Annotated in this window: 58 protein-coding genes (2 of these 58 running past the window's edge); 23 read left to right on the top strand and 35 right to left on the bottom strand. The window is 65.7% G+C overall.

Going from position 1 to position 54355, the window contains the following annotated elements; all coding sequences use genetic code 11:
* The 3 genes from AC1DZT_RS16420 to AC1DZT_RS16410 form a co-directional block, all read left to right on the top strand.
* A protein-coding gene (locus AC1DZT_RS16420) for a Phasin (protein ID WP_478007720.1) crosses the window boundary here: on the top strand, nucleotides 1–89 show its 3' portion. 370 nt of this gene lie to the left of the window's left edge; the window shows 89 of its 459 coding nt (coding positions 371–459); its start codon lies off the left edge, out of view; the stop codon is at nucleotides 87–89.
* 117 nt (nucleotides 90–206) lie between these two features.
* On the top strand, nucleotides 207–758 hold the full coding sequence (gene phaR, locus AC1DZT_RS16415) for a polyhydroxyalkanoate synthesis repressor PhaR (RefSeq protein ID WP_478007719.1): 552 nt from the start codon (nucleotides 207–209) through the stop codon (nucleotides 756–758).
* 44 nt (nucleotides 759–802) lie between these two features.
* Nucleotides 803–1762, top strand: coding sequence for a LysR family transcriptional regulator (locus AC1DZT_RS16410; protein ID WP_478007718.1), 960 nt, complete (start codon nucleotides 803–805; stop codon nucleotides 1760–1762).
* 33 nt (nucleotides 1763–1795) lie between these two features.
* On the opposite strand, the gene AC1DZT_RS16405 is transcribed toward AC1DZT_RS16410, so the two are convergent.
* The 8 genes from AC1DZT_RS16405 to AC1DZT_RS16370 all read right to left on the bottom strand — a co-directional run bounded on the left by AC1DZT_RS16405 (nucleotide 1796) and on the right by AC1DZT_RS16370 (nucleotide 10192).
* Nucleotides 1796–2983 carry a DegT/DnrJ/EryC1/StrS family aminotransferase gene (locus AC1DZT_RS16405; RefSeq protein WP_478007717.1) on the bottom strand — a complete coding sequence of 396 codons (1188 nt, stop codon included), beginning with the start codon at nucleotides 2981–2983 and terminating at the stop codon, nucleotides 1796–1798.
* 116 nt (nucleotides 2984–3099) lie between these two features.
* Nucleotides 3100–4401, bottom strand: coding sequence for an NAD(P)/FAD-dependent oxidoreductase (locus AC1DZT_RS16400; RefSeq protein WP_478007716.1), 1302 nt, complete (start codon nucleotides 4399–4401; stop codon nucleotides 3100–3102).
* On the bottom strand, nucleotides 4398–5753 hold the full coding sequence (locus AC1DZT_RS16395) for a glutamine synthetase family protein (RefSeq protein ID WP_478007715.1): 1356 nt from the start codon (nucleotides 5751–5753) through the stop codon (nucleotides 4398–4400). Before AC1DZT_RS16395 ends, AC1DZT_RS16400 begins: the two co-directional genes overlap by 4 nt.
* Nucleotides 5754–5782: 29 nt before the next feature.
* Nucleotides 5783–6463, bottom strand: a complete 681-nt coding sequence (locus tag AC1DZT_RS16390; protein ID WP_478007714.1) for a type 1 glutamine amidotransferase — start codon at nucleotides 6461–6463, stop codon at nucleotides 5783–5785.
* A 76-nt stretch (nucleotides 6464–6539) separates the two neighbouring features.
* Nucleotides 6540–7877: a glutamine synthetase family protein gene (locus AC1DZT_RS16385; RefSeq protein ID WP_478007713.1), complete on the bottom strand. Its 1338-nt coding sequence runs from the start codon at nucleotides 7875–7877 to the stop codon at nucleotides 6540–6542.
* A gap of 260 nt (nucleotides 7878–8137) precedes the next feature.
* A complete protein-coding gene (locus AC1DZT_RS16380) occupies nucleotides 8138–8920 on the bottom strand; it encodes a phosphate/phosphite/phosphonate ABC transporter substrate-binding protein (RefSeq protein WP_478007712.1) in 783 nt (260 codons plus the stop codon).
* Nucleotides 8917–9348, bottom strand: a complete 432-nt coding sequence (locus tag AC1DZT_RS16375) for a tellurite resistance TerB family protein (RefSeq protein WP_478007711.1) — start codon at nucleotides 9346–9348, stop codon at nucleotides 8917–8919. The genes AC1DZT_RS16380 and AC1DZT_RS16375 overlap by 4 nt, the downstream gene beginning before the upstream one ends.
* Nucleotides 9349–9409: 61 nt before the next feature.
* Nucleotides 9410–10192, bottom strand: a complete 783-nt coding sequence (locus AC1DZT_RS16370) for a 23S rRNA (adenine(2030)-N(6))-methyltransferase RlmJ (protein WP_478007710.1) — start codon at nucleotides 10190–10192, stop codon at nucleotides 9410–9412.
* A gap of 118 nt (nucleotides 10193–10310) precedes the next feature.
* On the opposite strand from AC1DZT_RS16370, the gene AC1DZT_RS16365 reads away from it, so the two are divergent.
* Nucleotides 10311–10973 carry a TerC family protein gene (locus tag AC1DZT_RS16365; protein ID WP_478007709.1) on the top strand — a complete coding sequence of 221 codons (663 nt, stop codon included), beginning with the start codon at nucleotides 10311–10313 and terminating at the stop codon, nucleotides 10971–10973.
* 84 nt (nucleotides 10974–11057) lie between these two features.
* On the opposite strand, the gene AC1DZT_RS16360 is transcribed toward AC1DZT_RS16365, so the two are convergent.
* The 6 genes from AC1DZT_RS16360 to AC1DZT_RS16335 all read right to left on the bottom strand — a co-directional run bounded on the left by AC1DZT_RS16360 (nucleotide 11058) and on the right by AC1DZT_RS16335 (nucleotide 15395).
* Complete coding sequence (locus tag AC1DZT_RS16360) at nucleotides 11058–11540, bottom strand: hypothetical protein (RefSeq protein WP_478007708.1); 483 nt, start codon at nucleotides 11538–11540, stop codon at nucleotides 11058–11060.
* Between the two features lie 76 nt (nucleotides 11541–11616).
* Nucleotides 11617–12015, bottom strand: coding sequence for a PIN-like domain-containing protein (locus AC1DZT_RS16355; protein ID WP_478007707.1), 399 nt, complete (start codon nucleotides 12013–12015; stop codon nucleotides 11617–11619).
* Nucleotides 12016–12019: 4 nt separating this feature from the next.
* Entirely contained in the window at nucleotides 12020–12721 is a 702-nt protein-coding gene (locus tag AC1DZT_RS16350; RefSeq protein ID WP_478007706.1) for a hypothetical protein, read from the bottom strand.
* 68 nt (nucleotides 12722–12789) lie between these two features.
* A complete protein-coding gene (locus AC1DZT_RS16345) occupies nucleotides 12790–14433 on the bottom strand; it encodes a CTP synthase (protein WP_478007705.1) in 1644 nt (547 codons plus the stop codon).
* Nucleotides 14434–14573: 140 nt separating this feature from the next.
* On the bottom strand, nucleotides 14574–14936 hold the full coding sequence (gene secG / locus AC1DZT_RS16340) for a preprotein translocase subunit SecG (RefSeq protein WP_478007704.1): 363 nt from the start codon (nucleotides 14934–14936) through the stop codon (nucleotides 14574–14576).
* Between the two features lie 78 nt (nucleotides 14937–15014).
* The gene (locus AC1DZT_RS16335) at nucleotides 15015–15395 is read right to left on the bottom strand and encodes a VOC family protein (protein WP_478007703.1); all 381 of its coding nucleotides are present in this window, start codon (nucleotides 15393–15395) and stop codon (nucleotides 15015–15017) included.
* A gap of 97 nt (nucleotides 15396–15492) precedes the next feature.
* Between AC1DZT_RS16335 and AC1DZT_RS16330 the strand changes: the two genes are divergently transcribed.
* From AC1DZT_RS16330 to AC1DZT_RS16315, 4 genes are all read left to right on the top strand, one after another.
* Nucleotides 15493–16185, top strand: a complete 693-nt coding sequence (locus AC1DZT_RS16330; protein ID WP_478007702.1) for a gamma-glutamylcyclotransferase — start codon at nucleotides 15493–15495, stop codon at nucleotides 16183–16185.
* An 83-nt stretch (nucleotides 16186–16268) separates the two neighbouring features.
* Nucleotides 16269–16631: a hypothetical protein gene (locus AC1DZT_RS16325; protein WP_478007701.1), complete on the top strand. Its 363-nt coding sequence runs from the start codon at nucleotides 16269–16271 to the stop codon at nucleotides 16629–16631.
* 101 nt (nucleotides 16632–16732) lie between these two features.
* Nucleotides 16733–18025, top strand: coding sequence for an adenylosuccinate synthase (locus AC1DZT_RS16320; RefSeq protein WP_478007700.1), 1293 nt, complete (start codon nucleotides 16733–16735; stop codon nucleotides 18023–18025).
* A 4-nt stretch (nucleotides 18026–18029) separates the two neighbouring features.
* Nucleotides 18030–18263 carry a DUF2842 domain-containing protein gene (locus tag AC1DZT_RS16315; RefSeq protein ID WP_478007699.1) on the top strand — a complete coding sequence of 78 codons (234 nt, stop codon included), beginning with the start codon at nucleotides 18030–18032 and terminating at the stop codon, nucleotides 18261–18263.
* 63 nt (nucleotides 18264–18326) lie between these two features.
* On the opposite strand, the gene AC1DZT_RS16310 is transcribed toward AC1DZT_RS16315, so the two are convergent.
* Complete coding sequence (locus AC1DZT_RS16310) at nucleotides 18327–20924, bottom strand: hypothetical protein (protein WP_478007698.1); 2598 nt, start codon at nucleotides 20922–20924, stop codon at nucleotides 18327–18329.
* A gap of 142 nt (nucleotides 20925–21066) precedes the next feature.
* Here AC1DZT_RS16310 and AC1DZT_RS16305 point away from each other — a divergent pair, with 142 nt between their 5' ends.
* Nucleotides 21067–21741: a thiamine diphosphokinase gene (locus AC1DZT_RS16305; RefSeq protein ID WP_478007697.1), complete on the top strand. Its 675-nt coding sequence runs from the start codon at nucleotides 21067–21069 to the stop codon at nucleotides 21739–21741.
* Here AC1DZT_RS16305 and AC1DZT_RS16300 read toward each other — a convergent pair.
* Both AC1DZT_RS16300 and AC1DZT_RS16295 read right to left on the bottom strand, forming a co-directional pair.
* Entirely contained in the window at nucleotides 21674–22600 is a 927-nt protein-coding gene (locus tag AC1DZT_RS16300; protein WP_478007696.1) for a DMT family transporter, read from the bottom strand. The genes AC1DZT_RS16305 and AC1DZT_RS16300 overlap by 68 nt on opposite strands.
* Before the next feature lie 98 nt (nucleotides 22601–22698).
* Complete coding sequence (locus AC1DZT_RS16295; protein WP_478007695.1) at nucleotides 22699–24078, bottom strand: L-serine ammonia-lyase; 1380 nt, start codon at nucleotides 24076–24078, stop codon at nucleotides 22699–22701.
* Between the two features lie 175 nt (nucleotides 24079–24253).
* Here AC1DZT_RS16295 and AC1DZT_RS16290 point away from each other — a divergent pair, with 175 nt between their 5' ends.
* A complete protein-coding gene (locus tag AC1DZT_RS16290) occupies nucleotides 24254–24832 on the top strand; it encodes an EF-hand domain-containing protein (protein ID WP_478007694.1) in 579 nt (192 codons plus the stop codon).
* 93 nt (nucleotides 24833–24925) lie between these two features.
* Here AC1DZT_RS16290 and AC1DZT_RS16285 read toward each other — a convergent pair whose 3' ends face one another.
* Together AC1DZT_RS16285 and AC1DZT_RS16280 are read right to left on the bottom strand one after the other, a co-directional pair.
* Entirely contained in the window at nucleotides 24926–25546 is a 621-nt protein-coding gene (locus AC1DZT_RS16285; RefSeq protein WP_478007693.1) for a glutathione S-transferase family protein, read from the bottom strand.
* Nucleotides 25547–25582: 36 nt separating this feature from the next.
* A complete protein-coding gene (locus AC1DZT_RS16280) occupies nucleotides 25583–26257 on the bottom strand; it encodes a glutathione S-transferase family protein (protein ID WP_478007692.1) in 675 nt (224 codons plus the stop codon).
* A 200-nt stretch (nucleotides 26258–26457) separates the two neighbouring features.
* Between AC1DZT_RS16280 and AC1DZT_RS16275 the strand changes: the two genes are divergently transcribed.
* The gene (locus AC1DZT_RS16275; protein WP_478007691.1) at nucleotides 26458–26997 is read left to right on the top strand and encodes an EF-hand domain-containing protein; all 540 of its coding nucleotides are present in this window, start codon (nucleotides 26458–26460) and stop codon (nucleotides 26995–26997) included.
* An 8-nt stretch (nucleotides 26998–27005) separates the two neighbouring features.
* Here the strand turns inward: AC1DZT_RS16275 and AC1DZT_RS16270 are convergent, their stop codons facing one another.
* Nucleotides 27006–28358, bottom strand: coding sequence for an Nramp family divalent metal transporter (locus AC1DZT_RS16270; RefSeq protein WP_478007690.1), 1353 nt, complete (start codon nucleotides 28356–28358; stop codon nucleotides 27006–27008).
* Nucleotides 28359–28515: 157 nt separating this feature from the next.
* Between AC1DZT_RS16270 and rpiA the strand changes: the two genes are divergently transcribed.
* The 5 genes from rpiA (at nucleotide 28516) to AC1DZT_RS16245 (ending at nucleotide 34520) form a co-directional block, all read left to right on the top strand.
* The gene (gene rpiA / locus AC1DZT_RS16265; RefSeq protein WP_478007689.1) at nucleotides 28516–29304 is read left to right on the top strand and encodes a ribose-5-phosphate isomerase RpiA; all 789 of its coding nucleotides are present in this window, start codon (nucleotides 28516–28518) and stop codon (nucleotides 29302–29304) included.
* 1 nt (nucleotide 29305) lies between these two features.
* Complete coding sequence (gene gor / locus AC1DZT_RS16260; RefSeq protein ID WP_478007688.1) at nucleotides 29306–30673, top strand: glutathione-disulfide reductase; 1368 nt, start codon at nucleotides 29306–29308, stop codon at nucleotides 30671–30673.
* Nucleotides 30674–30752: 79 nt separating this feature from the next.
* Complete coding sequence (hflK, locus tag AC1DZT_RS16255; protein WP_478007687.1) at nucleotides 30753–31895, top strand: FtsH protease activity modulator HflK; 1143 nt, start codon at nucleotides 30753–30755, stop codon at nucleotides 31893–31895.
* Nucleotides 31895–32866, top strand: a complete 972-nt coding sequence (hflC, locus tag AC1DZT_RS16250) for a protease modulator HflC (RefSeq protein ID WP_478007686.1) — start codon at nucleotides 31895–31897, stop codon at nucleotides 32864–32866. The genes hflK and hflC overlap by 1 nt, the downstream gene beginning before the upstream one ends.
* Before the next feature lie 172 nt (nucleotides 32867–33038).
* Nucleotides 33039–34520 carry a DegQ family serine endoprotease gene (locus AC1DZT_RS16245; protein WP_478007857.1) on the top strand — a complete coding sequence of 494 codons (1482 nt, stop codon included), beginning with the start codon at nucleotides 33039–33041 and terminating at the stop codon, nucleotides 34518–34520.
* 50 nt (nucleotides 34521–34570) lie between these two features.
* On the opposite strand, the gene AC1DZT_RS16240 is transcribed toward AC1DZT_RS16245, so the two are convergent.
* Both AC1DZT_RS16240 and AC1DZT_RS16235 read right to left on the bottom strand, forming a co-directional pair.
* On the bottom strand, nucleotides 34571–35140 hold the full coding sequence (locus AC1DZT_RS16240) for a peptidoglycan-binding domain-containing protein (protein ID WP_478007685.1): 570 nt from the start codon (nucleotides 35138–35140) through the stop codon (nucleotides 34571–34573).
* A gap of 63 nt (nucleotides 35141–35203) precedes the next feature.
* On the bottom strand, nucleotides 35204–35605 hold the full coding sequence (locus tag AC1DZT_RS16235) for an OB-fold nucleic acid binding domain-containing protein (RefSeq protein ID WP_478007684.1): 402 nt from the start codon (nucleotides 35603–35605) through the stop codon (nucleotides 35204–35206).
* Nucleotides 35606–35732: 127 nt separating this feature from the next.
* On the opposite strand from AC1DZT_RS16235, the gene AC1DZT_RS16230 reads away from it, so the two are divergent.
* Nucleotides 35733–36056, top strand: a complete 324-nt coding sequence (locus AC1DZT_RS16230; RefSeq protein ID WP_478007683.1) for a 2Fe-2S iron-sulfur cluster-binding protein — start codon at nucleotides 35733–35735, stop codon at nucleotides 36054–36056.
* A gap of 63 nt (nucleotides 36057–36119) precedes the next feature.
* On the opposite strand, the gene AC1DZT_RS16225 is transcribed toward AC1DZT_RS16230, so the two are convergent.
* The 10 genes from AC1DZT_RS16225 to AC1DZT_RS16180 form a co-directional block, all read right to left on the bottom strand.
* A complete protein-coding gene (locus AC1DZT_RS16225; protein WP_478007682.1) occupies nucleotides 36120–36554 on the bottom strand; it encodes a DUF1178 family protein in 435 nt (144 codons plus the stop codon).
* A 95-nt stretch (nucleotides 36555–36649) separates the two neighbouring features.
* Nucleotides 36650–37165: an NUDIX hydrolase gene (locus AC1DZT_RS16220; protein ID WP_478007681.1), complete on the bottom strand. Its 516-nt coding sequence runs from the start codon at nucleotides 37163–37165 to the stop codon at nucleotides 36650–36652.
* 116 nt (nucleotides 37166–37281) lie between these two features.
* Nucleotides 37282–38526, bottom strand: coding sequence for a 3-deoxy-D-manno-octulosonic acid transferase (locus AC1DZT_RS16215; protein ID WP_478007680.1), 1245 nt, complete (start codon nucleotides 38524–38526; stop codon nucleotides 37282–37284).
* Between the two features lie 55 nt (nucleotides 38527–38581).
* Complete coding sequence (locus AC1DZT_RS16210; protein ID WP_478007679.1) at nucleotides 38582–39994, bottom strand: amidase; 1413 nt, start codon at nucleotides 39992–39994, stop codon at nucleotides 38582–38584.
* 129 nt (nucleotides 39995–40123) lie between these two features.
* On the bottom strand, nucleotides 40124–41149 hold the full coding sequence (locus AC1DZT_RS16205; protein ID WP_478007678.1) for an extracellular solute-binding protein: 1026 nt from the start codon (nucleotides 41147–41149) through the stop codon (nucleotides 40124–40126).
* 50 nt (nucleotides 41150–41199) lie between these two features.
* Entirely contained in the window at nucleotides 41200–42018 is an 819-nt protein-coding gene (locus AC1DZT_RS16200; RefSeq protein ID WP_478007677.1) for an ABC transporter permease, read from the bottom strand.
* Nucleotides 42008–42919, bottom strand: coding sequence for an ABC transporter permease (locus AC1DZT_RS16195; RefSeq protein ID WP_478007676.1), 912 nt, complete (start codon nucleotides 42917–42919; stop codon nucleotides 42008–42010). Before AC1DZT_RS16195 ends, AC1DZT_RS16200 begins: the two co-directional genes overlap by 11 nt.
* Entirely contained in the window at nucleotides 42920–43984 is a 1065-nt protein-coding gene (locus AC1DZT_RS16190; RefSeq protein ID WP_478007675.1) for an ABC transporter ATP-binding protein, read from the bottom strand.
* Between the two features lie 68 nt (nucleotides 43985–44052).
* Nucleotides 44053–45483 carry an amidase gene (locus tag AC1DZT_RS16185; protein WP_478007674.1) on the bottom strand — a complete coding sequence of 477 codons (1431 nt, stop codon included), beginning with the start codon at nucleotides 45481–45483 and terminating at the stop codon, nucleotides 44053–44055.
* 204 nt (nucleotides 45484–45687) lie between these two features.
* Nucleotides 45688–46017, bottom strand: a complete 330-nt coding sequence (locus tag AC1DZT_RS16180) for a DUF6476 family protein (RefSeq protein WP_478007673.1) — start codon at nucleotides 46015–46017, stop codon at nucleotides 45688–45690.
* Between AC1DZT_RS16180 and AC1DZT_RS16175 the strand changes: the two genes are divergently transcribed.
* From AC1DZT_RS16175 to AC1DZT_RS16155, 5 genes are all read left to right on the top strand, one after another.
* The gene (locus tag AC1DZT_RS16175; RefSeq protein ID WP_478007672.1) at nucleotides 46016–47071 is read left to right on the top strand and encodes an RluA family pseudouridine synthase; all 1056 of its coding nucleotides are present in this window, start codon (nucleotides 46016–46018) and stop codon (nucleotides 47069–47071) included. The two genes, AC1DZT_RS16180 and AC1DZT_RS16175, sit on opposite strands and share 2 nt — an antisense overlap.
* Before the next feature lie 231 nt (nucleotides 47072–47302).
* Nucleotides 47303–48196, top strand: a complete 894-nt coding sequence (rpoH, locus tag AC1DZT_RS16170) for an RNA polymerase sigma factor RpoH (RefSeq protein WP_478007671.1) — start codon at nucleotides 47303–47305, stop codon at nucleotides 48194–48196.
* Nucleotides 48197–48343: 147 nt separating this feature from the next.
* The gene (locus tag AC1DZT_RS16165) at nucleotides 48344–49081 is read left to right on the top strand and encodes a phosphatidylserine decarboxylase (protein WP_478007856.1); all 738 of its coding nucleotides are present in this window, start codon (nucleotides 48344–48346) and stop codon (nucleotides 49079–49081) included.
* Between the two features lies 1 nt (nucleotide 49082).
* Nucleotides 49083–49859: a CDP-diacylglycerol--serine O-phosphatidyltransferase gene (gene pssA / locus AC1DZT_RS16160; protein ID WP_478007670.1), complete on the top strand. Its 777-nt coding sequence runs from the start codon at nucleotides 49083–49085 to the stop codon at nucleotides 49857–49859.
* Nucleotides 49860–49925: 66 nt separating this feature from the next.
* A complete protein-coding gene (locus AC1DZT_RS16155) occupies nucleotides 49926–50918 on the top strand; it encodes a Gfo/Idh/MocA family protein (protein ID WP_478007669.1) in 993 nt (330 codons plus the stop codon).
* Nucleotides 50919–50963: 45 nt separating this feature from the next.
* On the opposite strand, the gene AC1DZT_RS16150 is transcribed toward AC1DZT_RS16155, so the two are convergent.
* The gene (locus AC1DZT_RS16150; RefSeq protein WP_478007668.1) at nucleotides 50964–51452 is read right to left on the bottom strand and encodes a carbonic anhydrase; all 489 of its coding nucleotides are present in this window, start codon (nucleotides 51450–51452) and stop codon (nucleotides 50964–50966) included.
* A 262-nt stretch (nucleotides 51453–51714) separates the two neighbouring features.
* Here AC1DZT_RS16150 and AC1DZT_RS16145 point away from each other — a divergent pair, with 262 nt between their 5' ends.
* Entirely contained in the window at nucleotides 51715–52098 is a 384-nt protein-coding gene (locus tag AC1DZT_RS16145) for a host attachment protein (protein ID WP_478007667.1), read from the top strand.
* Between the two features lie 22 nt (nucleotides 52099–52120).
* Here AC1DZT_RS16145 and AC1DZT_RS16140 read toward each other — a convergent pair whose 3' ends face one another.
* The gene (locus AC1DZT_RS16140; RefSeq protein ID WP_478007666.1) at nucleotides 52121–53950 is read right to left on the bottom strand and encodes a M3 family oligoendopeptidase; all 1830 of its coding nucleotides are present in this window, start codon (nucleotides 53948–53950) and stop codon (nucleotides 52121–52123) included.
* A 113-nt stretch (nucleotides 53951–54063) separates the two neighbouring features.
* Nucleotides 54064–54355: the final stretch of a hypothetical protein gene (locus tag AC1DZT_RS16135; protein WP_478007665.1), read on the bottom strand. Its footprint extends 479 nt past the window's final position; the window shows 292 of its 771 coding nt (coding positions 480–771); the start codon falls outside the window, past its right edge; it ends in the stop codon at nucleotides 54064–54066.

Here is a 54355-nt window from a genome sequence, read left to right as displayed (position 1 = left end):
TTGAAGCCACCGCCGCTGTCAAGAAAGCCAGCGACGACGTGACCGCCGTGGCCAAGAAAGCCGTGACCGCCGCCACCGCCGCGAAGTGATCGCGACCGACTGTTTGCGATAGCATTTTGGACGGGCGGGCTGCAAAGCCCGCCCTTTCTTTTATTCTGCACCTCGCCTAAGCTTCTCTGCACCGCAATACATTCGGGGGAGCTCCTATGGCCGAGACCGCTAAACCATTGTTGATCAAGCGCTATGCCAGCCGCCGTCTCTACAACACCGAAACCTCGGACTATGTGACCCTCGAAGATATCGCCGGCTTCATCCGCGCGGGCCGCGAAGTGCAGATCATCGACTTGAAATCCGGCGACGACCTGACCCGGCAATATCTGCTGCAAATTGTGGCGGAACACGAATCCAAGGGCGATACGGTCCTGCCGACCAATGTTCTGACCGATCTGGTGCGCTCTTACACCTCCAACATCCAGTCGGTGGTGCCGCAGTTCCTCGCCGCCAGCTTCGAGATGCTGCGCGAGGGCCAGTCCAAGATGGTGGAAAACCTCACCGCCATCCCCAATCCCCTGACCTCGATGCCGGGCTTCGAAGCGATGCGCAAGCAGCAGGAAGCCTTCATGAAGACGATGATGGGCGGTCTGCCCTGGGCCGGCGGCAGCGCGCCCGAGGCCGAATCACCCAGCGAGACGCCCGAGGATCTGGCCGAGATCAAGCGCCAGCTGGCCGAGTTGCAGAAGAAACTGTCCAAGCTCTGACGGTTGGCCGCGGCCCGCCCGAGCCCTTGTGAAGCGGAGAGCCAATGCCCGATCCTCAGGGACGCGTCACCCTTTGGGGGATCGAATGTTTTCTGGCCGTGGCCGAGGAGGGCGCGATTTCTGCCGCCGCCCGGCGGCTGGAAGTCAGCCCCTCCGCCATCAGCCAGCAGATCACCGGGCTTGAGGCCGCGCTTGGCGCCGTCCTGCTGGACCGCTCCGCCCGGCCGATGGGCCTGACCCCCGGCGGTCAGATGTTCCGCCGCCACGCCCAGACCATCCTCAACGCCGAGGCCGAGGCCCGCGCCGACCTCGCCGTGGCGGACCTTTCCGGCCTGACCACCCTGCGCCTTGGCATGATCGAGGATTTCGACGCCGAGGTGACGCCGGCCTTGCTCACCACCCTCGCACGCGATCTGAAAGGCTGCCGCTTTCTGCTGGAGACCGGGCCCAGCCACCGCCTGCTCGACCAGCTGGAGGCCCGGGCGCTGGATGTGGTGGTGGCCGCCGATCAGGGCACCGAGGGCGGCGCAGAAGGCTGGCGCGAGGTGCATCCCCTGATGGCCGAACCCTTCGTCGCCGTCCTGCCGCGGGGCCGCGACCCTGCGGCGGGCGTAGCCGACCTGCCGCTGATCCAGTACACCGCCCGCCACCTGATGGGCCGCCAGATCGCCGCGCATCTGGCGCGGCAGAACCTGCGCCCGGCGCATCGTTTCGAACTCGACAGCTATCACGCGATCCTGGCCATGGTGGCGGGCGGCGAGGGCTGGACGATCCTGACCCCCCTGGCGCTCCACCATGTCGCGCGGTTCAGGGCGGCGGTCACGGTCTCGCCCCTGCCTTTCGCGCCCCTGGAGCGCAGCCTGTCGCTCTCGGCCCGGGCCGGGGTCTTGCGCGATATTCCGGGCCAGGTCGCCGCTCGGCTGCGCGGACTGGTCGATGACAGGGTGATCAAACCGGCGCTGGCCGACTGGCCCTGGATGGCAGGCCACCTGCGCCTGCTTTAGCCGGTAGGATGGGCAATCTGCCCATCTTGCCTGTCAGCCTTTGACGTCCAGCGCGGCGGCGGTCAGGGCGGCGGCGATGAAATCAAGCTCGGCCTCGGTCAGCCGCGTCGGCAGGCGCACGTCGCAGGCGCGCATCAGCATGGCGCGGGTCTGCGGCAGTTCGGGCGCCTCGCCCAGGAACTGCCAGTTCCAGAAGGCGCGGGCATTGTCCTCCGACAGGCCAAAGACCTGCACCGCAACGCCGCGCCGCTTCGCCTCGGTCTGAAAGCGCCGCGCTTCGGCATCGCTCCAATCGCCTTTCAGGTTGAACTGGATCGAATCAGGGGCGCGCAGTTCCGGGGCCAAAGCCTCGGGGACTGCGAGCCAGGCGCTCTCGTTCAGCCGCGCCGCCACCCGGTCATGGCCTGTGCGACCTTTGGCCACACGCAGCGCCACCTCGGGCAACTGGGGCCGGATCACCGCCGCAGACAGGTTCTGCATCCGCATGTTGTAGAGCGGCAGCTTGTTTTGCCAGAGCATGTAGCTGTTCTGCAGGCCCGGATGCTTCTTCCAGTTATGCTCGTAAGCGCCCGACATGATGACGGCGCGGGCCGCCAGCTCCGGGTCGTCGGTGATCAGCATGCCGCCTTCGCCCGCGTTCACCATCTTGTAGGACTGAAAGCTGAAACAGCCGATCTTGCCGATGGTGCCGATCTTGCGGCCATGCCATTCGGTGCCGAGCGAATGCGCCGCATCCTCGACCAGCGGAATCCCCGCCGCATCGCACAGTTCCAGGATCGCATCCATGTCCGAGGTATGGCCGCGCATATGGCTGATCAGCACCGCATCGGCGCCGGGCAGCTTGGCCGCGAAATCCGCCATGTCGACGCGGTAATTCTCCCCCACTTCCACCAGCACCGGAACGCAATCGGCATGGATCACCGCCGAGGGCACGGCGGCGAAGGTGAAGGCCGGGATCAGCACTTTCGCGCCGCGCGGCAGGTCGAGCGCCTTCAGCGACAGGAACAGCGCCGCCGAACACGACGACACCGCCAGCGCATAGCGGGCACCCATCAGCTCGGCGAACTCGGCCTCCAGCAGCGCCACCGGCGCACCCTCGGGGGCGGTGTAGCGGAAGAGATCGCCCGAGATCAGCAGCCGCTCGATCTCGGCCAGGGCGCCGGGCGGGATCGGTTCGGCGTCATAGACATTGGGGGCGAGGGCTTGTCCGTCGGGGGCCATGGTTGCAGCTTTCCTGAAACTCTTCTTCAGGAAAGATTAAACTGTGCCAAGGTGACACGCCAGTGACAAATCTGCGCCATCGGCGAATTCCGCCGATGGAACTGGTCGATCCGGGCTTAAAGACCCAACCTGTCGCGGAGCGCGTACCAGGTCATCGCAAGCACGAGTAGTGGCGCCCGGAGCCTCGCCCCGCCGGGGAAGGCGGTCTGCGGCACCGAGGCCATCAGATCGAAACGCTCGGCCTGACCGGCCACCGTCTCGGCCATGATCTTGCCGGCGAGCGTTGCCATCGCCACCCCATGCCCGGAATAGCCCGAGGCCGACATCACATTCTCGGCCGGGCGGGCAAAGCAGGGCATCCGGTTCATCGTGATCGCCAGCGTGCCGCCCCAAGCATAATCGATCCGCGCATCGGCCAACTGGGGATAGATGCTCAGCATCGGCTTGCGGACGGTGCGCAGGATGTCGGGGAAGCGGTAGCCATAGCTTTCGCCGCCACCAAACAGCAGCCGGTTATCCTCCGACAGGCGCCAGTAGTTCACCACGAATTTGGTATCGGCCACCGCCACCGGACGGGCGAGGATCTCTGCGGCGCGGTCACCCAGGGGTTCGGTCGCGAGGATGAAATTGTTGATCGGCATCACCCGCGCCGCCACCTTCGGCTCCAGCCCGCCGAGATAGCCGTTGCAGGCGAGGATCACCTGAGCCGCACGAACCTGGCCTTGCGCGGTGCGCACCAGGGGCTTGGCCCCCGGCTCCACCGCCAGCACCTCCGAGCGTTCGTAAAGCTGCACCCCGGCGGCGCGGGCCGCCGCGGCGAGGCCAAGGGCATAGTTCAACGGATGCACATGGCCGGCATCGGTGTCCAGCACCCCGCCCTTGAAGGCCTTCGAGCCGATCAGCCCCTCGATCGTCTTGCCCTCGAAGCGTTCGAGGTGGGAATAGCCGTAATGGCCTTCCAGCTTGTCGGCATAGGCCAGCGTGTCGCGTAGCTCGGCCTCGTGCCAGCAGGCGGTGGCGACGCCGGGGTGGAAGGTTACGGGCATCGCATGGGTCCGGATCAGCGATTTGACCAGATCCTTGGCCTCTTCGGCCAGCGCCCAAAGCCTGTGGGCGGTTTCCACCCCCATCTCGGCCTCGAGCCAATCCTGATCCTGGCGCTGGCCGGAGCCGACTTGGCCCCCATTGCGGCCAGAGGCGCCAAAGCCCATCCGGTGCGCCTCGACCAGCACGACGGAATAGCCCTTCTGCGCCAGATGGAGGGCCGCCGACAGGCCGGTATAGCCGCCGCCGACGATGCAGACATCGGCCGTGACCTCGCCCTGCAGGGGGGGCAGGGCTGCGAAAGGCGTCGCCGTCGCAGCATAAAAGGACGGGGGATATTCCCCCGCCTTGTCGTTCACATGCAGCAAGTTCATACGTTCAACAACAGATGCTGACGTTCCCAGGGCGAGATGACCTGAAGGAACTCTTTGTATTCATTGCGTTTGACGGAATCGTAGACCTTGCAGAAGGCCTCGCCCAGAACACCCTTCAAGGCCGCGTCCTCGTCCAAGAGGTCCAGGGCATCGCCCAGGTTGGTCGGGATGTCGTCGCTGTCGATATAGGCGCTGGCCTTGAACTCGGGCCGGGGCTGCTTTTTCTCCATCAGGCCAAGATAGCCGCAGGCAAGCGTGGCCGCGATGCCGAGATAGGGGTTGCAATCCATCCCCGGCAGGCGGTTTTCGACCCGCCGCGCGGCGGCGCTGCTGATCGGGATCCGCAGGCCCGTGGTGCGATTGTCGCGGCCCCATTCCAGGTTGATCGGCGCAGCAAAGTCCGGAACATAGCGGCGGTAGCTGTTGACGTAGGGCGCCAGAACCGCAATCGCCCCGGTCAAGTGGTTCTGCATGCCGGCGATGAAGTGGAAGAAGGCCTCGGTCTCCTCGCCCTTCTTTTCGGAAAAGATGTTCTTGCCGCTCTTGCTGTCCACGACTGAGGTGTGGATATGCATGGCCGATCCCGGCTCGCCCGCGATGGGCTTGGCCATGAAGGTGGCAAAGCAGTCGTGGCGCAGCGCCGCCTCTCGGATCAGGCGTTTGAAGAAGAAAACGTCATCGGCCAGGCGGACCGGATCGCCATGTTCGAGGTTCAGCTCGATCTGGCCGGCGCCGCCCTCTTGCAGGATGCCGTCGATTTCCAGCCCCTGGGCTTCGGCATAGTCGTAGATGTCGTCGATCACCTTGCCATATTCGTCGATGGCCGACAGCGAATAGGCCTGCTTGCCCGCCGCCTTGCGGCCAGAACGCCCCATCGGCGCCTCGACCGGCATGTTGGGGTCGATGTTGCGGGCGGTCAGGAAGAACTCCATCTCGGGCGCCACGACAGGGGTCCAGCCCTGGTCGTTGTAAAGCTTCACGATCCGTTTCAGCACATTGCGGGGCGAGAAGGGGATCGGGTTGCCGTCCTGGTCCATCGCGTCATGGATGACTTGCAGGGTCACATCCGCCGTCCAGGGGGCGGCGGTCGCGGTGGAGAAGTCGGGGACCATATACATGTCCGGCTCGGTGAAAGCATCGAAAGGGTTGTCGGCCCATTCGCCGGTGATGGTCTGAAGGAAGATAGAATTCGGCAGGAAGTAATTGGTCTGCTTGGCGAATTTCGCGGCGGGCATGGCCTTGCCCCGCGCCACACCGGCAATGTCGCCGATCACGCATTCCACTTCATCAACACGGCGGCTGCCAATATATTCTTTTGCTGCCTCAGGCAGTTGGTCGGTCCATTTGGACATGGGTCACACTTGTTGTGGCGGCGCAGGCTTCAGGCCCGCGCCATGGTGAAAAACTCTGCGATCTGGTCGGCCATGGTCTTGTCGTTCAGGGGCAGGGTCAGCCGCCCCGTCGCCTCGGCCATCAGATCGTCGGGCACGAGGCCCTTGCCGCGGGTCTTGATCAGGCCGTCGATGAACTCCGGCTGGAATTCGGGATGGGCCTGCACGGTGAAGGCGCGGTCGCTGTAAAGGAGGGCGGCATTCTCGCAGAAGTCGTTGCTGGCCACGACTTCGGCCCCCTCCGGCACCACGGTCACCTGATCGCGGTGCCAGGCGTTCAGCCGCAGCTTCTGCCCGCCGAAGTCATAGTCGGTCGCCCCCACGGCCCAGCCCCCGGCATAGCGTTCGACCTTGCCGCCCATGGCTTGCGCGACGATCTGGTGGCCGAAACAAATGCCGACGATCGGCACATGCGCCCAATAGGCGTCGCGGATGAACTGCTCCAAGGGCGGAATCCAGGGGTGATCCTCGTAAGCGCCGTGGCGCGAGCCGGTGATCAGCCAGCCCTCGCAGTCCAGCACCGAGGCGGGAAATTCCCCCTCCACCACGCGAAAGGTTTCGAAGGTGAAGCCGTGGCCCGCCAGAAGCCGGGCAAACATGTCGGGGTAATCGCCCATCTCTGCCGAGAGGACTTCGGGCGCGAGGCCGGTTTGCAGGATGCCGATTTTCATGATGGGTCCGGTTGCTGATAGTCCAGCCTAGCGCAGCGCCCCCCCTGATGGTCAAGGGGGGCGTGCCGTGATTTGATCAAACAGTGTCGAGGTAAAGCTCGACCTTCTCGGAATCCGACAGCTCGTCGAGGTAGTGGAGTTCCTGCCGCTTGGTCGAGATCAGGTTCTTGATCAGCTCAGGATGGATGAAGCGCGAGACGATCGAGCTTTGCTCCAGCGCCTCGATCGCGGTTTCCCAGGTCTCGGCGATCTGTTCCAGACCTTCGACGGCATAGGCATTGCCGACGATCGGGCTTGGCGGTTCCATCTCGTTTTCGATCCCGTCGAGTGCCGCGCCAAGGATGGCGGCGAGCATCAGGTAAGGGTTCACGTCGCCCCCCGCCACGCGGTGTTCGATCCGCCGCGCGCCGGGGTTGCCGGCGGGAATGCGGATCGCGGCGGTGCGGTTCTCGTAGCCCCAGCAGACGGCGGTGGGGGCGTGTTTGCCCGGCACCAGACGTTCATAGCTGTTCTGGTGCGGCGCGAAGATCAGGGTGGAATCGCGCATCGCATTGAGGCACCCGGCCACCGCCTGTTTCAGCATCGCCGTGCCCTTGGGCCCGCCGCTGTCGAAGACATTGCGCCCGGACTCATCCAGCAGGCTGAAATGGGTGTGCAGGCCCGAGCCGGAATATTCCGGGTAAGGCTTGGCCATGAAGCTGGCCGCAAAGCCGTGACGGCGGGCGAGGCCCTTGACCAGCAGCTTGAAAAGCCAGGCATCGTCTGCGGCGCGCAGCGCGTCGTCGCAATGCATCAGGTTGACTTCGAACTGCCCGAGGCCGGTTTCCGAGGTGGAGGTATCGGCCGGAATGTCCATCGCCTCGCAGGCGTCGTAGAGGTCGGTGAAGAAAGTGTCGAAGACGTCCAGCGCGCGGATCGACAGCGTCTCTGCCGCCTTGCGCCGCTTGCCCGAACGGGGCGAGGGCGGCACCTGAAGCGATTTGCCCGAGTCGTCGATCAGGAAGAACTCCAGCTCCATCGCGCAGACCGGGGTCAGCCCGCGCGCCTTGAAGCGGTTGACCACGGCCGACAGCGCATGGCGCGGGTCGCCTTCGTAGGGCGTGCCGTTTTCGCGGAACATCCAGATCGGCAGCAGGGCCGTCGGCGCCTCGAGCCAGGGCATCGGCATGAAGCCACGCTCGGTCGGTTTCAGGACGCCGTCCTGGTCGCCCTGTTCGAAGACCAGGGGGGAATCGTCGATATCCTCGCCCCAGATGTCGAGGTTCAGAACCGAGAAGGGGAAGCGCGTCCCGTCCTTCACGATCTTGTCCGCGAAACGTGCGGGAACCCGTTTGCCCCGCGCTTGCCCGTTGAGGTCCGCCGCTGCCACGCGGATTGTCCGGACGTCCGGGTGTTTTCTAAGCCAGTCCTTCATCATGTCACATCGGAAGGGCAGACCACCGCCCACACTTGGCCGCCCCGGTCGGGGGAGGCCCAGCGGGCGGGTCGGATCATGCCCTTGATCCATCCCTTTTTGTTGATCCCGGCAGAGGTCGACATGACCTCCGCGCAATTTGATCAAATCTGAGGATAGGCGGCGCGGACGATTCCGGCAAGGGAAATCGGCAACTGCTGCGGGAGCGGGGGGCCAGCCCCCCGCTCCCCCCGGGATATTTTCATCTGGATGAAGGAAATTCAGGCAGTCTGCGGAGCAACGTAGCCAAGGTCTTCCGGGGTCGGCGGCGTCGGCACGGCGAGGTAGGATTCCGGTTCGATGCGGACCAGACCGCGCAGGCGCAGGGTGTCGCGGTCTGCGGGGGACAGGGCGGCAATCGCCTCGGCGATGACCTTGAAGAGGAGGTCGGCGTCCTGTCCGGGGCCTGCGATATAGGGCAGGCCGGGGGTCGGTTCGGTCAGGCCGACGGTCTTGAGGTCGGCGGCAAAGGCCTCCCATTCGGCGATCATGCTCCAGGTCACGGCGTCGATGGCGGCGATCTCGGCCAGGCCCTCGGCCACGGCGCGGGCGCTGGCGAGGTGGCCGCCGGTCCGCAGATGCGGGATCAGGCGCATGTCATGGGCGATCGCGTGGTTCTGCGGCGCGGCCCAGCCCGATTGCGACAGATCCTCGTTGAAGGCGAGGGCGGCGCCGTGGAAATCGGGCAGGGTGCTGCGCGGGTCACTCTTGCGGGCGACGAAGACCGAGCGGTAATGGCCGGGGGCAGCGCCCGCGACCTCGTAATCCGGGGTGCCGATCAGGGTGACCTTGCCGTGGAGTTTCGCGCGGTAGGGAAAGCCGCAGGTCTGCGACAGGAGGAGATCGGGAGACTCCCACGCCTCCCAATAGGCGCCGGCGCCGCGGGTCAGCGTATCGGGCGCGTCGATGCCCGCAGCGCGCAGCCCGTCGCGGATCAGCGCCCAGAGCCGGTCATTGGCCGGTTGGCATTCGGCGCGGTCGTACATTCCAAGCGAGGCGATCATTTCTGTTGGGCTTTCTGTCGGGCGAGGGCGGATTCAACATCGGTCAGGCCCAGAAGGCTCGTGACCAGCCGCAGGAGGCGGTCCTCCTCGGCATCGCGCTGGCCATCGGCGAGGGCGACCGACCAGAGCGCCTCGACCAGGCCGGTGCGGGCCTCCAGCGGGACGGCCTCTTTCAGGGCGCGGGTGAAGCGGACGGTGTCGGGGGCCAGCGTCTCCACCGTCTCGGCCTCGCGCCGCAGGGCGAGGGCGGCCTCGGGCGGCAGGGCATAGCGGCTGGCGAGGATGCGGTCGATCCGGGCCAGTTCGGGACCCGACGCAAAGCCATCGGCCCGCGCCACGCGCACGAGGAGCGCAGCCAGGGCCAGCTGCTCGTCCGGCGCAGGCAGGCGGGAGGGGGCGGGGCCGAAGAGGCGGTCAAGAAAGCTCATCCGGCAAACATAGGCGGCAAGCCGCGCGCTGCCAATGGTTCAGGGCCGCATCGGACCCCGATCAGCGGCGGTGTGCCTCAAAAATCGCGTGAAGACGGGCGGCTTCCTCGGCCATGCCATAGGGCGGGTTGACCACGAACATGCCAGAGCCCGCCATCCGGTGCCCCTCGCGCATCGGGGGGAAGCGGACCTCGGAGACCAGGCCCTCGGGAAAGTCGCGGGTCAGGGCGGCGAGCATGGGCACATGGGGAATGTCCAGCAGGATCGGGTACCAGAGCGCGATGATCCCGACATTCCAGCGCTTGGCCACCTTGGCGATCAGCTTCGGGATCGCCTCGTAATCGGCCTTCACCTCATAGGAGGGGTCGATCAGCATCAGGCCGCGGCGCGGCGTCGGCGGGGTCAGGGTCAGCGCCGCCTCGAGCCCGTCGATCTGGCGGATATGGGCGCCGTAGGGGGAGAGGTTGCCCTCCAGCGCGCGAAACTCCTGCGGGTGCAGCTCGCAGAGGTGCATCACGTCGCCGGGCCGCAGCGAAAGGGCCGCGACGAGGGGCGAGCCGGGGTAGAAGCTCGGGCCATGGGCGGCCCGCACCTCGGCCAGGCGGCGGCGGTAGGGGTGACTTTCGGGCAGCCAGGTCTCGGCCCGCGCGATGCCGCCCTCGGCTTCGCCGGTCTTGGCGGATTCCGGCGCCGTCAGGTCATAAAGCCCGCGCCCGGCATGGGTCTCGATATAGGACAGCGGCTTGTCCTTCTGCGTCAGATAATCCAGCGCCCAGGCCAGCAGGGCGTGTTTCTGGACATCGGCGAGGTTGCCGGCGTGATAGGCGTGTTGATAGGACAGCATGGCCCCGGCCTAGCCCAACGGCGCGGCTGCGTCCAGCCGGGTTATTGACCCAAGGTTTCGGGTTGAAAGCTTGCAGGCGCCGCCTTACCTACACAGGGCCGTTACCGAGGAGAACCCGATGGACATGATCACGCCCGAAGCTTTGACGGCATTACTCGGGGTGATCGGCATCGATCTTGTCCTGGCGGGCGACAATGCCATCGTGATCGGCATGGCCGCCGCCGGCCTGCCGAAAGAGCAGCGGACCAAGGCCATCATCATCGGCGTCCTCGCCGCCACGGTCCTGCGCATCGTCTTCGCCCTCGCCGCGACCCGGCTTCTGGCGATCACCGGCCTGTCGCTGGCCGGCGGCATCCTGCTCCTCTGGGTCTGCTGGAAGATGTGGCGAGAACTGCGGCAGGGCCATGCCGCCGATGATGCGGCCGAAGCCCTCGCCGATAGCGACCTCAATGCCGATGGGGCGGTGGCCAAGGATGCCCCGCGCAAGAGCTTTGGGCAGGCGGCCTGGCAGATCGTGGTGGCCGATGTCTCGATGAGCCTCGACAACGTGCTGGCCGTGGCCGGGGCCGCGCGCGAGCATCCGGGGGTTCTGGTCTTCGGCCTTGCCCTTTCGGTGGCGCTGATGGGGCTGGCCGCCTCCTTCATCGCGGGGCTGTTGAACAAGCACCGCTGGATCGCCTTCGTCGGCCTCGCCATCATCCTTTATGTGGCGCTGCACATGATCTATGAGGGGATGCATGAGGTCATGCCGGTGGTCGCCGAAAGCGTGACAGGCGGTTGATTGCACGCGTGCAATCTGTGCCAACCCTTTGATATTGCAGGATAAGGCCCGGGGCCGTTAACCTTTCGTCAATCCCGCACCCGCTCAGGGCTTGCGCAGGCAGCCCTGGCCGTCGACGACCTCCAGCCCCTTGGGCCGATAGTCGCGCAGGGCCACCTGGGCCGCGAGCGTGATCAGGCAATCCATCTCATCCTCGCGGTCGGGATTGGGGGTTTCCAGCACGGCGCGGACCCCGAACTGCGGCTTGCCATCGTCGGGAAAATTGTAGCTTTCGGGCGAGAGGCCGACCGTGGCCGTGACCTTGTAGATCCAGACCTTCTGCGCCCCGGCCCCGACCCAGCGCCCGGTATCGCCGCCCGTCTCGATATTGGCCACGAGATCAGCCCCGGGCCCGGCCTTGGCCTGCATCCCCGAGGCCTTCAGGACCTTGGCCAGGGGCGGCACCAGATAGTGGCCATAGCCGCTTTCATATTGGCTGGAAGACAGCTGGATGATGTAACTCTTCCCCGCCAGCGGGTCAGCCGCAGCAGGCGAGGCGAGAAGGGCGAGGAGGATCAGGGCGCGCATGGGGGGAGTGTAGCATAATGAGGAAGGAGCGAATAGGCGGGACTGTCGTGTGTGACATGACCTAGTCGTTTTGTTGTTAAAGAGACTCGAACTTTGAGCCTTTGTTTATTGGCAAAAGGTAGAGGCCGTTCTTGTTGTTCGCGCGCTGTACAACAATTTTATCCCACTGCCACAGGATGATGGCTGCCTGCTCATTTATCCGAAGCTTTTGCACCGCGGGCGCCAAATAGAATGCCAAGACGCCAGAACGCAGAATGGCCGCGCGCTCCGGTGGGCGTCTCGCATTCGCAACGTCCTTAGAAATAACGACCCAATCGCCGTCGCTCCCAAGTTCGGCGAAATATACTGCATCTGGGACATCTACAGGAAATCGTTCCCGCAGTGGCAATGCCTGATGTCCTTCCGGCTTGATTAAAATATCCAGTGCTCGCGCAATTACAGGCGGCATATTGTGATCAAAAAGTACCTTTACCATATAGCTAAACGCTTTCTTCGGCCGTCTTTTCCTTATCGAATATTTTATCTAAAGATCGCTCGAACTCGATGGCTTCTCGCACCGAACTCACAGGAATTTCATAGATGGCCGCCAGATATTTGATATCCTGAAACGAGTTGTATTCTTGGAAAATTGTACTCGTCTCGATGCCGAATTTTTCGAGAATTGGCGAGCCGAAGTTTCGCTTCGGGTCGATGACGACGTGGCGAGCCACCGAAGGGCGCCAGCGTGCACTTTTTCCATCTTCATATTCCAGATCGTTCAGAGATTGCTGGACGATGCTGGAAAAGACCTTCTGACCGGGGCGCTTCTTGGAAAGGCTCATGAGATTGCCGTCCTTCTCCAAGGCCTCCATCAAAATTTCATCGCCATCAGTCTTGAATTTCATCGTCGAAAGAGGGTGCCGGACCCCGAATTTTGCTTCAGCAAGCTCGATAGCAAATCGGATGGCCTGGAGAGATACCCCAATTCGGCGGAATGCACCCACCACCCGCAGTTCGATCAGATCAGAAAAGCTCAGTTCTGTCGTGTCATCCAAAAACTGGTAGTGCGCATCCCACAACGAAGTGGTTGTGCCACTCCCCCGTGTCCATCGCAAAACGTCCTGCGGCGTCGTTCCAACCAGACGTGCAGCCTGCCTCGGCGTGTAGATGCCGCTGCCAAGGATGTCAAAATCTAAGGGCAAAGCACCAACTCCCTGTTGGGACTATCAAACAGGAATTTGGCCGTCCACGCTAGCTTTTTTCTATCCCCCTAAACCAACCGCTCCTGCTCCTTCGCCGCCCGGACGAAATCCGCAAACAGCGGGTGCGGGGCGAAGGGCTTCGACTTCAGCTCCGGGTGGAACTGCACCCCAATAAACCAGGGGTGGTCCTTGACCTCGACGATCTCGGGCAGTTTGCCGTCCGGGCTCATGCCGGAGAAGATCAGGCCCTTGTCCTCCAGCTGGGTGCGGTATTGCAGGTCCACCTCGTAGCGGTGCCGGTGGCGTTCCTCGATATTGACCGCGTTATAGACGGCGGAGACGTGGCTGCCGGGCTTGAGGTTGGCGGTATAGGCGCCAAGCCGCATCGTGCCGCCCTTGGCGTCCGAGGCCTTGCGGGTCACCATGTGGTTGCCCTGCACCCATTCCTTCAGGTGATAGACGACGGGGGTGAAGCGCTTGCCGCCGACCTCGTGGTCGAACTCCTCCGATCCGGCATCATTGACGCCGACGAGGTGGCGCGAGGCCTCGATCACCGCCATCTGCATGCCAAGGCAGATGCCGAGGTAGGGCACCTTCTTCTCGCGGGCGAACTGGGCAGCCTTGATCATGCCTTCGGTGCCGCGCTCGCCAAAGCCGCCGGGGACGAGGATGGCGTGGAAGTCTTCCAGATAGGCGGCGGGGTCTTCGCGTTCGAAGATCTCCGAATCCACCCACTCGGCCTTGACCTTGGTGCGGTTGGCCATGCCGCCATGGGTCAGCGCCTCGGCGATCGACTTGTAGGCGTCTTCGAGCTGGGTGTATTTGCCGACGACGGCAACGCGGACCTCGCCCTCGGCATGGGTCAGGCGGTCCATCACGTCTTCCCAGCGCGACAGGTTGGGCTTGGGCGCGGGGGAGATGCCGAAGGCGTCGAGCACGGCCTGGTCCAGACCGGCGCGGTGATAGGCGAGGGGGGCCTCGTAGATCGTCTTCAGGTCATAGGCCGGGATCACATGCTCTTTGCGGACGTTGCAGAAGAGGGCGATCTTTTCCAGCTCGCGGTCGGGGATCGGGTGTTCGGAGCGGCAGACCAGGACATCGGGAGCGAGGCCGATCGACTGGAGTTCCTTGACCGAGTGCTGGGTGGGTTTGGTTTTGAGCTCTCCCGAGGCCGAGAGATAGGGCAGCAGGGTCAGGTGCATCAGGATCGACTGGCCGCGCGGGCGTTCGTGGATGAACTGGCGGATCGATTCAAAGAAGGGCAGGCCCTCGATATCGCCGACGGTGCCGCCGATCTCGCACAGCATAAAATCGACCTCGTCCTGGCCGATGCGCAGGAAGTCCTTGATTTCGTTGGTGACGTGCGGAATGACCTGGATGGTCTTGCCGAGGTAATCGCCGCGGCGTTCCTTCTCCAGCACGTTGGAATAGATCCGGCCGGAGGAGATGCTGTCGGTCTGGCGGGCCGAAACCCCGGTGAAGCGTTCGTAATGGCCGAGGTCGAGGTCGGTCTCGGCGCCGTCATCGGTGACGAAGACCTCGCCATGTTCGAAGGGGCTCATCGTGCCGGGGTCGACGTTGAGATAGGGGTCAAGCTTGCGCAGGCGGACCGTGTAGCCGCGGGCTTGCAACAGGGCACCCAGCGCGGCCGAGGCGAGGCCCTTGCCGAGGGAGGACACAACGCCACCGGTGATGAAGATATAGCGTGCCATTGAGGCCCCCGTGTTAAACGCGATTCGGTATGGCGGAATCGCAGCACCACGGGAGTTGATGCATAGGGCAATTTCGCCCAATGCGCAACCGGACCGCTAGATGCTGTCGAACCTTACGTCAGGTCGTCAAAGGATAGTGGTCAGTTTTCGGCTTTCGGCGGGGTCGCTGGCGCATCCGTGGTGACGGGCGGCAGGGCGGTCAGGGGGGCGGTCGTGCTGGGCGCCGGCGCTGCCGGTTCGGGCAGCGTGCCGCCGATCTGGTCGATCACCGAGGAAGAGGCGCTGTCACGCGCGGCAAGCACGGTCAGCGTGATCGAGGTGGCGATGAAGAGGCCGGCGAAAACCCAGGTCACCTTGGCCAGCGCCGTGGCCGCCGAGCGGCCCGAGACGACGCCACCGGTCGAGCCCATGCCCAAGCCGCCGCCTTCCGACCTTTGCAGAAGCACCACCCCGATGAGGAGCAGAGCCAGAATGAGGTGGATGGCGAGGATGACGTTTTCCATGCGGACAGGCCTTTCGGGGTGACGCGCCTATCTAGGCGGATGCGGGCAGGCCTGCAAGCCCTTCGGCGCCCTCTAGACCTATTCAGCGCGGGTGCAGACGGCAGAAAGCTTGTTGCCGTCGGGATCGCGCACATAGCAGGAGTAGAAATTCTCGGCATAGCGCAATCCGGGCGCGCCTTCGTCGCTGCCGCCACTGGCGAGGGCTGTGGCATGAAAGGCCCTCACCTCGGCACGGGTCGCGGCGGTCAGCGCCAGCATCGTGCCATTGCCGCGCGTCGCGGGCAGGCCGTCGAAGGGGGCGGTGATGTAGAGACCGGGCTCGGCATCGCCGGGGCGGCCATAGCAGGCCTCGGCCCCCTCGGGCGCAAGGTCGATCAGGCCGAGCGTCGCCAGCGTCGGGTCGTAGAAACGGCGGGCGCGGGCCAGGTCATTGGTGCCGAAGGTGACGTAGTAAAGCATCTCTTGCCTCTTGGCTGGGGCGGGCTGCACGAAAACTCACCCTGACTGTGCGCCGGTGGAGGTTTGAAGCACAAGGGCCCGGTGTTAGCTATGGGCCATGGAACAGAAACCTTCGCATCCTTGCCGCAAACTGACGCCCGATCTGGTGGCGCGCCTGCCGGAGTGCATCCCCGATCCCGGCCCGATGGCGCAGGAACGCCAGGCGAGCGCCTTCTGCGCCGAGGCCGAGGCGCGGCGCATCCTGGACGAATTGCCTGAGGATGGCCGGCTTTGGGTCTTTGCCTTCGGCTCGATCCTGTGGAAGCGCCGCTTCACCGTGGGCGAGGAGCGCCCGGCCGAGGTCGAAGGCTGGCAGCGCAAGTTCTGCCTTGGCCCCGACACCCGCTATCGCGGCAATCCCGAGGCGCCGGGCATCATGCTGTCGCTCGACCTCGGCGGGCATTGCGGTGGCAAGGTGCTGGAAATGGTGGAAGAGGGGCGCGAGGCGGCGCTGATCAACCTTCTGGAAAACGAGCCGCCGCTGCCGACCGTCTGGCTGAACGCGCAGACGCCGCAGGGCCCGGTCCGCGCGATTGCCTTCGTGATGGAGCGCGACTTTCGCGGCTATCTTGGCGATCTGGGCGAGGAGGAGGTGGCCGACCGGCTCGCCTCGGCCGTGGGGATGTGGGGCTCGATGGCGGCCTATCTGATGAACACGGTGCGGCATCTGGAAGAGATGGGCATCGAGGACAGCTATCTCAGCCGGATGGAGCGGCTGGTGGCCGAAAGGCTGGCGGCGCGGGCAGGCTAGGCCCGCGTTGCTTTTGTCCCGCGTTTCCGTAAGGTTTCAAGGGCCGTGCCAGGGGGGGCGGCCTTTTTGATGCGGAGAGAGTGATGGCAACGGCTTCCTTGGCGCGGGTGCGCTTTGCCGGCGTGATTCTGGGGCTGCTGGGTCTGGCGCTTCTGGCGGGGGGCTATGCCTTCGTCTGCATGGCCCTGCATTGGACCATGCCGAACTGGGTTCCGGCGGCGCATCGCGTGGTGCCGCAGGGCCCGGCGCTGGAGGTGGCGGCGCTGCGCGACACGCCCCTGGGGCTTGCGGCGGGCTTTCTGGTGGTCTTCGGTGCGCTGGCCTGCCTCAACGGGCTTTACATGATGACGCAGGGCCGGCGGTCCTGGCTATTGGCCGTGCCGATGGTGGTGATGTTCGCGGTGGCCGTGGTGGTGGCGGTGCTGCTGCCGACCCCGCCCGGCTGAGCCTGCGGGCCGAGACAGGGTGCCACAGGTGCAGTTTCCTGTTTCGCCGCCCGTCCCCTGCGTCTATACGGTGCGCGGTTTACCTGCCGAAAGGGTCCGAGATGGCAAATGTGGTGGTTGTCGGCGCACAATGGGGCGACGAGGGCAAAGGCAAGATCGTGGACTGGCTGTCCGAACGCGCCGATGTGATCGCGCGCTTTCAGGGTGGCCATAACGCGGGCCATACTCTGGTCATCGACGGCAAGGTCTACAAGCTGAGCCTTCTGCCCTCGGGCATCGTGCGCGGCGGCAAGCTGAGCGTCATCGGCAATGGCGTGGTGGTCGATCCCTGGCACCTGGTGACCGAGATTGCCAAGCTGCGCGAGCAGGGGGTGGAGATCGGGCCGGAGAACCTGATGCTGGCGGAAAACGCCAGCCTGATCCTGCCGATCCATGGCGAGCTGGACCGGGCCCGCGAAGGCCAGACCGGGGTCGCCAAGATCGGCACCACCGGCCGCGGCATCGGCCCGGCCTATGAGGACAAGGTGGGCCGCCGCGCGATCCGCGTCGCCGACCTTGGCGATGAGGCGACTTTGGTGGCCCGTGTTGACCGTCTGATCGGCCACCATGACGCGCTGCGCCGCGGTCTCGGCGTCGATCCGGTCGACCGCGATGCCCTGCTCGCGGCCTTGCACGCCATCGCGCCGCAGGTCCTGCCCTATGCGCAGCCGGTCTGGAAGGTGATGAACGACGCCCGCCGCGCCGGCAAGCGCATCCTCTTCGAAGGCGCGCAGGGGGCTTTGCTCGACATCGACTTCGGCACCTATCCTTTCGTCACCTCCTCCAACGTCATCGCGGGGCAGGCGGCCACCGGCGTCGGTCTGGGGCCGACGGCGATCGATTTCGTGCTTGGCATCGTCAAGGCCTATACGACCCGCGTCGGCGAGGGCCCTTTCCCGGCCGAGCTGAAGGATGCCGATGGCGAGCGTCTGGGCGAGCGGGGCCATGAGTTCGGCACCGTCACCGGGCGCAAGCGGCGCTGCGGCTGGTTCGATGCGGTGCTGGTGCGCCAGACCTGTGCGACCTCGGGCGTGTCGGGGATCGCGCTGACCAAGCTTGACGTGCTGGACGGGTTCAAGACGCTGAAAATCTGCGTCGGCTATGAACTTGACGGCAAGCGGCTGGATTATCTGCCGACCGCCGCCAATGCCCAGGCGCGCTGCCAGCCTATCTATGAAGAGATGGAAGGCTGGAGCGAGAACACCGCCGGCGCCCGGTCCTGGGCGCAGCTGCCGGGGGCTGCGATCAAATATGTCCGCCGCATCGAAGAGCTGATCCAGTGCCCGGTGGCGCTGCTCTCGACCAGCCCCGAGCGTGACGACACGATCCTCGTCACCGATCCCTTCGCGGATTGAGGGCGTGGCGCTGCGCTATCAAACCCGGCGCAGGCTGGCGCTTCTGGTGCTTTGCGTCGGCCTGCCGGCCTATATCGTGCTGGCGGTGACGCTGGTCGATCTGATCGAGCGGCCCTCGGTCCTGGTCGAGCTGGCGATCTATGTCGGTCTGGGGTTCCTCTGGATGCTGCCCCTGCGGCGGCTGTTCCTCGGGATCGGTCAGGCCGACCCCGACGCGCCGCAGGACAAGACGGAATGACAACAGGCGGAAGGTTTCCCTTCCGCCTGATTTCATTTCAACGCCCCCGGACGGGGGGTCATGTCACTTGGCCTGACGCCGCGCCTCGGTCAGGATCGGCGAGCTTTCGGCCATCACATATTGCCCGCGCTTGGTCTTGGTCAGGCGACCGTCGCGCAGCAGGCGGCCAAAGCCGCGCAGGCCGTCCTCGCGGGCGGCCTCCGGTTCATGGCCGGGCAGCGATTCGATCTGCCGGAACAGAAGCGGGCGGGTGAAGCTTTCCTGGCCCAGAACCAGCGTGCAATAGGCACCGGCAGCCTCGATCAGGTCCTGCATCGAATGGGCGCCGAGGGCATCGGCGAATTCCTGGAAGCTTTGCTTGCCCGGATCGGCGAAGACATTGGAGATATCTGCCGAGGGTCGGGCGCTGGCGCGAGCCTCGCTGTCTTCGAGGCGCAGGGTCACGTCCTCGATCGTGGCGCGGCTGGCGGCGGCGCCGCCATGCATCCCCGAGGTGACGCGGCGCGGGCGCACAGGCTGCACGGCCTGCACGGCCTGCGGGCGGGTGGCGGATTCGGGCGTGCGGTCGATCCGCTGCGAGGAGACCAGCACCAGCGGCGCCGGACGCTCACCCGAGGCCGGACGCACCACCTGGTTGAGGTCCTGACGATAGGGGTCCATCCGCTCGGCATCGGGCTTCTTGCCGTTGGGGTTGATCCGACGCTCGGCCACGGTGGCCAGAACCGCGGCTTTCAGATGGGCGATGGCCGAACGGCGGCGCTTGGTCTCGGGCACTTCGAATTCGCTGTTGGCCTTTTCCAGCAGACGATTGACCGCCGCTTCGCCGGTTTCGACAGCGGGAAGGCGGTGCGGTTCGGCATGCGGCCCGGTTTCCGGTGCGGCGGTCTGGGCCGCGACGGGGGCCTCGATCTCCGGCTCTGCGATCTCCGGCTCGGCGATTTCGGCGGCGGCGATTTCCGGCTCGGCTTCCGCCATCTCCGGTTCGACGATCTCGGCTTCCGCGACCTCTGCGGCGGCTTCGGGCTCGGCGAGCGGCTCTTCCGCCACCTCAAGCTCTGCCATCTGCGGCGCGGTGATCTCTGCGGTTTCGGCCGCGACAGGCTCGGCGGCGCTGTCGAGGGTTTCGAAGGCGACCTCTTCGATTTCTGCCGTTTCGATCTCGACGGTTTCGATCTCCGCGGCTTCGATCTCCACTTCGGGTTCCGCAGCAGCTTCGGTTGCGACTTCCGCTTCGCCTTGGCCCAGTTCGGCCTGCAGGGCGGCGAGTTCGCTTTCGAGGTCGGCTTCGGCTTCCGCGCTCAGGGGAGCGGCCAGCGGGGCCGGAGCATCGGCCAGGGCGCGTTCCAGATCGGCCAGATCCGCGGCCGAAAGGCCGGCGGCGGGCTGGGCCGGAGCGGCGGCAGGGGCCAAGGCTTCAGGGGAGAAGGCTTCGGGCGAGATGGCGGGTGCGGTGGGCACCACGTCCAGACGGCGGATCTTGATGACCCGGGCGCGCGCGCGCTGGATCGTCTCGGCCACGACATTGGCGGGCAGTTCCACGCTGGCTTCGGCCTTGGGAGCCTCGGCAGCGGCTTCGGCGGGAGCCTCGGGTTCGGCGACCTCGGCGGCAACCGGCGCGGCCTCGGGGAGGCTGGCTGCGGCGTCGATCTGGTCGTAGCCGTCGATCAGGGCGCTGTCGGCGGCGGGGCTGTCTTCGGGCAGGATCTCGTCAAAACCGGCGTCAAGTTCGGCAGCGGCGGCTTCGGCCTCGGGGGCGGATTGCGCCTCGGACAGGTCGACGGCCAGCTGATCGTCGCCCGCGCCAAAGCCGGCCAGCGTCTCGCGGATCGAGGCGGTCAGGCTTTCAAGAGCCGCGGCGGTTTCGACGGTTTCGGGGGCGACAGGCTCGGGCGCCTTGGGCGTCTCGGCGACGGGTTCGGCGGCGACGGCTTCGGCGACCACGGGTGCCGCGGCAGGCTCTGCCACCGCAGTGGCAGCAGCGGCCTGGGCGGCGAGGAGGCTGGCCTTGCGGGCCCGGCGCTGTTCCTTCTGGGCGGCTCTTTCCTGATCGGCGAGGGCCTTGGCGGCGGCGGCTGCGGCGACCTCATCGGCGGTGCTGGGGGCTTCGAGGTCCTGATCCTCGGAATAATCCTGCACGTCGATATAGGTCGGGCTGACGCTCGCCACCGGGAGGGCGACTTCGGGCTGCGGCGCGGGCCGCGGGCTTTGCGCCTGGGCGGCGCGCAGCCGCGACAGGCGGGCGGCGGCGGATTCGATGGCGGGGGCGGCCTCGGCGGCGCTGGCCAGAACCGGGGCGGCAGGCTGGGGTGCGGCGACCGGCGTCACGACGGGGGCAGCGGCAGCGGAGGCAGGTTGGGCGGCAGGGGTCGCGGCAGGGGTCGCAAAGGTGACCTTGGGGGTGACCCCCTCCTCGGCGCGCAGGGTGACGCCGTGGTCGCCGATCTTCGCCTCGACCCGGCGCTGGATCTCGCGCTCGGCGATGCGGTGGAGCATGGCGGCATCGGGCGTCGGCGGTTCCGCCCCGAAATAACGGTCTTCCGCGGCGAGATCCCGGAAATATTCGGCAATCGCTTTCATCGTGTTGAAAGGATCGTCGAACCCCTCCAGCGTGCAGCTGAAGGTTCCGTAAGATACCGTAAGAATTTTACTCGCACCATTCATCGGATGCTCGCCTTCTGCCAAATTCGATAGGGCCTAGATGCCCGAATCCCTGTTCTATTCCGTGGACAAAACAGGGTGATTTGATGGATTGATTGTGTCCAAGGAAGCCCCCGATTGCCGTAATTCAAAGGACAATATCAGCATGACAAAGGTTATTGTCCAATCAACACAGGGCGTGACCTTGGCAGGCGGCGGGCGGATTTCAGCCTCGTTACTGGCGCAGGCACGGCGTTTGGCGCCTGTTTTGGTGGCAGCAGACGGTGGCGCGGACCGCTTGCTGCGGCTGGGGGCGGAACCCGAGGCGGTGATCGGCGATTTCGATTCGGTCTCGGCCGCGGCGCGGGCGCGGCTTGCCGGGCGATTGTACCCGATTCCCGAACAGGCGACGACCGATTTCGACAAGGCCCTGCGCTCGATCGCGGCGCCCTTCGTGCTGGGCCTGGGCTTTGCCGGGCAGAGGCTGGACCATGGGCTGGCGGTCCTGACCGGGCTGGTCAGCCACCCCGAGACGCGCTGCCTGATCCTGAGCGGGTCGGACGTGACCTTCCTCGCCCCGCGCGACCTGAGCCTGACGCTGCCTGTAGGCTCCCGCCTGTCCTTGTTCCCGATGGGGCCGGTGGAGGGCGAAAGCGAGGGGCTGCGCTGGCCCCTGCAGGGGTTGAAGTTCACCCCCGCCGGGATCATCGGCACCTCGAACGAGGTGACCTCGCCTCAGGTCCGGCTCAGGTTCGACGCGGACCTGATGCTGGTCATAATGCCTCGGGCAGGTTTGGCTGCGGCATTGGATGGGCTCCTGTCCGGTGTTCATGCCGGATGATGTACAGCCCGGCGCCCGAGATCAGGGCGATGCCGCACCAGGTGAGGGCATTGGGAAAGTCGCCGAAGATCGCATAGCCGAGGAACACCGCCATCGGGAGTTCGAGGTAATGCAGCGGGGCGAGGGTGGCGGCGGGGGCGTATTTCATCGCCACGGTCATGCAAAGATGGCTGACCGCCGCCCAGAAGCCGACGCCGAAGAGATAGGCCCAGTTGACCAGATCCGGGGACACCGGATCAAGCTCGGCCACGCCGGAACCGTTGAAGGCCCACATCAGCGGCAGGCAGATCAGCGACCCGGCGATCGAGGTGTGCAGCTGCATCGTCACCGGATGGACGCGGTTCGACATGGCCTGGGTCGCCATCTCGTAGAAGGAGAAGGACACCGCACAGCCCAGGGGAAACAGCGCCACCAGGCCGTAGTGGCTGAGCGAGGGCTGGATCACCAGAAGCGCGCCGCCGAAGCCGACGATGGAGGCATAGATCCGGTTGCGCCCGACCGGGTTGCCGAAAATGATCTTGCCGAGGAACATCAGGATGAAGGGCATGACGAAGACGATGGCGATGGCATCGGCGATCGGCATGTATTGCACGGCGGCGACAAAGCAGTAGGTCGACAGGATCAGACAGACGGCCCTTGCGCCCAGCAGGGCGAAATCCCGCCCCGAGGCGCGCCAGTCCAGCCGCATCCACAGGATCACCGGCAACATGCACAGGCCCTGGAACACAAAGCGCGCGGCGGTGATCTGGCCGACCGGGATCTGCGCGGTGGCCAGCTTGGAACAGGCATCCAGCAGGGGTGCGAAGATGCAGAAGGCCACCATCAGAAGGGCGCCGCGAAGGGAGGAGGAGCGTGTCATGCGGTGAGGTAAGGGGGCGGGGCCGCCTCCGTCGCCTTCAAAACCGACGCAAAGCGCCGGTTCTGATCAAAATTCCGGCTTTTGGCAGAAAGTTCGCCTCAGCAGTTCGGCACATTCACCGCCAGCCCGCCGAGCGAGGTTTCCTTGTACTTCTCGTGCATGTCGCGGCCGGTCTGGCGCATCGTCTCGATGCAGACATCGAGCGAGACGAGGTGCTGGCCATCGCCGCGCAAGGACAGGCTCGCGGCAGAGACGGCCTTGATGGCGCCGAGGCCGTTCCTTTCGATGCAGGGCACCTGGACCAAGCCCTTGACCGGGTCGCAGGTCATGCCGAGGTGATGCTCCAGCGCGATTTCGGCGGCGTTTTCAACCTGTTCGACCGAGCCGCCCAGAACGGCGGCCAGGCCCGCCGCGGCCATGGCGGCGGCAGAGCCGACCTCGGCCTGACAGCCGCATTCCGCGCCCGAGATCGAGGCGTTGTGCTTGCAAAGCCCGCCGATCGCCGAAGCGGTCAGAAGGAAATCGGGGATCTTCGCGGTCGAGGCGCCCGGCACATGGTCGAGGTAATAGCGCAGCACGGCGGGCAGCACGCCAGCCGCGCCATTGGTCGGCGCGGTGACGACCTGGCCACCGGCGGCGTTCTCCTCGTTCACCGCCATGGCGTAAAGGCTCATCCAGTCGTTGATGACATGGGGGGCGGTCATGTTCAGGCCACGCTCGGCCACCAGGGCGTCATGGATGCCCTTGGCGCGGCGGCGCACCTTGAGGCCGCCGGGCAGGATGCCTTCCCCCACCATCCCGCGCGAGATGCAGGCGTTCATCACCTCCCACAACCGCGCGATGCCCTTGTCGATCTCGGCCTTGGAGCGGAACTTCAGCTCGTTGGCCAGCTTCATCTGGGCGATGGTCAGGCCGGATTTCGCCGCCATCTCCATCATTTCGGCAGCGGTCTCGAAGGGATAGGGCACATCGGCACGGGCCTTGGCCTTCTTCTCGCCCGCCTCGGCCTGCTCGGCCGCGGTCAGAACGAAGCCGCCGCCGATCGAATAATAGGTCTCTTCCAGGATCACGTCGCCCTGGGCATCGGTGGCCTTCAGGATCATGCCATTGGCATGGCCGGGCAAAGAGGGGCCATAGTCGAAGGTCAGATCCTTCTTGGGGTCAAAGCGCAGTTCCGGCAGGCCGGGCGGGGTCACCTTGTGGGTCTCGTGGATCCGGGCCAGCACGGCCTCGGCCTTGGCCGCGTCATAGGTGGCAGGCTCGAACCCGGCGAGGCCGAGGATCGTGGCGCGGTCGGTCGCATGGCCGACCCCGGTGAAGGCGAGCGAGCCGTGCAGCGAGGCCTTCAGCCCCACCGCATGGAACGGCGATTTGCGCAGGGTTTCAAGAAAGCGCGCCGCCGCGACCATCGGCCCCATCGTATGCGAGGACGAGGGGCCGACGCCCACCTTGAACATGTCGAAGACCGAAAGAAACATGGCAACCCCCGCGCGTTGAGCCGCGACTATGACAGCCAAAGCCGCGCAGACCAGTCCAAAAACGACGCCTTGCGCCCTGAATGGCCAGGCTCCCGGTTGTGTGCCGGACGGCTGCGGGACCGGCGTTAAGCCAGTCTTAACCTTTTTGAGCGATGAACGGGGCAGGAGGTGCACAATGCAGCATCGGGTTTGGATGATCAGGGTCGTGGCGCTGCTTGTCGCGCTGGCCGGGGGCGCCCTGCGGGCACAGGATCTGCCGGCTCACGATCTGCCGGCTCAGGATCTTTCGGCGGAAGACCGCGCCCGGCTGGTCAAGGACCGCGTGGCCTTTCTGGAGGCGGCGGCCACCGCCACCCATTGGTTCGGCGACCCGCGCGGGTTGAACGCCCAGGGGGTGGACGATTATGTCGCCGCCGCCAGGGCCGACCGGCGGGCCACGGCGCTGGCGGGCGTGCTGCGGGCCGATCTGTCGGGCGACGGTACCGTGACGCTGGACGAGGTGGCGCGCCTTGCCCCCGGTCTGGCACCCGCCGCCAGGGGCAAGCTTTTCGCTGCGGCCGGTCGCGCCGACGCCGATCACGACGACCGGATCACCCCCGCCGAACTGACCGCCTTCGCCGGGGCCGAGGCCTTGCGCCTGTTTCCCGACCAAAGGGCGCATGACCTGCGGCTGATCCTGCTGTTCGACGCCAATGCCGACGGCTGGGTCAGCTATGACGAGGTGGTGCAGAAACTGAAGGAGATCGCGGCCTGACGGCTTCGCCCTTGGCAGACCGCGATCCTGATGGTCTTGCGATTGATGGCCTTGCTCTTGACGGGCATGGCTTGACGGGTCTTGCCCCTGCGGTCAGCCCTCTTCCGCCAGCGCCCGGATCACCGAGGGCCGCGCCGCCATCATCGCCCGATGCGCCAGAACGCGCGGCAGGCCGCTGGTGTCGACATGGTCGCCCTCGATCCAGGTCGCAAGGGTGTAAAGATAGGGATCGGCGATCGAATAGGTGGCCCCCATCACGAAGGGCCCGCCGGTTTCGGCCAGGCGCGCCTCGACCAGGGCGAAGGCGGCGGTCACGGTCTGCGGCACCTTCTGCTTGAGCGAGAGGATGGCCGCCGGGTCATCGGTCCAGCGGCTGCCGCGCGGCCCATGGGCATGGGCGACATGCAGGGTGGAGGCGAGGAAGCTGTTGAATTCCTGCACTTTCGCGGCGGCAAAGGCCTCCTTCGGCGTCAGGTTCGCCTGCGGAAAGCTTTGCGCGATGAAGCCGAGGATGGCACAGGTCTCGGTCAGGATGCCGTCTGGCGTGGCGAGGGCGGGCACCCTTCCCTTGGGGTTGATGGCGAGGAATTCCGGGCTGGTCTGTTCAGCTTTGGCAAAGTCGATCCGGCGCAGCGCATAGGCGGCTTCGGCGTCGATCAGCGCGATATGGCTGGCCAGCGCGCAGGTCCGGGGCGTGTAGTAGAGGGTCAGCATCGGCGGGCTCCGTTGAAAGGGCGGCTGCGGGCGGCGTCAGGCGCCAGACTGGGTGAAGATGGCGGCACCGAGGGCCTCATCCTCGGCCACGGCGCGGGCGGCAGGGGTGTTTTCCAGCGCCGTCAGAACCGGCAGCAGGGCCGGCAGATCCTGGGCGGTGATGCGGGCGGGGTGGCCCGGCGGAAAATCGGCAAGCCAGCGGACCAGAACCGCGACGTAATAGGAAAGGGCAGAGGGGCGGGCCGAAAGCCACTCCGGCGCCTCGGAGGCCACCATTGCGTCGAGCAGGGCGAACTGGGTCTTGAGCGTCGCGCCGGCCCGCTCGACCACGGCCTCGGCGCAGGCAGCACCGCCGATGCGGTCGGGGTAGAAGGCGTGCAGCGCCATCGGATGCAGGTTGGTCGAGGTGAAGAAGAACCATTTCAGAAAGGCCGCCCGCGCCGGGCTGTCGGGGGCGGGGGCCAGACCGGGATGACGGTCGGCGAGGTAGAGAAGGATCGCGGCGGTCTCGAAGATCGGACCATCCGGGGTTTCCATCGCCGGGATCTTGCCGAGGGGATGCAGCGCCCGGTAGGCCGGGCTGTCGAGCGCGCCCGCGGGCCGGTCGATCAGCACCTCGGCAAAGGCGGCGCCGGTCTCGCGCAGGGCAAGGCGGACGATGGTCGAGGCCGAATCGGGCCAGTAATGCAGGGTATAAAGGGCTTGGGTCATGGCGGCTCCTTGGCTTGGGCGCAGGTTAGGCGGGCTTGGCGCGCAATGACGGCGCAAAACCGACATCCGGGGCGGAATATGGGGAAGGGGTGCGGCGACCGGTGAGAATTTCGCCGAAATGTTCCGGTTTTGTTTACGCGGCTTTAACGCCGCAGGCCCAGGATCACCCCATCCGATACACCACCAGAATGGAGGTTCCCATGCGCCTGATCCCGATCCTGCTTGCCTGCGTGCTGCCGCTCGCCGCCGAGGCCTCGCCCCTCTTGCCCGAAGACCTGATCAAGACGATCAAGGCCGATCCGGCGCAATATCTTGACCATACCGCCGGTCTGATCGCGGCCTTCGGGGCGGGCGATGGCATCACCGAGGATCAGGTCAACCTCAGCCTTTCCCTCGTGCGGGCCAAGGCGCGGGCGGCGGCGATCCTGCCGCTTCTGCGGGCGGATCTCGATGGCGACGGGGCGGTCAGCCGTGAAGAGGTGACCCTGGCCGGTGCCACCCTGGCCAGCCCCGCGCGCCGCCGTCTGGAGGCGCGGTTTCAGGCGGGCGATGGCGATGGCGACGGGATGATCTCGGCCGCCGAACTGGCCGATCTGGGCGAGGCTGCGGCGCTGGCCGCCCTCAGCCCCTCGCAGATGGCGCAGGCCAAGATCCTGATGGGCTTTGACGCCGACGGGGATGGCAAGGTCACCCTGGCCGAGGTCCGGCAAGGGCTGGCCGGGCTGGGGCTGGTGTCCTGACCCGGGGCTCAGGACAGGACGAAATCCCACAGAAGCTTGAGGTTCAGCGCCACGATCACCGCCGCCACCAGCCAGGCGAGCAAGCCCAGCCAGCGCGGCGCCACCAGATCCCCCATCTTGGCCTTGGAGGCGGTGAACATCACCAGGGGCACCACCGCGAAGGACAGTTGCAGGCTCAGCACCACCTGGGTCAGGATCAAAAGCCGTCCGGTGCCCTCGGCGCCGTACAGGATCGTCACCCCGGCCGCGGGCAGGATCGCGATGCCGCGGGTGATCAGCCGGCGGAGCCAGGGCGCCAGGCGGATCTGCAGGAAGCCCTCCATCACCGCCTGGCCCGCAAGGGTCGCGGTGACGGTGGAGTTCAACCCGCAGGCCAGCAGCGCCACCGCGAACAGCATCGGCGCGATGCCCGCGCCGAGCAGCGGCCCGAGCAGCTTGTGCGCATCGCCAAGCTCGGCCACCTCGGTTTGGCCCGAGGCATGGAAAGAGGCGGCGGCAAGGATCAGGATCGCGGCGTTGATCGACAGGGCAAACATCAGCGCCACGGTCGAATCGATGGTGGCAAAGCGCAGCGCCTCGCGCTTGTCCTCGGGCCGGTCGCCCCAGTTGCGGGTCTGGACGATGGCGGAGTGGAGGTAGAGGTTATGCGGCATCACCGTCGCGCCGAGGATGCCAAGGGCGAGATACAGCATCTCGGGATTGTGCAGGATCTCGGTCGTGGGGGCAAAGCCGTGCAGGACGGCGGCCCAATCGGGGTTGGCCAGCACGATCTGGATGCCGAAACAGACGGCGATCAGGGCGAGAAGGGCCACGACGAAGCCCTCCAGCTTGCGGAAACCGCGGCGCTGCAGCCAGAGGATCAGGAAGACATCCAGCGCGGTGATCAGCACGCCAAGCTCCAGCGGGATGCCGAACAGAAGGTTCAGGCCGATCGCGGTACCGATCACCTCGGCCACGTCGGTGGCGATGATCGCGACCTCGGCCGCAAGCCAGAGCGGGATGGTCACCAACCGCGGAAAGGCGTCGCGGCAGGCCTGGGCCAGATCGCGCCCCGACCCGATCGCCAGCCGCGCCGACAGGGATTGCAGCACGATCGCCATCAGGTTCGACAAGAGTGCGACGAACAGCAGCACATAGCCGAACTTCGACCCGCCGGCGAGCGAGGTCGCCCAATTGCCCGGGTCCATATAGCCCACCGCCACCATGTAGCCCGGCCCGAGGAAGGCGAGGAAGCGCTTCCACGGTGTCGCCCCCAGCTTGATCGAGCGATGCACGTCTGACAGGGCGGCATCGCCGCGCGCGCTGCGCCAGCCGATCTTGCCGGTGGTTTCGATGTCGAGGGAGGAATCGGAAGGGGGCACGATGAAGTCGCATCTGTGAATGAGAATTATTCTCAATGTAGGAGCCCCCGCCCACAAGTCAAGCACCACGGCGGGGCAGGGCGCCTGCGGCCTCGGTTTTGCGCTCGCCCCCGGCGGAGGCTTTGCTATAAGCGGGGCAGACCTCAAGGAGCCTGCCATGCCCGCCGATCTTTCCCCCATCGACAAGGCCAAGTTTGTCGCCGCCAAACGCGCGGTGGACTATGTTCAGTCCGGCATGAAGGTCGGGCTTGGCACCGGATCGACCGCCGCCTGGATGGTGCGCTGCCTGGGCGAGCGGGTGCGCGAGGAGGGGCTGAAGATCGTCGGCGTCCCGACCTCGACCCGGACGGCGGAACTTGCCCGCATGGTGGGGATTCCGGTCACCTCGCTGGACGATGCCAAATGGCTGGACCTCACGATCGACGGCGCCGACGAGTTCGACCCGCAGCTCTCGCTGATCAAGGGTGGCGGGGCGGCGCTGTTGCAGGAAAAGATCGTGGCCACCGCCTCGGACCAGATGATCGTGATCGCCGATGCCGCCAAGGAGGTCGCCCAGCTTGGCGCCTTCCCGCTGCCGGTCGAGGTGATCCCCTTCGGCTGGCAGACCACCAAGGCGCTGATCGAAGAGACGCTGGTCGCGCTGGACGTGATGAACCGCGAGGTTTCGCTCAGGATGAACGGTGAGCGGCCGCTTTTGACCGACGAAAGCAACTATATCGTCGACCTGCATCTGAAGCGGATCGGCAACCCGCGCCAGCTGGCCCTGGTCCTGAACCAGATCCCCGGGGTGGTTGAAAACGGGCTTTTCATTGATATCTGTGATATCGTCGTGATCGGCCATGCCGATGGCCGCGTGACGGTGCGCGACATCAACGAGGGTACTGAGACCGACAGCCGCATCGAATTTGCGCCCTCGGACAATATCTTCACCGATCTGGGAGACTGACGTGGCTTTTGACTACGACCTGTTCGTGATCGGCGGAGGCTCGGGTGGCGTGCGGGCGGCGCGGATCGCCGCGGCAGAGGGCGGGGCGCGGGTCGGTCTGGCCGAGGAAAGCCGGATGGGCGGCACCTGCGTCATCCGGGGCTGCGTGCCGAAAAAGCTGATGGTCAATGCCTCGGCCTTTCCCAAGGCGATGGAGGATGCCGCCGCCTATGGCTGGCAGGTCACGCCGGGGCCCTTCGACTGGCCGAAATTCCGCGCCACGCTGGAATCCGAGCTGGACCGGCTGGAGGGCGCCTATCGCAACACGCTCAAGACCGCCGGCGTCATCGTGCATGACACCCGCGCCGTGGTGCAGGATGCCCATACGGTGCGGTTGGACAGCGGCGAGTCGGTGACGGCCAAGCATATCCTGATCGCGACCGGCGGCTGGCCCTTCAAGCCCGATATTCCCGGCGCCGACCTGGCCGTGACCTCGAACGAGATGTTCCATCTTCCGGCGCTGCCCAAGCGGGCGCTGGTCGTGGGCGGCGGCTATATCGCCAGCGAATTTGCCTGCATTCTCAACGGTCTGGGCGTTTCGGTGACCCAGGTCTACCGCGGCGCGCAGATCCTGCGCGGCTTTGACGACGAGGCGCGCGTCCATGTCGCCGCCGCGATGATGGCCAATGGCATCACCCTGCACACCAGCTGTGACGTCACGAAACTGGAGCGCACAACCGGGGCGATCCGTGCCAGCCTGACCGATGGCACGAGTGCCGAGTTCGACCTGGTGCTTTACGCCACCGGGCGCAGGCCCAATGCGCGGGGCCTGGGGCTCGAGGCGCTGGGCGTGCAGTTGGGCCCCCTGGGCGAGATCATCGTGGATGAATGGAGCCAGACCTCCGTCCCCTCGATCTATGCGGTGGGCGATGTGACCAACCGGGTCAACCTGACGCCGGTCGCGATCCGCGAGGGTCATGCCTTTGCCGATACGGTGTTCCGTGGCGTGCCGGCCAAGGCCGATCACGCGCTGGTGGCTTCGGCCGTATTCACCCAGCCCGAACTGGGCGCCGTGGGCATGACCGAGGAACAGGGCAAGGCGCGCGGCGGGGTCGATGTCTATGCCGCGAGCTTCCGCCCGATGAAGACGCTGTTTGCCGGAAGGCAGGACCGGGTCCTGATGAAACTCATCGTCGATTCCGCGACCCGGCAGGTGCTGGGTTGCCATATCGTCGGGCCGGATGCCGGCGAGATGATCCAGATCGCGGCGATCGCGGTGAAGATGGGCGCCACCAAGGAAGATTTCGACCGCACCGTGGCCGTCCATCCGACGATCGCGGAGGAACTGGTGACGATGCGCAAACCGGCACGGCATCATCCGGCGCTTTAGGGCGGCTCATTCGGCCGGGATGTCTTGATTTTCGATGGGCAATGCCCAGTTTACCCATGAACATCAGAGAGGATGACCGATGGCAGGTGGGAATGGCCCCTGGGGCGGCGGAAACGGCCCCGAGGACGAAAAAGGGCGTGGCGAGCGGCGCAAAGAGGAAGAGCGGCGTGGGCAAGGCCCCCAGATTCCCGAACTGGACGAGGTTCTGCGCAAAGGCCAGGAACGTCTGCGCGTGATCATGGGCGGCGGCGGCAATGGCCACCGTGGCACCGGGAATGGCGGGCCGGGAGGCGATGGCAACTGGCTTCTGACCCGGCAGGGGCTTCTCGCCTCGGTGATCGGGCTGGGGCTGATCTGGTCCTACATGTCCTTCTACACGGTGCAGTCCAACGAAACCTCGGTCGAGCTTTTCCTTGGCAAATATTCGCAGCAGAAGGGCCAGGGCCTGCATGTGGCCCCCTGGCCGGTGGTCACGGCAGAGATCGTCAACACCTCCCAGCAGCGCACCACCGACATCGGCACCGGTGGCGATCTGGACAATGGGCTGATGCTGACCGGCGACCAGAACATCGTCGATCTGGAGTTTCAGGTGGTCTGGAACATCAACGATCCGGCCAAGTTCCTGTTCAACCTGAAAGACCCCGAGGACACGATCCGCGCCGTGGCGGAATCGGCGGCGCGTGACATCGTGGCGCGCAGCCAGCTGGCGCCGATCCTGAACAAGGACCGGGGCGAGGTCAAAGACGACCTCGAACGCGAGGTGCAGGCGACGCTCGACACCTATGACAGCGGGATTTCGGTGGTGCGGGTCAACCTGTTGAAATCCGACGTGCCGGCCGAGGTGGCCGACAGTTTCCGCGCGGTCCAGGCCGCCCAGCAGGAACGTGACCGCCTGCAGAAGGAGGCCAATGGCTATGCCAACAAGGTGACGGCGCAGGCGCGCGGTCAGGCCTCGCAGACCGGGCAGGAGGCGCAGGCCTATGCCGCCCAGGCCGTCAACCAAGCCGAGGGTGATGCCAGCCGCTTTGACTCGGTCTATGCCGAATATGCCAAGGCCCCCGAAGTCACTCGCAAGCGGCTATATCTGGAAACGATGGAGCAGGTGCTGGGCGACAGCAACAAGGTGATCATGGACAATGCCAATGGCCAGGGCGCCGTGCCCTATCTGCCGTTGAACAGCCTGCTCCCGACCAAGCCCGCCGCGACCGGAGGAAGCAACTGATGAAGATGGTTTATACGCTGCCGGTCCTGGCCCTGGTGGGCGCTGCGGCGCTGTCCTCGGTCTTCATCGTGGATGTGCGCGAAAAGGTGCTGGTCGTCCAGTTCGGCGAGGTCAAGCAGGTGGTCGACGAGCCGGGCCTCTATTTCAAGGTCCCCTTCATCCAGGAGGTCTTCCGCTATGACGACCGCATCCTGGGTCTGGTTACCGGTTCGCAGGAAATCACCTTTGCCGACAACCGGCGCCTGTCGGTCGATGCCTTCGCCCGTTGGCGGATCGTCGATCTGCAAAAGTTCCGCCGGGCCGTGGGTCTGGGCGGGATCGAGGCGGCGCGCGACAACCTGTCGAAGATCGTCAGCCCCGAAGTCAAGGATGTGCTGGGCAAGGTGCAGCTGCAATCGGTCCTGTCGGATGACCGGGTCGGCCTGATGAACAAAATTCGCGACAACTCCAAGGTGAAGGCCGCTACTCTGGGGATCGACGTGATCGACGTGCGGCTGACCAGCACCGATCTTCCCAAACAGAACCTCGAGGCGACCTATTCGCGGATGCAGGCCGAACGCCAGCGTGATGCGACCGACGAGATCGCCCGCGGCAACGAGGCGGCCCAGACCATCCGCGCCGAGGCCGATCGTCAGGCGGTGGAGATCACCTCCGAGGCCAGCAAGCAGGCCGAGATCATCCGCGGCCAGGCCGATGCCAAACGCACGGCGATCTATGCCGAAGCCTATGGAAAGGACCCGGAATTCTACGCCTTCACCCGCTCGCTCACGGCCTATGCGACGGCCTTGCGGCCGGGCAACACGGCCTTTGTGCTGGCGCCGCAGGGCGAGTTCTTCCGCTACCTCGGGGCCGAGTCGTCTGCGACGGCCGCACCCGCTCCGGCGCCCTCCCTGTCGGGGTCCTTGCCCGACACCGGGGCGACCGGAACCGGCAGCACCGTGGCCGGCGGCAGTGCGCCGAAACTGCCGTAAGGTCACGGCGGAAAACAGCGCACGGCGGTCTCACGCGGCTTTGACGCATTGCGAGCGGGATTGCATTGCAAAAAACCTGTTGCGGCGTTTGATGGTGTCCATATCACTCCCGGCCCCGCACGGCGGCGGCCGGGACATCGAGAGGAGTTCGAACGTGTTAGCGACCGACAAGATGATCAGACCTGCTCCGGCACGCTCTGCCGGGCCCAAGCGTGTGCTGATGGCTCTGGGCATGGGCCTTGCCCTGACTGTCAGCCCGATGGCCGGGGCCAGCATGGCCCAGACCGCACCCGCCAGCTTTGCTGATCTGGTGCAGAAATTCTCCCCTGCCGTGGTCGATATCACCACCTCCTCGATCGTTGCCGCCAAGGGCGACGGTCAGATGCAGGTGCCGCCCGGCTCGCCCTTCGAGAAGTTCTTCAAGGACTTCAATGACCAGAACGGCGGCGGCGGCGACCAGGCCCCCGACCAGCAGATGCAACGCTCCGAGGCCCTGGGCTCGGGCTACATCATCTCGGCGGATGGCTATATCGTCACCAACAACCATGTCATCGACGGTGCCGATGACATCGAGGTCGAGACCTTCGGCCACAAGACCTTCAAGGCCAAGCTGGTCGGGCGTGACCTCAAGACCGACGTGGCACTCTTGAAGGTGGACAGCAAGGACCCGCTGCCCTTCGTCTCTTTCGGGGACAGCGACAAGATGCGCGTCGGCGACTGGGTGGTCGCCATGGGCAACCCGCTCGGCCAGGGCTTCTCGGTTTCGGCCGGGATCGTCTCGGCGCTGGGACGCGAGCTCAACGGCACCTATGACAACTTCTTCCAGACCGATGCCGCGATCAACAAGGGCAACTCGGGTGGCCCGCTGTTCAACGTGAACGGCGAAGTGATCGGGATGAACACCGCGATCCTGTCGCCCTCTGGCGGGTCAATCGGGATCGGCTTCTCGATGGCCTCGAACGTGGTGTCGAAGGTTGTCGACCAGCTGAAGCAATATGGCGAAACCCGCCGTGGCTGGCTGGGCGTGCGCATCCAGGACGTGAGCCAGGATGTCGCCGATGCGATGGGTCTGCCGGCGGCCAAGGGCGCCCTGGTTACCGATGTGCCGGAAGGTCCGGGCAAGGATGCGGGCATCCTGTCGGGTGACGTGATCGTCAGCTTCAACGGCAAAGAGGTCAAGGATTCCAAGGAACTGGTCCGCGTCGTGGCCGATTCCCCGATTGGCGAGACCGTCCCGGTCGTCGTGCTGCGTGATGGCAAGTCGCAGGATCTGAGCGTCAAGCTCGGCCGCCGCGAGGATGCCGAGGCCCAGTCCGAACCCGCCGCGCAGAAGTCGACCACGCCCGAAAAGCCCGCCACGGGCATCGTGCTGGGCCTGACCCTGCAGCCCTTCACCGATGACATGGCCAGCGATCTGGGCATGAAAGAGGGCGACAAGGGCCTGGTCGTGATGAAGGTCGATGTCGCCTCGGAGGCCTATACCAAGGGGCTGCGCGAAGGCGATGTGATCACCGAAGCCGGTCAGCAGAAGGTGGCGACGATCAAGGACCTGAAGGCGCAGGTGACCGAGGCCAAGGATGCCGGGCGCAAGTCGCTCCTGCTTCTGGTCCGCACCCAGGGCGACCCGCGCTTCGTGGCGCTGTCGCTGGAATAAGGGCGACCCCTCAGGACAAGACAGGCGGCGGGGTCACACCCGCCGCTTTTTCATTGCAGCGTGCTGCGGTCGACCGGCACCAGCCCCAGCGCCCGCGCCGCCGTCAGGGTCAGGATGGGCGTGTCCAGCCCGTGGTCGGCCTGATAGCGCCGCACCGCCACCCGGGTCGGCGCATCCATCACCCCGGTGAGGGGTGCTGTGAAATAGCCGCGCGCCTTCAGCGCCCTTTGCAGGGTGGCGATGGTGTCGGGGGTCAGATCGCCGGGGCAGGGGGTGCGCAGCCAGAGCGTCTCGCGCTCGTGGACCATGCGCTGGTGGGCGATGCTGTCATAGCTTGCGGGCCGGGTGATCCTGCCCGTCGCATCACGCTCCTCGGCCTGGGCGAGGACGGTCTGGGTCACCGTCTCGATCACGGCGGGGATCGTGTCATGGTCCCAGCAGGCGCCTTCGGGCTGGGCGGGTGGCGTGCCGCCCTTGCCATAGGGCAACCCCTCGCGGCTGAGGTCTTCGGTGACGGGCGCCGGCACCGCGATCTGCGGCGCGCAGCCGCCCAGCCACAGGCTCGCGGCCAGCGCCGGAAGCAGTTTGGGCGCCAGGGCCGCCCATCTCTCACGTCTCATCCTGCCCCGCCTCACGTTTGTTGGCGCCAGCATAGGGGCAATGATGCCAGCGGAAAAGGGCGGTCAGGGCTGGTCGCCGGCCCGCGCCGGGTCGGGGCGGAAATCGGGCGCCAGGAGTTCGTCAAGCAGCGGCGACATGTCCTCGATCAGTTCGGCCACGACATGGACCACGTCGCAGTCGCGCTGCAGCCGCCCGGTGACCCGCAAGAGCCGCCCGGCAATCACCGCGCGGCGGAAGCGTTCGTAGACCTTGGCCCAGACCACGACATTGGCGACCCCGGTCTCATCCTCCAGCGTCAGGAAAATCACCCCCTTGGCGGTGCCGGGCCGCTGGCGCACCAGCACGAGCCCCGCCACGCAGACCCGCGCGCCCTGCGACGGCTCGTTCAGCCGCGCGGCCTGCAAGGCCGCCGGCGGGCGCGGCCAGGTGTTGGGCAGGGGGGTGGGGGTCAACCAGTCCGACATGAGAACGAAGATAGAACATTCCCGCGCCCCGGGCAAGCCTCAAAGCCCGGTCAAAGCCCGGTGCGGAAGGGGTGGAACCCCAGGCCAAGCTGCGTTAGGAAGAGGCAACACGGCAGATGAGGGCAAGATGGCGAAGATCACTTATGTCGAATTCGGCGGCAAGGAACACACGATCGAAGTGGCCAATGGCCTGACCGTGATGGAGGGCGCCCGCGACAACGGCATTCCCGGCATCGAAGCCGATTGCGGTGGCGCCTGCGCCTGTTCGACCTGCCATGTCTATGTCGATCCGGCCTGGGTCGACAAGCTGCCCAAGAAGGACGCGATGGAGGCCGACATGCTCGACTTCGCCTGGCAGCCCGATCCGGTCCGCTCGCGCCTGACCTGCCAGCTCAAGGTCTCGGCCGCGCTCGACGGGTTGCGCGTCCAGATGCCGCAAAAGCAGATCTGACCTTTCCTTCGGACGTGAATGGCCAATGCGCGCCTGGCCCCGGGCGCGCGCTTGCCTTGCGCCTCAGTTCGTCTTGCGCGAGGGCATGAAGGGCAGGGGGGCCACCGGCACGCCATCCTCCAGCAGCTTGATCACCTCGTCGGGCCGCGCCTCGCCATAGATGGCGCGCTCGGGCGTGGTGCCTTCGTGCATGCTGCGGGCTTCGGTGACGAAGCGGGCGCCGACGTAATCCGAGTTTTCCTCGACCCGGCGGCGCAGTTCGGCCATCGCCTGTTCCATCTCCGACAGGGGCTGGCTCAACTCTCCCCGCGGCGCATCGGGGGCTGCGGCCTCGCCATGCGAGACCCGCGGCGCCATCAGCGCCTTTTCCACCTGGGTGACACCGCAGACCGGGCAGGCGATGCGGCCAGAGGCGGCAAGGCTGTCATAGGCTTCGGCAGACTGGAACCAGCTGTCGAAACCGTGGTCGGACGCGCATTTGAGGGTGTAGCGGATCATCTTCTGGACTGTCGGGGTTCACGCCACGCGCTGTGGCCGGGTCTATCTGCCATCATTGTGGCACAGACTCTTAACTGGCGGGTTTACGCCGGAAGTCAAGTCGCCGCCTTGGCCCTTTTTGTGCCCGGCGCCAGAAGCTCGGGCGCTTCGGACAGGCGTTGCAGCAGGTCGGCCAGTTCGGGTTCGGCCACGAGATGGGTGGCCTCCTCGGCCTTGAACCATTTGCGGCGGCGTTCCTTGCGTTCGGGAAAGCTGCCCTTCAGCGTCTGGACGCGCAGTGGAAAGACCTGGACCGAGCAGGGCATCGGGTTCCGGTTGCGCAGGATCTTCTGATAGCCATAGCAGCCGATCGACTGGGGGCTGACCTTGCCTTCGACCCCGGCCTCTTCCCAGGCCTCGCGCTGAGCGGCGACCTCGGGCGCATGGCCGAGGATCGGCCAGCCCTTGGGCAGGACCCAGCGCCCGGTCTCGCGCGAGGTGACCAGAAGCACCTGCGCCCGGCCCTTGCGCAGACGCCAGCACAGGGCCGCAACCTGACCCGCCGCAAAGGCGGCTGGCGCGGGTGACGTTGAAGTCCCCTCGTCCAGAGGGGCCGGGTCCGAATAGGTCATGTCCGCCTGCGACTTCAAAATTGCCCGTCCTTGCCTGGTGTTGCACACCAATGCCGGGGGCGCTGCTGGAATCAGCCTGCCACAACGGCACCACAAGGCAAGCGGCAATCGCGGGACTATAGCGGTTTTATCGTGAGAATATCGTGAATAAGGTCCTGACCGCTGCCCGTGCTGCGCAGGCTTTGGGCAGCACGCGCCGCCATCGCCTCCTGCGCCGGGGCATCGAGGCCTTGCAGGGCCGGGCCAAGATCGCCCGGATCGGCCAGGGTCAGCGCCCCGCCCGCCGCATCCAGCGCGGCATAGGGGGCGGCAAAATTCTCGACCGAGGTGCCGTGCAGGATCGCCGCGCCAAAGCGCGCCGGCTCCCAGGGGGTATGGCCGCCGCGCCGGGCAAAGCTGCCGCCGACAAAGCAGGCGCCCGAGGCCGCGTACCAGAGGTCCATCTCGCCCATCGTATCGGCGAGGAGGACCTCTGCCGCACCAAGCTCCGCCCCGGCCGAGCGTCGGGCGAGGCTCAGCCCGCGCGCCTGCACCAGCGCCGCCACCTCGACGCCGCGGCGCGGGTGGCGCAGGGCGAGGATCAGCTGATCGAACTGCGCCCGCGCCGAAAGGAAAGCTTCCAGCACGATCTCCTCCTCGCCCTCATGGGTCGAGGCCGCCAGAAGCCGCCGCGCCCGCGCCGCGCGCGGCGGCAGGTCGGGCGCGGGCAGGGTGCCGATCGCGACGGCCTTCAGATCGCAAAGCGCGGTCATCACCCCGGCCCTCAGCCCCAGAGCCTGCAACCGGCGGGCCGAGGCTTCATCCTGCGCCGAGGCGAGGCTGACCGCGCCAAGCGCCCGCTCCATGACCGGCTGCAGCTCTTTCCAGCCGCGAAAGCTGCGTTCCGACATCCGCGCGCCGATCAGAACCAGCGGCACCCCCGCCGCGGCACAGGCGGCAAAGCGGCGCGGGTAGATCTCGCCTTCCACGGTGATCAGCGCCTCGGGATGCCAGCGGGCCAGAAGCCGCCGCAAGGGCCGGCCAAGGTCCAGCGGCGCGAAGGCTGCGGTGACGCCGGGCAAGGCCCAGCCCTGCACCATGGCGCGGGCGGTGGTCGTGTTGCAGGTCACCAGGATCGCCATTCCGGGCCGTGCCGCCAGCAGCGCCTCGATCACCCAGCGGGCCGAGGCGAGCTCGCCATTCGAGGCGCCATGCAGCCAGAGCGTCTTGCCCTCTGGTCCGCTGCCACCGGGCGCCGTGCCGTGGCCCAGCCGCTCGGCCAGCGCCTCGGCAGGCTCGCGCCCGCTGATCCGGCGCCAGACCGCGATGGCCAGCATGACCAGGGGCACCAGGGGCAGCAGAAGCCGGGACAGGTGGCGCATGAAACCTCTCTTTCGCGCGATCCTTAGGGCGGCGCAGCGACGGGGGCAAGCGCGGCTAGAGCGCTGGCGGGCGCTGGCCCGGCCAATCGGTCGCCTCTTGCCAGGCCTGGCCCAAGGCCAGCACCGCCGCATCCGAACCCACCGGCCCCGCCAGCTGCATCCCCATCGGCAGGCCCTGCGCCCCGAAGCCGACCGGCACCGACAGCGTCGGCAGCCCGATCAGGCTGGCCGGGATCACCACCTCCATCCAGCGGTGATAGGTGTCCATCCGGCGCCCGGCGATCTCTTGCGGCCAGCGCATCTCGACGGCAAAGGGCCAGACCTGCGCCGTGGGCAGGGCCAGCGCGTCAAAGCGGTCAAACAGCCGCGCTATATGGGCATAATAGCGTGACCGGATCACGCTGGCCTCGTAGACCGCCTGCGCCGACAGGGTCAGGCCCTGCTCGATCTCCCACAGCGTCTCGGGCTTCAGAAGCGCGCGCTTGGCCGGATCGTTGTAGAGCGCGCGAAAGCCGTTGGCATTGAGCATGGCGCGCAGCGTCACCCAGGACTGCCAGAGCTTTTCGGCTGGAAAGGGCGGGGCGATCTCTTCGACGACGGCCCCCATCGCCTCCATCTGGCGCAGGGCCGCGCGGCAAAGGTCGAGGATCCCCGGCTCCATCGCATAGGCGCCGCCCCAGTCGCCGGCAAAGGCGATCCGCTTGCCCTTCAGGCTGGCGCCCTGCAAGGCACCGACATAATCGCCGGCGGCCCGGTCAAAGGGCACCTCCGGGTTGGGCCCGGCCTGCACCTGCAACAGGCGGGCGATATCCTCGATGGTCCGGCCCATCGGGCCCTCGGTGGCCAGGGTCGCAAGATAGGTGTCACCCTCGGCATCCGCAGGCACCAGCCCCCAGGAGGGGCGAAAACCGTAGACGTTGCAAAAAGCCGCCGGGTTGCGCAGCGAGCCCATCATGTCCGAGCCATCCGCCACCGGCACCAGCCGCGCCGCCAGCGCTGCCGCCGCCCCGCCCGAAGATCCGCCCGGCGTCCGGGACAGATCGTAAGGGTTGCGCGTGGCGCCAAAAACCGTGTTGAACGTATGGCTGCCATGACCCCATTCGGGCGTATTGGTCTTGCCGATGAAGATCGCCCCGGCCCCGCGCATCCGCGCCGCCAGAAGATCGTCCTTGCCGGGGATGAAATCCTTGAAAAGGGGCGAGCCCCAGGTCGTCCTAATCCCCTTCGTTGCGCAAAGATCCTTCACCGCCAAAGGCAGCCCATGCAGCCAGCCGCCGGGCGCCGCATCATCCGCCGCCCGCGCCTCGGCCATCAGATCGTCGGGATCGCGCAGAGACACCAGCGCATTCACCCCGGGATTGACCGCGGCAATCCGCGCCAGAAACGCTGCCATCACCTCCGACGGCGCAATCTTGCGTGCCGCAATCAATCGCGCCAAGTCCGAAGCCGAAAGCTGCCACAACGCCATTTGCTCTTTGTCCAAATACTCTCGGGAAGGGTGTGGGGAGGGCAGACAGCCCTCCCCACGCGTGAGGGGTCCGGGGAGGGGCAAGACCCTCCCCGGCTGCCTGCGGGGGAGCATCCCCCCCTTGCAGGATTACTTGTTCAGCTCGGTCCAGATCGCGGTGATGTAATCCTGCGCCTTGCCGGTGCAGCCGAGCAGGAAATGGCCCTTGTCCTTGAACTCGGCCGGAATGACGATCTCCGGCGCGTCCTTCATGTCGGCGGGCATGAAGGCCTCCGACCCGGAAATCCCGTTGGCATAGCGCGCGAAGGCCGAGATCAGGGCGGCATTCTCGGGCTCGGCGATGAAGTTCAGGAACTTGTAGGCCTCATCGACGTGCTTGGCGTCCTTCAGCAGGGCAACCTGGTCCATCCACAAGGGGAAGCCTTCCTTCGGATAGCCGTATTTCACATCCGGATTGGCCAGACGCGCGCGGAAGATCGCGCCGTTCCAGTAGAGCGAGGCCACGACGTCGTTGTTCGACATCTTCTCGGTCATGCCATAATCCATCGAGACCCATTTCGGCTTGGCCTCCAGCAGCTTGTCGCGGACCTTCTTCATCAGGACCGGGTCTTCCGAACAGGGCTGGCCACCCATGTACATCGTCGCCATCGACAGCACGTCGTTCATTTCCGGCGTCACGTTGACCTTGCCCACCAGTTCCGGCGGCGGGTCAAGGAAGATGGCCGAGGTGTTGATGTCGCCCGAATAGGCCTTCTGGTTCACCGCCATGCCGGTGGTGCCCCATTGCCACGGAATCGTGTACTGGCGGCCCGGGTCGTATTCGACATTCATCCACTCGGGCGCGATGTTCTTGTGGTTCGGGATCTTCGACAGGTCGAGCGGCTGGATCAGGCCCTTCTCGACATAGATCTTCACGAAGTTGGCCGAGGGCACCACCAGATCGAAGCCCGAGCCGCCGGCCTCGACCTTGGCGAGGGCCGTGTCGTTGCTGTCATAATCGGTGACGGTGACCTTGATGCCGGTTTCGGCTTCGAATTTCTTCAGCAGTTCGGGGTTGGTGTAATCGCCCCAGTTGTACAGCTGCAGCTCGCCCTCGGCATGGGCGAGGCCCGCGGTGGCCAGAAGCAGGGCCACGGTCGAGAGTAGTTTCTTCATGTCAGTCTCCCTGAGTTTTTTATCGGTTGGTCGTCTTCGGCGTCGTCGGATCAGTCTTTCTTGCGCGTCATCAGGAAAAACAGGGTCAGCAGCAAGACGGTCAGCGCCAGAAGCACGGTCGAGATCGCGTTGATCTCGGCGGTGACCTGGCGGCGGATCTGGGCCAGCATATAGGTCGGCAAGGTATCCTGCCCGGCGGATTTGACAAAGACCGTGATGACCACGTCATCGAGCGAGGTCACGAAGGCCAGCATCATCCCGGCAAAGATCCCCGGCAAGAGGAGGGGCAGGGTGACGTAGCGAAAGGTCTGCCAGGAACTGGCGTAAAGGTCCGAGGCCGCGGTTTCCAGCGTGGTGTCCATGCCCTCCAGCCGGGCGCGGATCGGAAGATAGGCAAAGGGGATGCAGAAGGCGGCATGGGCGGCGATCAGATACCCCATGCCCTGGTAATCCGTCACCTGCTTGATCATCGCAAAGAAGATCAGAAGCGCCACGGCCGAGACGATCTCCGGCACCATCAGGGGCTGGTTGATCATCACATAGATGAAGGTCTGGCCCTTGAAGGCCTTGCGCCGCGTCGTGCCCAAAGCCGCCAATGTGGCGACAAAGGTCGAGATCACCGCCGCCGACAGGGCGAGGTAGAGCGAGCGGATCGTGGCATCCTTCACCTCGGCATTGGCCCAGGCGACAGAATACCATTGCAACGAGAAGCCCTCCCATTGCGACACCGACCGGCCGGCGTTGAAGGAATAGATCACCAGCATCAGGATCGGCAGGTACAAGGCCACGAAGACCAGCACCGCCACCGTGTTGAAGCCGGGCAGGCGCGAGAGGACAAAGCCCTTTTTCGCCATCACGTTACTGGCCATTTTTGACCTCCCGGTTGGCATAGCGGACATAGACCAGCAGGGCCGCAGTCACGATCACCAGCAGCGTCACCGACAGGGCGGCACCCAGCGGCCAGTTGCGGCCCTGACCGAACTGCAGCTCGATATAATTGCCGATCATCATGTTCTTGCCCCCGCCCAGCAGGCGCGGCGTCACGTAAGCCCCCAGCGAGGGCACGAAGACCAGGATCGACCCGGCGATGATCCCCGGCTTCACGATCGGCATGATCACCCGGCGCAGCACCTGGAAGGGGCCGGCGTAAAGGTCATAGGCCGCCTCCAGAAGCCGCATGTCGAAACGGTCGAGGGCGGCAAAAAGCGGCAGCACCATCAAGGGCAGGTAGACGTAAGTCATGCCGACGAAGACCGCGGTGTCGGTATAGATCATGTCCAGCGGCTGGCTGATCACCCCCAGATGCATCAGGACCGTGTTGAAGAGCCCCTCCTTGCGGATGATCTCGTTGATCGCAAAGGTGCGGATCAAGAGGTTGGTCCAGAAGGGAATCGTGATCAGGAACAACCACATGGCCCGCGATCTTTGCGGCCGTGTCGCGATGAACCAGGCGGTGGGAAAGCCCACCAGAAAGGTGAAGACCGTGGTCAGGATCGACAGCTTCACCGAACGCCAGAAGATCGTCAGGTTGGCATCGGCCCAGGCCAGCGAATTGTCGAAGATGTCGCGGGTGAAGAGGATGCCCTGCCAGGCATCCAGCGAGAAGCCCCATTGCACATTGCCGTATTTGCCCGGCAGCAGAAAGGAATAGACCACCACGATCAGCAGCGGCCCGACCGCCGCGAAGGTCAGAAGCACCAGCGCCGGGGCCGACAGAAGCCAGCCGTTGCGGGTGGACTGGCTTTCCTTGGCCTGTTCAGCGGGGCTCATTCAATCCTCCAGCACTTGGATCGCGTCCGGCACGAAGCGCAGGCCTACCGCCTGGCCGAGCGTCAGATCAGCCTCGCCATTGGCCGGGCTTTGCAGCCGGGCCACCACCTCGGTCCCATCGGGGAGCGAGAGGTGGCAATGGGTGTCGGTGCCGAAATAGACCAGGTTGGTGATCTTGGCGGGCAGGGCGTCCGGTTCGGTCTCGTCGCAGATGCGGACCTGTTCGGGGCGCACCGTCAGGGTGACGCGGGAGGCCGTGCAGGGCGGCGCCGCGATCAGGATGCCGCAATCGAGCCGGTACATCGCACCTTCCCGGGTGGCGGGCAGGAAGTTCGTCTCGCCGATGAAGCTGGCGACAAAGCGGTTGACCGGCTTGGTATAGATCTCCTTCGGGCTGCCCACCTGCTGCAGCTTGCCCGCCGACATGACGCCGATCCGGTCGCTCATCGTCAGGGCTTCTTCCTGGTCGTGGGTGACGAAGATGAAGGTGATCCCGGTTTCCAGCTGCAGGCGCTTCAGCTCGATCTGCATTTCCTTGCGCAGTTTCAGGTCCAGCGCCGAAAGCGGCTCGTCCAGCAGCAGCACCTTGGGCGAAGGCGCCAGCGCCCGGGCCAGGGCCACGCGCTGTTGCTGGCCGCCCGACAACTGGCTGGTCTTGCGGTCGGCCATCGGCTCCAGCTTCACCAGCGCCAGCATCCGGGCGACGGTGGCGGTGACCTCGGTCGCAGGACGGCCCAGCATCTGCAGGCCGAAGGCGATGTTCTGCGCCACGGTCAGATGCGGGAAGAGCGCGTAGCTTTGAAACACCGTGTTCACCGGCCGCTTGTTGGGCGGCAGGGTGGTGATATCGGCGCCCTCCAGCAGGATCGTGCCGCCCGAGGGCATCTCGAACCCGGCGATCAGCCGCAGCAGCGTGGTCTTGCCGCAGCCCGAAGGCCCGAGCAGCGTGAAGAACTCGCCCTTGCGGATCTGCACCGAGACGTCATCCAGCGCCCTGACGGAATGGTCGCCCTGGCCAAAGGCCTTGACGATGTTCTTGGCTTCGACAGCAAGTATATCTGTCACCGGCGGCTCCCTGCTATTTTGATCATATTGGGCGGCGGTTTTTGCCAGTTGCAAATGATTCTTTCCTGTCAGGCAACAAGTTTGGGCCTGAGCGCCGCCCAGGGTTGTGCCAGCTCCAGTTCTGCACAAAGCGCGATCAATTCCTCGTCCGCGCCATAGGGCGTGGCGAGGTGGATGCCGATCGGCAGCCCGTCGCTGGACATGGCAAGGGGCAGCGAGGCGGCAGGCTGGCCGGAGGCGTTGAAGATGGCGCAGAAGGGCGAATAGGCGAAAATCCCTTGCGGCCCAATGCGGTAGTTGAGGTAATCGGTCGTGGCATGAGAAAAGCGACCGACCTTGGCCGCAGGTTCGGCCAAGGTGGCCGACAGGATCACGTCGCAGTTGTCGAAGGCATGGGCCATCTGGCGACCAAAGGCGTGGATCTCGCCCACCGCCTCCAGATAGCGCAGGGGGGACAGGCTTTCGGCATGGGCCACCGCGCCGCGCCCGACACCCTCGACGAGGTCATCGGTCAGGGGCCGACCGTGCAGGCCGCCGCGCACCGACAAGGCGGTGCCGACCGCCACGATATCGGTCCAGGCCCGCATCATCATCGCCACATCGGCTTTCGGCAGGCCGGGGGTGACGGTATGGCCAAGGCTTTCCAGCAGGCGCCCGGTGGCGCGGACGGCTTCGGCCACTTCGGGGTGGATCGTCTCGCCGGTGAAGGTGGTGTCGCAGAGCATCACCCGAAGCCGGCGCGGCGGGCGGCTGATCGCATCGGCATGGCTTTTCTGCAAGGGCGGCGCGACATAAGGCGCGCCAAGGTCGGGGCCGGAGCAGGCATCCAGCATCCGCGCGGTATCCCTGACCGAGCGGGTCAGGAAACCGTCGATCGACATGCCCGCCCAGCCCTCGCCGGAATAGGGCCCGTCGGGCAGACGGGCGCGGGTGGGTTTGAAACCGAAAAGCCCGCAGGAGGCGGCAGGTATCCGCACCGAACCGCCGCCATCCGAGCCATGGGCAAAGGGCACGATCCCCGCCGCCACCGCAGCCCCTGCGCCGCCCGAAGACCCGCCCGAGGTCCGGTCGAGGTTCCACGGGTTGCGCGTCGGTCCGCCATAGACCGCGCTTTCGGTGGCGGCACCAATGCCACCCTCCGGGCTGGTGGTGCGGCCGAAGGTGACGACGCCGGTATCACGAATCCGCTCGAAAATCGCCGAATCGCCGGAATAGACGGTGTTGGCAAAGAGGCGGGAGCCGTTGTGCGAGGGGAAATCCACCGCCTCGCAGCCGAGATCCTTCAGAAGGAAGGGCAGACCGCGGAACGGCCCCTGCGGCAGGCCCGAGGCTATGGCGCGGCGGGCGGCCTCTTCCTGCACCAGAACCACGGCGTTGAGCGCGGGATTGACGGCTGCGACCTTGGCGAGGGCGGCATCCAGAAGCTCGGTCGGCGTCACCTCCCGCGCGGCCACCATGCCTGCCAGCGCCGTGGCGTCCTGTGCCAGAAAGTCGATCATGAGAAGTCCCCTTCGCTGTCATGCCGCGCACAGGCCCAAAGGTCAGGCGCGCTTTGGGGGGATCGTGGGGGCGGAACCGCGCAGAGTCCGCCCCGCTTGCGCCCAGAAATGTCGCATTCGGTCCCCGGTCGCGGGCAGCTTGGCCGCTTGGCTGGTGCAAGGCAAGCCTCTGACAGATCGGCTTCTCCGATCAGGAGGGCGGTTTCAGGGTGCGGGGGGCTTGACCGCCACCTCCTGCCAGAATTTCCCATCGGCGCCGAAGATCAGGATGCGGTTGTCGGTCGTCACCACCGCGACCCAGCCCGAACCCATCGTCACCGCCGCCGCCGTGGCGCCCGCCGGCATCTCCAGCGCGGGGGGCAGGGCGGGATGTGCGCCCCCGAAAGTTCCGGGCACCGGCAGTCGCGTGACAAGCAGCCAAACCACCGTTATGACACCGCCGATCAGGCTGAGCGTCAGGGCAATCACCAGCGCCTGCAGCCAGCGCAGCGCGGGCGGAAGCCTCACCTCGGTATCTTCAGGAGTTTCGGCCATGGTCCCCTCTTTCGCAAATGACGACCTGCCCGAGGAAGATGCACTCTACATCACCATCCCCGAAGACGCGCCCGCCCGCCTTGATAAGGCGCTGGCGCTCTTTGTGCCAGAGGAGGCGGCGCTGTCGCGCTCGCGCCTCGCCCGGATGATCGCCGAAGGGGCGGTGACCCGCGAGGGCGCGCCGGTGACCGATGGCAAGGCCAAGGTGGCCGAGGGCGAGACCTACCGCATCCAGCTTGATCCCGCCGTGGCGGTGGAGACCTTGCCCGAGGATATCCCCCTGTCGGTGATCTGGGAGGATGGCGATCTGATCGTGATCGACAAGCCCGCCGGCATGGTGGTCCATCCCGCGCCCGGCACGCCGCATGGCACCCTGGTCAACGCGCTGCTCTTCCATTGCGGCGATACGCTGTCGGGCATCGGCGGCGAGCGGCGTCCCGGCATCGTCCACCGGATCGACAAGGACACCACCGGCCTTCTGGTCGTGGCCAAGTCCGACCGCGCCCATCATGGCCTGGCCAAGCAGTTCGAGGAACATTCCGTCGCCCGCCGCTACCTCGCCCTCGTCCATGGCAAGCCCGAGGCCGGCGACCCCCGCCTGAGGGGCCTGCGCGGCATCACGGTCGAGGCGGGGGGCATCATCCGCATCGCCACCGAGCTTGCCCGCCACAAGACCGACCGGCAGAAGCAGGCGGTGGTCTGGGATGGCGTGGGCCGCCATGCCGTCACCCGGACCCGCGTGATGGAAAGCTTTCACAATGCGGCCTCGTTGGTCGAATGCTGGTTGGAAACCGGGCGCACCCACCAGATCCGCGTCCATATGGCCTATGCCGGCCATGGGCTGATCGGCGATCCGACCTATGGCGGCACGCGCAAGCTTGCGCCCAAGACCTTTGGCGCGGCCGCCGAAGCCGCGGCGAGCTTCCCGCGGCAGGCGCTTCATGCCGCGACCCTTGGCTTCGATCACCCGGTGACCGGCGAAAGGCTCGACTTCGCCTCGCCGCTTCCCGCCGATTTCACCGGCTTGCTGGAGGCCTTGCGCGCCACGGTCTGAGCAGACCTCGGCATTTTCGCACCGATCCCGTGCCCGCCTGCGCATATTGTGCGCTGGTGTTTTGCTGACAAGACGTTCACACTTTGTCAACTCATACATGCATACCGTTCCGTCCAAGGAGGAACAGAGGCATCTTGGGGCAAGGGTCTTGAACCATGGGTCAGTGGTTCATACCTGATCAACTCACTTCCCGGGGGCGTGATCGCACCGGGGTTACAGGGGGCGTCGAATATGAGCACCTATGCAAATCTGCCGGCACCAAGCCCGGAACAGGGTCTCAACCGGTATATGCAGGAAATCCGCAAGTTCCCGCTGCTGGAACCTGAGGAAGAATACATGCTGGCCAAACGGTGGGTCGATCATCAGGACACCCAGGCCGCACACAAGATGGTCACCTCGCACCTGCGTCTGGCCGCCAAGATCGCCATGGGTTACCGCGGCTATGGTCTGCCGCAGGCCGAAGTGATTTCCGAGGCGAACGTCGGCCTGATGCAGGCTGTCAAACGCTTTGATCCTGAAAAGGGTTTCCGTCTTGCCACCTATGCCATGTGGTGGATCCGCGCCTCGATCCAGGAATATATCCTGCGGTCGTGGAGCCTGGTGAAGCTCGGCACCACCTCGGCGCAGAAGAAGCTGTTCTTCAACCTGCGCAAGGCCAAGGCTAAGGTCGGCGCGCTGGAAGAGGGCGATCTTCGCCCCGAAAACCTGGCGCAGATCGCCAAGGACCTGTCGGTCAGCGAGGAAGAGGTCATCTCGATGAACCGGCGCCTGTCGGGCGGCGATGCCTCGCTCAATGCCACCGTGGGCAGTGAAGAGGGCGGCAGCCAGTGGCAGGATTGGCTGGAAGACGAAGACAGCGATCAGGCCGGCGATTATGCCGAAAGGAACGAGTTCGACACCCGCTATGCCCTGCTGACGCAAGCCATGTCGGCCCTGAACGAGCGTGAGAAGGACGTGCTGACCAAGCGCCGCCTGGCCGAAACCCCGGTGACGCTGGAGGAACTTTCGGAAGCCTACGGCGTCAGCCGCGAACGCATCCGCCAGATCGAGGTCCGCGCCTTTGAAAAGCTGCAGGAACGGATGCGCGATCTCGCCCGCGGCAAGGGCATGGTCGTTCCGGCCTGACCCTGGCCCGGTGTTATGATCCCAGGACCCCCTGCGCTGGCGCCGGGGGTCTTTTCTTTGCCCTTGCCCCGGCTTTGGCGGAAATCCGTCCGCGCCCGCACTTTTTAGCCCCCGGCACCCGGCGTCTGGCGCTGCGCGGTTGCACGACTGCGCGCCCCCGCGTATCACCGCCTCAACAGCCAGGAGAAGCCCATGACCATGTTGGAAACCTTCATCAAACCGATGCACCGCGAGGGCTGGCGTTTCGTCAGCATCTTTGCGGTCATCACGCTTGTGCTGTTCCTGATCTGGGAGCCCCTGGGCTGGCTGGGCGTCGGCCTGACCGTCTGGTGCTATTACTTCTTCCGCGACCCCAAACGCTCGGTGCCGCTGTCCGATACGCTGATCCTGTCGCCGGCCGACGGGGTGATCTCGCTGATCGAGCCTGCCGTGCCGCCGGTCGAACTCGGCATGGGGCCGCAGGCGCTGACCCGGGTTTCGGTCTTCATGTCGGTCTTCAACTGCCATGTGAACCGGATGCCGGTCGGCGGCAAGATCGAGGCGATCGCCTATCGCCCCGGCACTTTCGTCAATGCCTCGCTCGACAAGGCCTCGGAAGACAATGAGCGCAATGCTTTGCTGATCTCGATGGAGGATGGCACCAGGGTCGCCGTCGTGCAGATCGCGGGCCTCGTGGCGCGGCGCATCCTGTGCTTTGCCAAGACCGGGCAGAGCTTGCGCGCGGGGGACCGGTTCGGGCTGATCCGCTTCGGCTCGCGCCTTGACGTCTACCTGCCGCCGGGCGTGGCGCCGCTGGTGGCGCTGGGTCAGACGATGATCGCGGGCGAAAGCATCATCGCCGATCTGTCGGCGCAATCCCCGGCCCGTCTGGCGCGGAGGGAATGAGATGAGCGAGGCCCCCCGCAGCGGATCTGAACTGAACCTGGTGCAGTTGCTGCCCAATCTGATGACGATTTCGGCCATGTGTTCCGGCCTGACCGGCATCCGTTTCGCGGTGACCGGGGATTTCAAGGCCGCCGTGGGCATGATCCTGGTGGCCGCGGTTCTGGACGGGCTGGATGGCCGGGTGGCACGGCTGCTCCGCAGCGAAAGCGAGATCGGGGCCGAGCTCGACAGCCTCGTCGATTTCGTCAATTTCGGCGTGGCGCCGGGGCTGGTGATCTACCTCTGGGGCCTGCATGGCCTGCAAAGCGGCGGCTGGATCGCGACGCTGATCTATGCGACCTGCTGCCTGTTGCGGCTGGCGCGCTTCAACATCGGCAACCGGCTGCAGATCGAACGCGCGGCGGAAAACCCGGGCGAGAAACCCTCGGGCAATTTCACCGGCGTGCCCTCGCCCGCAGGTGCCATGCTGGCGCTGCTGCCCCTGTGCTTTGCCTTCATGATGCCCGCCTCGGCGCCCTTGGCCGCGCCCTTGCTTGCCGTCTGGATGGTGCTGGTCGGCGGGCTGATGATCAGCCGGATCCCGACGCCCTCGTTCAAGTCGGTCACGGTCTATGCCGAGAATGTCCGCTTCGTCATCGTCGGTTTTGTGGCGCTGGTCGCTGCGCTTCTGACCTTCCCCTGGGAGACGATGGTGGTGATCGAACTGGGCTATGTCGCCATCGTGATCAAGTCACTGTGGCTATTCCGCAAGAACCGCAAGGGTTTGCGCGGTCTTTAGCGACTTGCCGCTTGCTGGCTCGCGCGGATTTTTCTAGCCTTCCGCAACCCTTCGGAGGAGTGAACAATGGCTGCGGTGAAATGGGGCGTCCTTGGCGCCGCAAAGTTTGCACGGGAACATATGGCGCCGGCGATCCATGCCGCCAAGGGTGCCGAGCTTTACGCCCTGGCGACCCATTCCACCGAAAAGGCAGCCCCATTCATCGAGTTCTGCCCCGGCATCAAGATCCACGATTCCTATGACGCGCTGCTCGCCGATCCGGCGGTCGAGGCTGTCTATATCCCCTTGCCCAACCACCTCCATGTGATCTGGACGCTGAAGGCCCTGGCCGCGGGCAAGAATGTGCTGACCGAAAAGCCGATCGCGATGCATGCGCGCGAGATCGACCAGATCATCCATGCCCGCGATGCCGCGAAAAAGCTCGCCGCCGAGGCCTATATGATCGTCTTCCACCCGCAATGGCAGCGCGCCAAGCAGCTGGTCGAGGAAGGCGCCATCGGCAAGATCACCCATGTCGACGCGGCTTTTTCCTATGACAACCGCTCGGACATGACCAATATCCGCAACCGCGCCGATGCGGGCGGCGGGGGCATCCGCGATATCGGCGTCTATACCTATGGCTCGGTGCGCTATGTGACCGGGGCCGAACCGGCCGAGCTGCAAAGCAAGGTCCGGCGCGAGAATGGTGTCGATGTCTGGGCCCAGGTCTTCAGCGTGATGGGCGGGCCGCAGGGGCGCTTCACCTATTCCGCCATGACCTCGATGCGGCTTTTCAACCGGCAGGAAGTGGTCTTCCAGGGCGACAAGGGCATGATCCGGGTGGCCAATGCGCCCTTCAATGCCGCCGTCCACGATCAGGCCCAGGTCGAGCTGCACCAGCCCGGCGGCAAGGTCACGATCGAACGCTTCCCCGGCGTGAACCAGTACAAGCTGCAGGTCGAGGCGTTCAGCCGCTCGGTCCGCGAGGGTGTGCCCTATCCTTGCCCGCTGGAGTTTGTCCGCGGCACCCAGGCGATGATCGACCGCGTCTTCCAGATGGAAAGCGCGGTCACCCTCTGACGCCGAACGCCAAGCGGGCGGTTGCCGCCGCCCGCCGGGGTCGCGTCAGGCGGTCGGGATGATATCCTCCACCGTGCCATCCAGCGCCATCAGGAAGCCGCGCACCCGAAGTTCGGGGAAGCGCTTGCCCGCTTCCTCCTTGAAGGCGGCCAGCACGCGGGTATGGGTGGCGGTTTCCAGTTCGGGCGTGGCCACCGCCTCCTCGCCATATGCAAGCTTGTAGGCGCCGCAGTCGCGATGGTCGATCACCATGATCTCTTCGACATGATGCAGTTTGACCGCCAGCCCGACATGGTCCCAGAAGACCTGATGCCAGGCGGCGAACTTCTCGTGCATCGCCCCCAGCGAGGCCCCGGCGAGCACGACATGGTCATATTCGTCATGCAGGGCATGGCCGTCCATATAGGAGACCAGATCGTCGACCAGGCGGAAATCCATGCAGGACAGCATGATCGCCTGGGCCTTGCCGCTGGCGCGCAGCGGTGCGGCGATGGAGACAAGGCTCATCCCCGCGCCCAGGGACATCAGTCTCATGAAATGGCGCCGCCCGAGCCTCGCGTGATGCTGGCAGCTTTCGTCATTCTGGCACATGGGTCCCCCCGTTTGCGCGCCCGTCTGCGCGGTTGAAAGCTTCTGCCTAAAGGAACTTGCTTTCGCGCTGGTAAAGCGGGGCGGGGTGACTTGGGTTTTAAGTATTTTCCGACGGGCGCGGCGCAAGGGGCCGGACCATGCGCCAGATCAAGGCGGGCGCCCGGCAGGTCTGTCAGGCTGGCCGCAACCAAAACGGGAGAATGCCATGAAGAAACTGCGCCGCCTGTACCTGATCGCCGCCGATGACGGCTTTCGTCTCTTGCACACCCATGAGCCGGATCTGGCAGAGATCGCGCTGAAGGCGCCCGAGGCCGCCGCCCCGGGGCTGGAGGGCGGCGGCTCCGCCACGCGGGTCGCGGAGGAGCGTCACCACTTCTGCCACAAGGTCATCGCCGCGCTGGAGGCCGAATGGGCCCGGGGCAGCTACGACCAGATCGTGATCGCCGCCGGCCCGAAGATGCTGGGCGAGCTACGCAGCGCCCTGCCCAAGAGCCTGCAGCCTCATGTCGCGGCAGAACTGCACAAGGATCTGTTCAAGATCCCCGCACATGAACTGGCCGCACATTTCACCGAAGTGTCAGAGGCTTGAGAGAAGATCTTGAGGCGATGGATCAGCTTTCCATCGCCTCAAGCTCGTCGATGAAGCCGGCGATCATCGAAAGGCCGCGGTCCCAGAATTTGGGGTCGCTGGCGTCGAGGCCAAAGGGGGCGAGAAGCTCCTTGTGGTGCTTGCTTCCACCCGCCTTCAGCATCTCGAAATACTTGTCCTCGAAGCCCGGCAGACCCTCGGCATAGGTGGCGTAAAGCGCGTTCACCAGGCCGTCGCCGAAGGCATAGGCATAGACGTAGAAGGGCGAGTGGATGAAGTGGGGGATATAGGACCAGAAGGTCTCGTAGCCGTCCATGAAGTCGAAGACCGGGCCGAGGCTTTGCGCCTGCACCGACATCCACAGGGCGTTGATGTCGTCGGGCGTCAGCTCGCCCTCGGCGCGGGCGGCGTGGAGTTTGCATTCGAAATCGTAGAAGGCGATCTGGCGGACCACCGTGTTGATCATGTCCTCGACCTTGCCGGCGAGGAGGGTCTTCTTCTCGGCCTTGGTCTTGGCCTGGTCGAGCAGCTTGCGGAAGGTCAGCATCTCACCAAAAACGCTCGCGGTTTCGGCCAGCGTCAGCGGGGTGGAGGAGAGAAGCTCGCCTTGCCCGGCCGCCAGCACCTGATGGACGCCGTGGCCAAGCTCATGCGCCAGGGTCATCACGTCGCGCGGTTTGCCGAGGTAGTTGAGCATGATGTAAGGATGCACGCTGGTCACGGTCGGGTGGGCGAAGGCGCCCGGGGCCTTGCCGGGTTTGACGCCAGCATCGATCCAGCCCTTGCTGAAGAAGGGCTCGGCGATGGCGGCCATCCGCGGGTCGAAGGCGGCATAGGCCGAGCGGACGGTGTCCACCGCCTCGTCCCAGCCGACAAGCCGGGGGGATTCCTCGGCCAGGGGGGCGTTGCGGTCCCAGACCTGCAAGCGGTCAAGCCCCAGCCATTTCGCCTTCAGCTTGTAATAGCGGTGCGAAAGCTTGGGATAGGCGGCCACGACGGCGTTGCGGAGCGCCTCCACCACCTCGGGTTCGACGTGGTTGGAAAGGTGGCGGCCGAACTGCGGGCTGGGCATCTTGCGCCAGCGGTCGTGGATTTCCTTTTCCTTGGCCAGGGTGTTGTGGATGCGGGCGAAGAGTTTTACATTCTTTTCAAAGACTTCGGCCAAAGCATGGGCGGCAGCCTCGCGCTTGGGGCGCGATGTGTCGGTGAGCAAGTTCAGGGTCGCTTCCAGCGACATCTCCTCCGGCTCGCCTTTGACCGAGAACATCAGGCCGGCCATCGTCTCGTCGAAAAGCTTGTTCCAGGCCGAGGCGCCGACGACGGAGGTGTCATGCAGGAACTGCTCCAGCTCGTCCGACAGCTGGTGCGGGCGCATCGCGCGCATCCGGTCGAAGACGGGTTTGTAGCGGGCCAGTGCCGGGCTTTCGGCGAGGAGCTTGGCCAGATGGTCATCCTCCAGCCGGTTGAATTCGAGGCTGAAGAAGACGAGCGAGGCGGTGAAATCGGTGATCTCGCCCTCGGCATCGGCCATGAACTTGGCGCGGTCGGAATCGAGCGTGTTCTGGTAATAGCGCAGGCCCGCATAGGACATGACCCGGCCGCCGGTGGTTTCGATCCGCTCATAGGTCTGGACGCAGTCGAGCAGGCCTTCGGCGGAAAGGGTGGCAAGCTTGCCCTGGTAGGTTTCGGCGAAACCGGCGCAGCTTTGCTTCAGCCAGGACATGTCGCGGGCAAATTCGGCGCTGTCGGGGCTGGGGTAAAGGTCGGTCAGGTCCCAGTCGGGGAGCGGGCCAAGGTCGCCTGCGGCGGGCGAGGCATTGGCATCGAGAAGCGGGCGGAATTTGGTGAACATGCGAACCTCATCTGGCTTTGGTCCTATGTAGGGGGGCGGTGCGGGATTTGAAACCGCGATTTGCCACACAATGGCTTGTGGCGTGCCGGGGGCGGGCCGGGGAAAATGGATATTTAGCTCTGGATGAAGCCGGAAAGCGGGGTGGCGCGGTCGGGGGTGAGGGTCGGGTGCCAGGCGATGAGCCTTGGTTCGATGAGGTCGAAGCCGGATTTTCGGCGTTTGTTCGGGGTGGTGCCCTGGTGGGCGATCTCGAAGACCAGCGTAGGGGTGACCTGACGCAGCGGGCCGAAACGGTCGGTGGTGTTGGCGCGGACCCAAGTCAGGATCTCGGCTGTTTCGGGCAGGGCGAGGCGAAGTTTGGTGAGGGGGATCAGTCCGTTGCCATGGGGCAGGGCGAAGGTGGCC

The sequence above is a fragment of the Rhodobacter sp. P1_C2 genome (assembly GCF_056406375.1).
The sequence above is the reverse complement of the archived record's forward strand: the minus strand, read 5'-3'. Positions and strand labels throughout refer to the sequence as shown.

Coding starts and splice junctions, on each gene's coding strand:
- AC1DZT_RS16395 (WP_478007715.1), bottom strand. CDS start 5,753: ATGTCCAAATGGACCGACCAACTGCCTGAGGCAGCAAAAGAATATATT.
- AC1DZT_RS16385 (WP_478007713.1), bottom strand. CDS start 7,877: ATGAAGGACTGGCTTAGAAAACACCCGGACGTCCGGACAATCCGCGTG.
- AC1DZT_RS16290 (WP_478007694.1), top strand. CDS start 24,254: ATGCAGCATCGGGTTTGGATGATCAGGGTCGTGGCGCTGCTTGTCGCG.
- phaR (WP_478007719.1), top strand. CDS start 207: ATGGCCGAGACCGCTAAACCATTGTTGATCAAGCGCTATGCCAGCCGC.
- AC1DZT_RS16245 (WP_478007857.1), top strand. CDS start 33,039: ATGATCAGACCTGCTCCGGCACGCTCTGCCGGGCCCAAGCGTGTGCTG.
- AC1DZT_RS16330 (WP_478007702.1), top strand. CDS start 15,493: ATGGAACAGAAACCTTCGCATCCTTGCCGCAAACTGACGCCCGATCTG.
- AC1DZT_RS16210 (WP_478007679.1), bottom strand. CDS start 39,994: ATGGCGTTGTGGCAGCTTTCGGCTTCGGACTTGGCGCGATTGATTGCG.
- AC1DZT_RS16140 (WP_478007666.1), bottom strand. CDS start 53,950: ATGTTCACCAAATTCCGCCCGCTTCTCGATGCCAATGCCTCGCCCGCC.
- AC1DZT_RS16280 (WP_478007692.1), bottom strand. CDS start 26,257: ATGACCCAAGCCCTTTATACCCTGCATTACTGGCCCGATTCGGCCTCG.
- AC1DZT_RS16225 (WP_478007682.1), bottom strand. CDS start 36,554: ATGATCCGCTACACCCTCAAATGCGCGTCCGACCACGGTTTCGACAGC.
- AC1DZT_RS16275 (WP_478007691.1), top strand. CDS start 26,458: ATGCGCCTGATCCCGATCCTGCTTGCCTGCGTGCTGCCGCTCGCCGCC.
- AC1DZT_RS16295 (WP_478007695.1), bottom strand. CDS start 24,078: ATGTTTCTTTCGGTCTTCGACATGTTCAAGGTGGGCGTCGGCCCCTCG.
- AC1DZT_RS16235 (WP_478007684.1), bottom strand. CDS start 35,605: ATGTCGGACTGGTTGACCCCCACCCCCCTGCCCAACACCTGGCCGCGC.
- AC1DZT_RS16215 (WP_478007680.1), bottom strand. CDS start 38,526: ATGCGCCACCTGTCCCGGCTTCTGCTGCCCCTGGTGCCCCTGGTCATG.
- AC1DZT_RS16205 (WP_478007678.1), bottom strand. CDS start 41,149: ATGAAGAAACTACTCTCGACCGTGGCCCTGCTTCTGGCCACCGCGGGC.
- AC1DZT_RS16150 (WP_478007668.1), bottom strand. CDS start 51,452: ATGAGACTGATGTCCCTGGGCGCGGGGATGAGCCTTGTCTCCATCGCC.
- AC1DZT_RS16355 (WP_478007707.1), bottom strand. CDS start 12,015: ATGGTAAAGGTACTTTTTGATCACAATATGCCGCCTGTAATTGCGCGA.
- AC1DZT_RS16180 (WP_478007673.1), bottom strand. CDS start 46,017: ATGGCCGAAACTCCTGAAGATACCGAGGTGAGGCTTCCGCCCGCGCTG.
- rpiA (WP_478007689.1), top strand. CDS start 28,516: ATGCCCGCCGATCTTTCCCCCATCGACAAGGCCAAGTTTGTCGCCGCC.
- AC1DZT_RS16380 (WP_478007712.1), bottom strand. CDS start 8,920: ATGATCGCCTCGCTTGGAATGTACGACCGCGCCGAATGCCAACCGGCC.
- AC1DZT_RS16390 (WP_478007714.1), bottom strand. CDS start 6,463: ATGAAAATCGGCATCCTGCAAACCGGCCTCGCGCCCGAAGTCCTCTCG.
- AC1DZT_RS16360 (WP_478007708.1), bottom strand. CDS start 11,540: ATGCGCGCCCTGATCCTCCTCGCCCTTCTCGCCTCGCCTGCTGCGGCT.
- pssA (WP_478007670.1), top strand. CDS start 49,083: ATGAGCGAGGCCCCCCGCAGCGGATCTGAACTGAACCTGGTGCAGTTG.
- AC1DZT_RS16195 (WP_478007676.1), bottom strand. CDS start 42,919: ATGAGCCCCGCTGAACAGGCCAAGGAAAGCCAGTCCACCCGCAACGGC.
- AC1DZT_RS16240 (WP_478007685.1), bottom strand. CDS start 35,140: ATGAGACGTGAGAGATGGGCGGCCCTGGCGCCCAAACTGCTTCCGGCG.
- AC1DZT_RS16320 (WP_478007700.1), top strand. CDS start 16,733: ATGGCAAATGTGGTGGTTGTCGGCGCACAATGGGGCGACGAGGGCAAA.
- AC1DZT_RS16285 (WP_478007693.1), bottom strand. CDS start 25,546: ATGCTGACCCTCTACTACACGCCCCGGACCTGCGCGCTGGCCAGCCAT.
- hflK (WP_478007687.1), top strand. CDS start 30,753: ATGGCAGGTGGGAATGGCCCCTGGGGCGGCGGAAACGGCCCCGAGGAC.
- AC1DZT_RS16230 (WP_478007683.1), top strand. CDS start 35,733: ATGGCGAAGATCACTTATGTCGAATTCGGCGGCAAGGAACACACGATC.
- AC1DZT_RS16185 (WP_478007674.1), bottom strand. CDS start 45,483: ATGATCGACTTTCTGGCACAGGACGCCACGGCGCTGGCAGGCATGGTG.
- AC1DZT_RS16365 (WP_478007709.1), top strand. CDS start 10,311: ATGGACATGATCACGCCCGAAGCTTTGACGGCATTACTCGGGGTGATC.
- AC1DZT_RS16305 (WP_478007697.1), top strand. CDS start 21,067: ATGACAAAGGTTATTGTCCAATCAACACAGGGCGTGACCTTGGCAGGC.
- AC1DZT_RS16200 (WP_478007677.1), bottom strand. CDS start 42,018: ATGGCCAGTAACGTGATGGCGAAAAAGGGCTTTGTCCTCTCGCGCCTG.
- AC1DZT_RS16370 (WP_478007710.1), bottom strand. CDS start 10,192: ATGCTGTCCTATCAACACGCCTATCACGCCGGCAACCTCGCCGATGTC.
- AC1DZT_RS16410 (WP_478007718.1), top strand. CDS start 803: ATGCCCGATCCTCAGGGACGCGTCACCCTTTGGGGGATCGAATGTTTT.
- AC1DZT_RS16400 (WP_478007716.1), bottom strand. CDS start 4,401: ATGAACTTGCTGCATGTGAACGACAAGGCGGGGGAATATCCCCCGTCC.
- AC1DZT_RS16145 (WP_478007667.1), top strand. CDS start 51,715: ATGAAGAAACTGCGCCGCCTGTACCTGATCGCCGCCGATGACGGCTTT.
- AC1DZT_RS16325 (WP_478007701.1), top strand. CDS start 16,269: ATGGCAACGGCTTCCTTGGCGCGGGTGCGCTTTGCCGGCGTGATTCTG.
- AC1DZT_RS16375 (WP_478007711.1), bottom strand. CDS start 9,348: ATGAGCTTTCTTGACCGCCTCTTCGGCCCCGCCCCCTCCCGCCTGCCT.
- AC1DZT_RS16405 (WP_478007717.1), bottom strand. CDS start 2,983: ATGGCCCCCGACGGACAAGCCCTCGCCCCCAATGTCTATGACGCCGAA.
- hflC (WP_478007686.1), top strand. CDS start 31,895: ATGAAGATGGTTTATACGCTGCCGGTCCTGGCCCTGGTGGGCGCTGCG.
- AC1DZT_RS16345 (WP_478007705.1), bottom strand. CDS start 14,433: ATGGCACGCTATATCTTCATCACCGGTGGCGTTGTGTCCTCCCTCGGC.
- AC1DZT_RS16300 (WP_478007696.1), bottom strand. CDS start 22,600: ATGACACGCTCCTCCTCCCTTCGCGGCGCCCTTCTGATGGTGGCCTTC.
- secG (WP_478007704.1), bottom strand. CDS start 14,936: ATGGAAAACGTCATCCTCGCCATCCACCTCATTCTGGCTCTGCTCCTC.
- AC1DZT_RS16155 (WP_478007669.1), top strand. CDS start 49,926: ATGGCTGCGGTGAAATGGGGCGTCCTTGGCGCCGCAAAGTTTGCACGG.
- AC1DZT_RS16310 (WP_478007698.1), bottom strand. CDS start 20,924: ATGAATGGTGCGAGTAAAATTCTTACGGTATCTTACGGAACCTTCAGC.
- rpoH (WP_478007671.1), top strand. CDS start 47,303: ATGAGCACCTATGCAAATCTGCCGGCACCAAGCCCGGAACAGGGTCTC.
- AC1DZT_RS16175 (WP_478007672.1), top strand. CDS start 46,016: ATGGTCCCCTCTTTCGCAAATGACGACCTGCCCGAGGAAGATGCACTC.
- AC1DZT_RS16335 (WP_478007703.1), bottom strand. CDS start 15,395: ATGCTTTACTACGTCACCTTCGGCACCAATGACCTGGCCCGCGCCCGC.
- AC1DZT_RS16220 (WP_478007681.1), bottom strand. CDS start 37,165: ATGACCTATTCGGACCCGGCCCCTCTGGACGAGGGGACTTCAACGTCA.